This window comes from Paraburkholderia sp. EB58, assembly GCF_050436665.1.
Taxonomy (GTDB): Bacteria; Pseudomonadota; Gammaproteobacteria; order Burkholderiales; family Burkholderiaceae; genus Paraburkholderia.
In genome coordinates, this window is the sequence record NZ_JBNDMQ010000057.1 from 1 (window position 1) to 40,969 (window position 40,969).

Below are 40,969 nucleotides of genomic sequence, written 5' to 3' on the forward strand. Positions count from 1 at the left end.
GAAGCGGCAGCGGACAGCGGCCTGTCGCAGTTCGTGAGCCGTGAAGTCACGAAGCTGGACCGTCCGGAACTGACCTCGGCGTCGATCATCGTTTCCGGTGGCCGTGGTCTGGGCAGCGGCGAGAACTACACCAAGGTGCTCGAACCGCTGGCGGACAAACTGAACGCGGCACTCGGTGCTTCGCGCGCTGCAGTGGACGCGGGTTTTGTGCCGAACGACTACCAGGTTGGCCAGACTGGCAAGATCGTGGCTCCCCAACTGTACGTCGCGGTGGGCATTTCGGGTGCGATCCAGCATCTGGCCGGGATGAAGGACTCGAAGGCCATCGTGGCGATCAACAAGGACCCGGAAGCGCCGATTTTCAGCGTCGCCGATTACGGCCTGGTGGGCGATCTGTTCGACATCGTGCCTGAACTGACCGCGTCGGTTTAGCGCTGTATCAACACGGAGCCCGGAATGAACAAAACCCGGATTGCGGTCGTTGGCGTCGGGCTCGCCGCCACACCTCACGCGCTCGCGCTCAACGATCTGCGGGACGAAGTCGAAGTGGTCGGCGTGCTGGGCCGCTCGCGTGAACGGCTCGAAGCGTTCGCTCGCCAGTACGGCTTTCCACTCGGCGAATCGCTGGACGCAATGCTTAAAGATCCCAGCGTTGACGCCATTCTGGTGTTGACACCGCCTCACACGCATCTTGATCTCGTCCTGCAGGCCGCGGCTGCGCGTAAACACGTACTGCTGGAAAAGCCGCTCGACATCTCAACGCAACGCGCCGAACGTCTGGTGCAAGCGTGCCGCGACGCCGACGTCCGGCTCGGTGTCGTGTTTCAGAACCGCTTTCGCCCGGCGGTGCAGCGGCTTGCCGCTTTGGTTCAGGGCGGCGCACTCGGCCCGCTGGCGTATGCGGGTCTCGATCTGCGATGGTGGCGCCCGCAGTCCTACTACGACGAACCGGGCCGGGGTACGTATGCGCGCGACGGCGGCGGCGTACTGACGACTCAGGCGATCCACTCACTCGATCTGCTGATGTGGTTGGCAGGCGACGTGTCATCCGTGATGGGCGCAACTACGACGACCCTATTGCATTCGATGGAAGCGGAGGACTTCGCAAGCGCTACGCTCAGATTTGAAACCGGCGCCGCCGGCTATGTGCTTGCCACCACCGCTGCGTTTCCAGGCTTTCCCGAGCGCATCGAAGTGGTCGGCGAAAACGGTACCGCCATGCTCGAAGGCGGTTCTCTGCGCGTGGTCTTCCACGATGGCAGCACCGATGAATTCCACGATCCCTCTTCGTCGGGTTTCGGTGCGAAACCCATGGACTTCTCTCACACCGCGCATCGTGAACTGATCAAGGATTTCTGTGCTGCTGTCCGAGAGGATCATGCACCGTCCATCGTCGGCGACGACGCGCTGCGCGTGCAGCAATTGATCGAACGCATCACGCTTCGACATGGAGAGCGATCCTGATGCAGATCGACGGAGAAACAAAGATCGTCGCGATACTGGGCGATCCCATCGCCCAAGCGAAGTCACCCGAACTGTTCAATGCGCTGTTCGAGCGGCACGCCGTGAATGCGGTGCTGATTCCGCTGCACGTGCCACCGGCAAAACTCGGTGCCGCGCTCGACGGCTTGCGCGGCATTGTCAATCTGGCGGGCGTGGTGGTCACCGTGCCGCACAAGATGGCTGCCGCCGCTTATGCCGCGGTCTTGTCCGAAGCAGCACGCCAGACGGGCGGCGTGAACTGTCTGCGCCGGGAAGCGGACGGCTCGTGGACCGGCGCGATGTTCGATGGAATCGGCTTCGTGCAGGGCCTCCACGCCCGCAAGCATGTCGTGCGTAACAAGTCGGTGCTTCTTGTGGGAACCGGCGGCGCAGGGGCAGGAGTCGCACACGCACTCGTCGATGCAGGGGTTGCATCACTTGACCTGTTCGACAGCAATGCGGAATCGCTGCAACGACTGGAAAATGCATTGCGCTCGCGTGACGGGCAGACGCTTATTCGCCGAAGCGGGCCATTTGCGCAGGCGACGCACGACCTTATTGTTAACGCGACGCCATGCGGCATGCGGGCTAGAGATCCGCTGCCGATCGACCTTGCTGGCGCACGTCCAGACGCGGTGGTTGCGGATCTCATCATGAAGCCCGCGCAAACGCGCTTGCTGGAAGACGCTGAGGCACGCGGTCTCACTACGCATCTGGGCCATTATCTACTTGAAAGCTCGGTGGAGGCGATTGCCTCTTTCCTGCGACTTATACCCTGATCATGCAGGTGCCAGGGTGCCGCAACGGGGGCCCAAGCGCCCCGTCGAAACCCTCCCAAATCCAGGGAAAACCCCCTTGAAGGATACGTCTACTCGGCCTAATATGATCCTTAAGTAACTATCCGGTGAGTTACATAAAGCCAAATCGGATAGGCAGATCAACTCAAGGGCAACAGGTTGCATGGGACGGGAGTAAGACGCTAAAGCGCCAACTCCCGTCGACATAGGAGACAAGGATGGATCCGGTAGCGAAGCGTAAATGGCCACGTTCAGGGCTCGAGACAACCGTGATGGGCTTCGGCGCTGCGCCGATCGGCAACATCTTCAGGCCGATCAGTGAGGAGGATTCGACTGCCCTGATCAAGGCGGCGTGGGACGCAGGCGTACGCTACTTCGACACTGCACCCATGTACGGGCACGGCTTGAGCGAGGCGCGCTGCGGTCAGGGACTGCGCTGGTATCCCCGCGACCAGTATGTGCTGTCGACGAAAGTAGGGCGCCTGCTGAAGCCGCGCAAGCGCGCCGAGATCAACTTTGAGCCGTGGGTTGACGGGCTGCCATTCGAACCCGTCTTCGACTACAGCTATGACGGCACGATGCGTTCGATCGAAGACAGCCTGCAGCGTCTGGGGCTGGAACACATCGACATTGCGCTGATTCACGACATCGACGTCTTTACCCATGGGAAGCGGCAGCCGGAGATGTTTGATGCGGCGATGGCGGGTGCGTCGAAGGCGCTGCTGAAATTGCGTGATCAGGGGGTCGTGAAAGCGGTGGGTCTCGGTGTCAACGAGTGGCAGGTCGCACACGAAGCGATTCGCCGGCAGGATTTCGACTGCCTGCTGCTGGCGGGCCGCTATACGCTGCTCGAACAGGACGCACTGGATGGTTTCCTGCCGCTGTGCGAGAAGAACCAGGTGTCGGTGATTCTCGGTGGGGGCTACAACAGCGGGATTCTCGCGACTGGCGCAGTGCCGGGCGCCAAGTACAACTATTCGCCCGCACCGGAGCCCATTCTCGAACGCGTGCGCAAGATCGAGAAGGTCTGCGAGGAGTACTCCGTTCCGCTCAAGGCGGCGGCGCTGCAGTTTGTTCTCGGCCATCCTGCCATCCCGACCAACATCCCCGGCGTGCGTACGGTTGCGCAACTGGAAGACAACCTGCAGACGTTCCGTGCCGACATTCCACCGGCGTTCTGGGCCGAATTGAAGCGCCGCGAGCTGATCCGGCAGGACGCACCGACCCCTCAATAGGACCCAGCTGCGGACAGCCGCCGGGCAGTAACGAATAGCCCGGCTCGCCACTCACTTGCGAGCATCACCGTCACGGTTCGCCATGTCGTCCTCGCGTTTATCGTCAGAGAGAAAGTCATGAAAGCAGCAGTACTCATCGCACCGAAGCAGTTCGAACTGCGAGACGTGCCGGTTCCTGAATGCGGTGCGTCCGACGTGTTGATCAAGGTGGAGCGATGCGGTATCTGCGGCACCGACCTGCACATCTATCACGGCAATTATTCGGCCGATCGGTTGCCCTTGATTCCCGGGCATGAATTTTCCGGAACGATTGCCGAGGTGGGCTCAGAGGTGAAAGGGCTGCACCTCGGTCAGCCGGTGACCGCCGATATCAATCTTGGGTGCCGCAGTTGCTTTTACTGCCGCAAGAATGAAATTCTCAATTGTGTACAGATGGTTCAACTTGGCATCCACGTGAACGGCGGCATGGCCGAGTACGTGCGGGTGCCGGCCTATGCTGTCGTTCCGTTGCCGGCTGCGATGCCGATTGAAGAGGGCGCGATGGTCGAACCGCTCTCATGCATCGTGCGAGCGTTTCGCAAGAGTCACCTACGGCTCGGCGAGAGCGTACTGGTAATCGGTGCAGGTCCGATCGGTCAGATGCACTTGCAGCTGGCGCTGCGTTCAGGCGCGGCACCTATCATCGTGGCCGAGCCGAACGAGCAGCGCGCGCAACTCGCGAAAGAACTCGGCGCGGACTTCGTCGTGACCGACGCAGCGCAGTTGGAAGCTACTGTGCGGGATGCAACCGATGGCCGCGGTGTCGACGTCGCGATCGAGAGCGTCGGTTCGACTGAACTTTATGAACGGGCGTTGGCATTGATCCGCCCCGGCGGTCGTGTGATCGCATTCGGCCTTGCCAAGCCGGGTCACACCTTCCGCATTTCGGCGCTTGATTTCGTTCTGCGTGAACAGGGCGTGCAGGCGAGCGTTGCGGGAATGGGCGACGACATGCACGAGGCCGCCACTTTGCTCGGCTACAAGCGCGTCGACGTAGCCCCGTTTCTGACGACGATCTATCGACTCGACGACGTCGAACACGCATTCGCGCGTCTCGCGGAAGACAAGAGCGTGTTGAAGATTCAGTTGCAGGTCGCCTGAGCGATCGATCTTCTCGCGTCGCAACCTCAAGAGGTGCGCTATGAATGCACTTGAAGTAAGAGGAATCAGTAAGGCTTACCCTGGTGTGCGCGCCCTTGATCAGATTGCCTTCGCGTGCAGCAAAGGGGCGGTCCATGCGTTAGTCGGTGAGAACGGCGCAGGGAAGTCGACGCTCATCAAGATCCTGAGTGGCGCGGTCGCACCGGACGAAGGTGAATTGCTGCTAGACGGACAACCTTATGCGCCGGGTTCGCCCAGCGAGGCCGCGGCTGCCGGCGTGTCGACGATCTACCAGGAGTTCAACCTGATCCCCGGATTGAACGTCGCCGAAAACATCTTCCTCGGGCGCGAGCGCATTGAAAACGGACTGCTTGAGAGTAAGTCCATGCGTAAAGAAGCGCAGGCTCTGCTGGAGCGCATCGGCGCGCCAATCGATGTCCGCCGACGTGTCGGTTCTCTATCTGTCGCCGAACAGCAACTCGTGGAAATTGCAAAGTCGCTAGCCGTATCCGCGCGCGTGCTGATCATGGACGAACCATCGGCAACGCTATCCGACCACGAAATGACGTTGCTTTATAACGTGGTCAGAAAGCTCTCCAGCGAGGGTGTGACGATCATCTATGTCTCGCATCGGATGGATGAAATCTTCGATCTCTGCGATACCTGCACGGTGATGAAGGACGGGCGCTCGGTATGCACGCGACCGGTCGCCGAGCTCAGCCGGGATGCGCTGATCCAGCTTATGGTGGGTCGTGAGCTCGATACGCGCTTTCCCGAAAAGCGACCGGCAGCGACCGGCGAAATCGTGCTTGAGGTCGAGGGTTTGCGTCTGGAGCAACGCGTACGGGATGTCACCTTTCACGTTCGCGCGGGTGAGGTGGTGGGCCTCGCCGGGCTCGTCGGTGCGGGCAGGACGGAGGTGGCAAGAGCCATTTTTGGCCTTGAAAACGTCACGGGCGGCCGCATTTCGCTGCGCGGCCAAAGGCATCGGCCGGCATCTCCGTCGCAGGCTATCGCGGCAGGTATCGCGCTTGTTCCGGAGGATCGTAAGTCGCAAGGGCTCGTGCTGGGCCTGAGCATTCGCGAGAACGCCATTTTGCCCACGTTGCGCAGCATTTGCCGGTTCGGTTTTGTCGATCGACGTAAGGAGCAACAGCGGGTTGCGAAAGTCTGTAAGCAACTGGCGGTGTCAGCCTCAAGCCTGGAAGTGCCGGTCATCACGCTTTCCGGTGGCAACCAGCAAAAAGTTGTCTTCGGAAAATGGATGGCGCATTCCTTTTCGCTTCTGATTCTGGACGAGCCGACACGCGGTGTCGACGTGGGTGCGAAGACTGAGTTCTACAGGCTCATCGATGAAATTGCGCGTTCAGGGAAAGCGGTACTCCTAATTTCTTCGGAATTGCCGGAACTGATCGGCATGGCCGACCGCATTGTCGGCGTGCGCGACGGCGTGGTCACGGGTGAAGCCGTGGCGCTTGGAGCGACCGAAGAATCTGTCCTACAAATGATCGCGAGGTAATCATGGCCACTGCGGAATCACTATCGGATGTCAATTCCAGCGAGCGGTTCTCGAACAAGGCATATCGACGCCTCGAACTTGTTCAGCGCTACGGCATTCTGGCAATCTTTCTGTTGCTTTGCATCACAGCATCGTTGGCATCACCGTTCTTTCTGACACCTGACAATCTACTCAACGTAGTGCGACAGGTGTCGGTAGTGGGGCTGACTGCGCTAGGCATGACGTTCGTCATTTTGACCGCCGGTATCGATCTGTCAGTCGGGTCGATCCTCGCGTTGACGACACTCGCCGTTGCAGGCCTTAAACCTTATGGACCTGTGGCATCGCTTGCTGGCGGCATTGTTGTGGCGCTGGCTTGCGGCTGGGTGAACGGCTTTATCACCACCAAAGGCCGCATCCAGCCGTTCATTGTCACCCTCGGCATGATGACGGCGCTCGTTGGTGTCGGCCTTGCCTATTCGGATGGTCAACCGGTGATCGGAGTGCCTGTTTCACTCGGATGGATCGGCCGCGGTCGACTCGGCGGTGTTCCGGTGCAGGCCATTCTGTTCGTCCTGATGGCGCTGGCCTCGACGGTGATCCTGAAGAAGACACGCTACGGACGCCATATCTACGCAGTCGGCGGCAATATCGAAGCGGCCCGGCTCTCGGGCGTCGCAGTTGATCGGGTTCGCGTGATCGCGTACTGCTTGTCCGGGCTCTTCGCCGGACTGGGTGGCATCGTTATGGCGGCGCAATTGAACATTGGGGAGGCGAATCTCGGGAAGGGCCTCGAACTCGACGCAATCGCGGCTGTGGTCGTGGGCGGGACGAGTCTTGCCGGCGGCGCTGGTGGTATTGGCGGGACCATTATCGGCGTGCTGCTGATCGGAGTACTCAACAATTTGCTCAACCTTCTTAACATTCCCGCTTATACACAACTGATCGTGAAGGGCGCCATCATCGTGATAGCAGTCCTGATTCATGCTCAGCTTAGTCGTTCCAGGGGCCGATAGGTCACCCGACACAAAGGAGACGAAATGAAATACGCAAAAATGGCACTGACCTTGACTGCGACGGCATTGTTGTTCGGTGCCATGAGCGCGGCTTGGGCCGCGTCGGAAACAATCGGACTCTCGCAGGAGAGCTTGGACCATCCGTGGCTCGCGACTCAGCGTAAGCAAATCCAGACAGGATGCGACGCTGCTGGTATCAGGCTTCTTGCCACCGACGGACAGGGCAATGTCGCGACACAGATTGCTGGCATCGAGGATATGCAGTCGAAGGGCATCAAGTTGCTAATGGTTCAGGCGGGCAAAGCAGAGGGCTTGCGTCAGGAATTGGAGAGTTTGAAAGAGCGCGGCATCCCGTACATGTTCGTTGGCAAGCCAATCGAAAATGCGGGGGCGGTCACCATGGTCTCCGGGGATAACCGCGGCCTGGGTGTCGACGCGGGGCAATTTTTTGTCGACAGCTTGACTCAGAAGTACGGCAAACCCAAGGGCAATGTCGTGGTTATCGAAGGCATTCCCGGCGACGAGACATCGCTGAATCGGGTCGGCGGTTTTTTGTCCGTTATCAAGAAATATCCGGACATCAAGGTCGTTGCGTCGCAGCCGGGTGATTACCGCAGGCCCAAAGCGTATGCGGTCATGCAAAACATCCTTCAGGCGCACCCGCCAGGCTCGCTTGACATGGTGTTCGCCGCGAACGGGGAGATGGCGCTAGGGGCAATCCAGGCCATCAAGGAAAGCGGACGGTCCAAGGAGATCCAGGTCACTGGGCTCGACGGCCAGAAGGAGGAGTTCGATGCAATCCGGGCGGGCGATGAAGCGGCCACGTGGCTGTATCCGCCGGCCGGCACGGAGGGCATGGCTGTTGCGCTCAAAATCCTGAAAGGCGAAAAGGTACCACCCAAAATCGTCTTGCCGACGGTGCGCGTGACAAAGGCGAACGTGGACTCGATCAAGCCGGCGTATTAACCGACACCGCATTCACGATGCGTTTTGCAGGTGGAGTGAATGAACCGATCTTCGCACTGGCGCCAACACACGGGAATAAATGATGAAATTCTACGGCATGGAGCACGTCGGCTTGACGGTCCCAGACCTTGACGAAGCCGTGCGTTTCTTTGAGAAGGCTCTTGGTGCGGTCACTGCCATCGAAACGGGACCAGTCGTCGCGGATAACGCGTACATGGCGCGGCGCCTGGGTGTTCCGGAGCATTGCCGCATCGAAAACATCAAGGTGCTGCGCTGTGGAAACGGCGCAAACCTTGAGCTATTCGAATACTCAGGTGAGCCGCAGCAATCCGCGCTCAAGCGCAACAGCGAAGTGGGTGGTTTTCATCTTGCCTTTCAGGTCGATGATGCTGTGGTCGCAGCCGATAACTTGAGGGAGATGGGCGTGGACGTGCTGGAGGGGCCAAGCTACGTCGAGTCTGGACCGATGAAGGGTCTTACGTGGGTATATCTGCGGAGCCCATGGGGGCAGTTCCTCGAACTGGTAAGCCGAAGCGGTCCACTTGGGTATGAAGAGGCTGGTGGACCCACTCTTTGGGCGCCGCAATCCGCGTAGAACTGGTTCTGGTCCCACTCTTCATACAGGGTCCCTGCACGTAAATGGTCCAGGTCTCGCAGGGTCTACCAAAGACTTTTGGAGATTACAGGTGGATAGATCAAACTATAGATGGCGTATTTGCGCGCTGCTATTTTTCGCGACTACGATCAACTATCTGGACCGACAAGTCCTCGGGCTTCTCAAGCCAGGACTCGCCATTCGATTTCACTGGAGCGAAACTGACTACAGTTACATGGTAGTCGTCTTCACGGCGTGCTATGCATTCGGACTTATCCTGTCCGGAAAATTGATCGACAGGTTTGGAGTCAAGATTGGCTACGGAGTCTGCGTGCTTATCTGGAGCGTGGCCGCCTGCGGACATGCGCTGGTGCGCAACACGCTCGGGTTTGCGCTCATGCGTTCCCTTCTTGGGCTGGCCGAGTCAGGCAATTTTCCGTCGGCGGTAAAGTCGGTATCCGAATGGTTTCCCCGAAAAGAACAAGCATTGGCCGTTGGCATTCTTACGTCGGGGACCAGCATCGGCGCGGTGGCAGCGCCTGCGTTTGTTCCCTGGATAGCTGGGACGTATGGTTGGCAAGCTGCGTTTCTGGTGACCGGGTTGACTGGGTTCATCTGGCTTGGCCTTTGGTATGTCATGTATTACGCGCCGCAGAAACACCGGAAAATCTCGGTCGCCGAGTTGAAATACATCGAGGACGACCGCAGCGAGGACGACAATCGCCGTCAGCCAGTGAGTTGGTTTTCCTTGTTGAGACTGCGTGCGACATGGACCTTTATCGTGGGCAAGTTGCTCACGGATCCGATCTGGTGGTTCATGTTGTTTTGGCTTCCTTCCTATTTCTCTTCCCGCTATCACCTTGACCTGAAAAACCTGGGACTTCCTCTTATCGTCGTGTATGTGGCTACCTCGATTGGAAGTATTTCCGGAGGTTGGCTGTCTTCAAAATTGATCTCTCGAGGCTGGAGCGTTCGACGGGCTCGACGGAGCGCCATGCTGGGACTGGCGTTTCTGGTCGTGCCCATCGCTTTCTCGCCCTGGATCGACAACATGTGGGCGATGGTCGGGTTGCTTAGCCTTGCAGCCGCGGCGCACCAGGGATGGTCAGCGAACCTCTTTACGACGGCGTCTGACATGTTTCCGAAGAAACTGGCGGGTCGGTGGTCGGCATCGGCGGCATGGCAGGCGCTATCGGGGGAACTCTTTTCCCATTGTTCGTGGGCGCGCTTCTGGATCACTTTAAGGCGCTTGCGGCCATAAACTCGGGTTACAACATATTGTTTGTCGTGTGCGGCTCGGCCTATCTCGTGGCATGGGTGCTGATGCTTGTGATTCGATCGTCGAAGACTAGGGCTGACTTCACCGCATTTTCGGTAGACGCATCGCGTTGACGCCAGAGGGCAGAGGGCAGAGGGCAGAATCGATCGTGCAGCGATCGAGGTTGTTGCTGCGTTCTATCGAACGTTATTCGATTTCTCTTTGGAGCAACATCTTGGGCAGTCGTTTCTATCTGGACGTGGGAGACCAGGTCGTTTTGACGAAGGAGGTTACGGCTGACGCCATTAACGACTTTGCGCGAATAAGCGGTGACTTCTCTCCGGCTCATATGAGCGTGGAAATCATGGGCAGATCGCCTTACAAAACGCGCATCGCGCATGGTGCGTTGCTCGTTGCATGGATGTCGCACTGCTCGACTGAGGTAGTGGAGCGCTTATCAGGATTGCGTGACGCAGGGGAGACACCCGTTTCGCTCGGATATGACCGGATTCGGTTCCTCAAGGCTGCGCTGATCGGCGACACACTGACCTATACCTATCGTGTCCAGGCAGTCGACCAGGAGAAGCGGCGTGCCGTGTCGAAGCTGGAAGTGGTCAATCAGGCGGGCGATCTGGTTTGCGTGGCTGAGCACATTCTCAAGTTCGTCCCGCTTGTCGACTAACCGCCATCTGGCTCGCGCCTACGATTTAATTAACTTTACACTTGAGGGCGGACTCGCTCCGTCTATTGCGATATGAACATTACCAGAGACCTTCACCAGATCGCGCAACAGGAGCAGCTGCTTGTGGCACCGCACTTTGACGCCGATTTCGGCTGGCAGATTGGAACGCGTCTGCACGAACTCGCGAAGGCTCGAGGGATGGCGATTGCGATCGACGTGCGTACTTTCGGCCATTCGATTTTCTTCTGCGCTCTCGCTGGTGCAACTCCTGACAATGCGGACTGGGTGTGCCGCAAAAGTAACACCGTCGCGCAGTTCCGATGCAGCTCATACGCGGTTGGTCTGCGTCTAGCGGAGTGCGCTTCGACGCTCGCCGACAAATTTGGTTTGTCGAACGCTGACTACGCCACCCACGGCGGTGGTTTTCCTCTGACCGTGCGGGGTGCTGGCGTAATTGGTTCGATCACGGTATCCGGCTTACCGCAGCGCGAGGATCACGAATTGATTGTCGAGGCATTGTGCGCGTTGCTTGGCCACGACTACGCAAAGCTCGGGCTGCCGCATGAGGAAGGTGAATAAAGACGGTCCTCGGCCTTCTGCGCGGCCAGTGCGGTCCGCCGAGCGGCCTCCCATCTTTCATTTGCGAAAGCCCATACTCATGTCCGGTTCCAACATCCTCTTCCATATTGACGGGCGCGTCGCGACAATCACGCTGGACCGCGCGGCACGGCACAACGCCTTGACGATGGCGATGCTCGCTGATGTCGATTTCGCGCTCGGCCAGATCGAGATCGCGAGAGACGTACGCGTGGTGGTGTTCCGCTCGACAGGTTCACGCTTTTTCTGCAGCGGTGCCGACATCGGCGAGTGGGGGGATATTGACCCCGAAGAAATGGGGAGCCGCTTCATTCGGGCCGGAAACCGCGTCTTCCGGCGCATTGTGGAACTCGACGTTCCGACCATCTCGGTGCTTTCCGGCAGTGCGCTCGGCGGTGGATTGGAACTCGCGCTGTCGTGCGACTTCAGATATGCCTCCACAGACGCGATGCTCGGATTTCCAGAAGCATCCGTGGGCGCGATTCCAGGCTGGATGGGCTGCCAGCGACTTTCCGCTCTGGTCGGCACCAGTCGGTCGCGAGAGCTTGTTTTGCTTGGCGAGCCCATTACGGCTGCTCGAGCCGCTGAATGGGGAGTTGTTAACCAGGTACTGCCGCAAGAACAGCTTGACGAGCGTGTAACTGAGATTTGCGCTCTGCTTCAACGTCAGTCCAGGGCCTCTCTTTCCGTCGGTAAGCGGCTATTGCGCATGGTCGAGTCGGGGCAGCCCGAGCTTGCGCACGAATTTGCTGCGTCGGTGTGTAAAGCCACGCCCGACGCCGCCGAAGGGGTCAACGCCTTTCGCGAAAAGCGGCATGCTGAGTTCCGCTGAACGCTAAGGTTTATGCTCCGATGTTGCCGGCAAACGAAACCGACCTCGGTAAGCCCCAGGGCTGAGACCCACCTTCTCCCTGAACAACCTGCAAAAGGAGCTTGTGTCGTTGTATCCGACTTGAGCAGCGATTCGCTCAACGTTCAGATCTCCCGCCTCGAACAGACCTCGTGCGGCCTCAATGCGCAGGGTTTGCTAGTAACGCAGAGGCGATTGAATTAATGCGGCCTGAAACCGAAGGATGATTGTCCGCTCGCTCATACTGAGGTCGCTTGCCATCTCCGACAGCATGAGCCTTGTCGGTAAGCAGCGGAAGATAAGGCGTTTGCTTGGTCTGGCTGACATCGATCAACATGGTTTTGGCGCACTGCGACGCAATGACAGGGCCCGAGAACCGTTCGATGATATGGACGGTCTGAACAAGATAAGACGCCGAGGCACCCGCACAGATCAACCTGTCAGCCTCGGTAATGACGGGCTCAAGTTGCAGATCAGCTTTGGGGTGCCGACTGCAAAACTGTTCTGCTAACCACCAGGATGTTGTGGCAGGCCGTCCGTCCAGCAGGACTGTTTCGGCAAGGACAAAGGTTCCTTGCAATTCGCTGCCAGATAGGCATCTGCTCGCCACTGAGTGACAAGCCAATCGCATGCCGCAGCCTGCCGTGCCAATAACCGGTCAAACGCTTTGCCGCCCGCATAGTGCGCGCTTGGGACAAATACCAGGTCGAACTTCTCCCGTGGGCGGATCGGCTGCGTATTGAACTGCAGCCCGTTGCTTGCTGTGACAGGCAGGCCATCAGTCGACACGAAGCGCCATTCAAACTGCGGAGTGCCAGCTCCCAGTTGCCGCCGCAAGTGCGAATTGGCTATCTGAAGGACGTCAGCGAAGCCCGCCAGATTAGAAACGTAGCAATCGGCATAGGAGAGGATGGCGGCACGGCACATGGATGTAGACGGCACAGGATATGTCAGTTTGGCCAATGTACAGCAAATCTGACAGCGGGGAAACTGTTGATGTCGGCGGGCCATCTGGTATGCGTCACAAGCGGTTTAGGTATTCAGAAACTTAACTGCGCGAAGCAAGCGTTAATCTGGATTCCTTCCGCGATCGCGGTTCCTGCGTTTCCGTGTCGCGCTCAGCCATGGCGGCGGTGCGCCCCAAACCTTGCTATCGCGCATGCAGTTCTCGTGGGAGTTCCAAGGGGCGCTCCCGGGGTGTCAAACCGGTGGTGCTGGTCGACGCCAACTAGACGCTCTATTACGACGATCGGCCCTACAACACGACGGCTATTCGTGCGCTCACTCAAGCCGCGTGATGGCGGTACCGACTATCCGTTCACATGACCCCAATCCAGCAGCGCCTTGCAGGACTCGGGCTAGGTATCACCGTCCCAGAAGCCCATGGGGAACGACATCAGTGTGGATGTCGACGCTGCTGCAATGAATTGGCTGGCGAGCGGTCCTCATTCGGGTAATTCCTAATCCAGCGGTTGATTGAAATAGGTTGCAAAAACAACTGTTGTGGAGTCTAATTTGATCATTGTTTGGTTGCTTTTGCAATAATTATGGAGATTGCACGAATGACATCGGCTTTCAGCGACGCCGAGCAGCAGCCCGCATCGCCCAAGTTAGATGCATTCGCGCGCCTTCTGGATGCCGCCGTACAGCTGCGGCCACGTCTCCCGAAGCGAGTCCGTCAGATTGAACTGGATCGTCGCGTTTCCGCAGACGTCACGAACCTGCTTAAGGTCGAGCCTGAAGGCGTTGCGCCGCCTCGCGTTTGAACTCGGTGAGGCAAGCGGACGGCGTGATTCGGTAGATGTTGGCACATCCACAGTGTGATTCCCGGCGCATGGGAGCACGGTGGTATGCCGGCGCTGATCGGGACGGGCCCTTCGCGGTGAGGAATCAACAGCTCGGATGACTATGAAACGGCCTGCAGGCTATTTTCGACCTGGAAAACTAAATTTGGTGTGGCAATCGGCGCGTCGTTGCAGGGTGAGCGCGAGTTCGGTCGCGCGGGCTATGTCACGATGAATTCGCAGGGCGTAGCGGTAGGTGTAGGGCATATGCTCTGAATGACGATCCGGCGATGGTGCTCCAGCGATGAATTCAGAACGTGAAGGGCGGCGTGATAGGAGTTGGGCGCGGGAATGGAGGAATGAAAGTGAGTTACGAAGTCGTATTAAAGCCAAGCGGAAATCGCTATGTCGTCGAAGAGGGCGAAACGGTATTGGCGGCAGCCATGAAGGCCGGTCATTTCGTTCCTTATAGCTGCCGTTCGGGTGCTTGTAGCGCATGCAAGGGCCGCGTCGTGGAGGGCCGGGTCGAGCATGGGCACGTACTCGAAAGGGCGCTGCGACCTGAAGAGAGGGAACGCGGCTACGCATTGCTATGCTCGGCGAAGCCGCTGTCGGATTTGACCATCGAGGTGGAGGAGTTGACCGGCCTCGATGTCGTCAAGGCTTCGACTTACCCCTGCCGGGTAACTGATATCGCGAGGCCCGCGCCCGATGTTGCCGTTCTGAGGTTGCGCCTCCCACCGAACGAGAATTTCTTCTTCCGGGCTGGTCAGTACATAGACGTACTGTTGCCGGATGGCGTACGCCGCAGCTACTCGATCGCCGTGCCGCCCGATCCGGTGTCGCTGACGCATATTGAGCTGCACATTCGCCACCACCCGGGCGGTCGCTTCACGGAGCACGTATTCTCGGAGCTTGCCCCGCGGGAGATGCTTCGCTTCGAAGGTCCCTTCGGTTCGTTCTTCCTGCGTGAGGCTACCGAGAAGCCCACCATTCTGCTCGCGGGCGGTACCGGCTTCGCGCCTGTAAAAGCCATCGTCGAATATGCACTGCAACGTGGGAGCACACGTGAATTCCACGTCTACTGGGGCGGCCGTCGGCGGCGCGACCTGTATCTGGCCGATCTGCCGCTCAAATGGGCGGAGGATCATCCGAACGTCCATTTCGTGCCGGTGCTGTCCGAACCGGGAATGGATTGCGACTGGACCGGGCGCACGGGCTGGGTTCACCAGGCGGTGGTCGACGATTTTCCGGACCTTTCGGGATATGAGGTTTATGCGTGCGGCGCGCCGGCGATGGTCAACGCAGCACGTGAAGACTTCACGAGCACGCGCGGTCTCCCACAAACGGCCTTCCACGCCGATGCGTTCCTGACGCAGGCCGAGACCGCAGCGTAAAGTCGCGCAACCGCCGATCGATACACCAGCCGTACCTGACACAACGGAGACATCTTATGACGCTTGAAATCCCTGGCGAGGCCGTCGTTCCGCTGAAGAACAGCCGCGCGATCAATCAACCCTACGTCCTCGGACACGGCACGCTGGAGTGCCGCGACATTACCGAAACGCGGCGCTTCTATGAGGAATTCCTTGGCCTTGAAACCGTGCGCCACGCAGCCCCCGCGTTCGCGTTTCGGCTGGGTCTGAAGTTCCACGTGTTCTGCGTCGAAGTGGGCGACAAGATCCATGACGTCTCGTTTCTTACCCACTGGGGACTTGACGTGCGCACTCGTGAAGAAGTCGACGCTGCTCATCGTTCGGCGCACGAGTACAAGGATCATTACAAGATTCGCCAGATTACCGAGGTGACGCTGCAACACGGCGTGTACTCGTTCTATCTGCAGGACCTCGACTACAACTGGTGGGAATTTCAGTATTACGAAGGGTTCCAGGACGAGGACATCTTTGATTTCGGCGACCGCTTCTGAATACCAGGATCTTTCGAAATGAACGACCGTTACCATTTGCTGAGTTTCAACGACGAGGGGCGGGCGCGTGCCGGCCTGCTGATTGGCGAGCGTGTTTATCCGTATGGTCCGCAGCTTGGCGAGTTGATTCAGCTCGACATAACTGACCTGACGGTCACTGAACTCATCGGCCGATGGGACAGATCTGGTTCGCAATTGCGCGAGGCGGTCGCTCGCATCAGCGCATCGACGACATCGTTGCCAGGCTTCGCGCTCGACGCGGTAAAGCTGCTGGCGCCGCTGCTACCCGGGACCATCTACGGCGCGGGCGCGAATTACTACGATCATGTCGTGGAGATGGACCGCGCGTTCAATATGCCACCGTCGCCCGATCCGCACTCGGTATCGGGGGCACCTTGGCATTTCATCAAGGCGCCCGTGTGTTCGGTGGTCACGGGTACTGGCCAGCAAGTTACGTTGCCGCCGTACAGCCGCAACGTTGATTGGGAAGCCGAGCTCGCGGTCGTCATCGGACGTCCGGCACGCAACGTCGCAGTCGAGGACGCGTTGTCGTATGTTGCCGGTTACAGCGTGGCCAACGATCTCTCCCTGCGAGATGTATTTGTACGCGACTACATTGGCGTGCAATCACCGTTCCACTTCGACTGGATCTCCCAGAAGTGTTGGGAAGGAAGTTGTCCGCTTGGACCCTGGATCACGCCAGCAGAAGACATTGTGGATGTCCAGACACTTGGAATCCGTCTTTGGCGCAACGGCGAGTTGCGTCAGGATTCGAACACAGCGGAAATGATCTTTAGCGTTGCTGAGCAGATCGCTTTCCTGAGCAGCCGGGTGACGCTGTACCCTGGCGATGTGATCCTGTCGGGTACGCCCGCTGGAGTCGGCATGCCGCATAAACAGTTCATCGAGCCAGGCGACGAGATTGAGGTCTGGATCGAAGACATTGGCACGCTGAAAAACACTTTCGCGGCCCACGACGCCACAAGAACGGGTAGCTGAAGGGGAGGAGGCAACGAGGGCTTCCTCGGCTTTTCGCTGTTCAGGGGCTCCGGGTCCTGCAACGCTCTCCTTTGCCTGCTATGCAGCGCGTCCGTCTCGCATGAACCAGGTCGGTGATAGAAAGCCGAGCGACGAATGACAGCTCTTACACTAAACGCCCCGCCGCGAGGCGTGGTTTGGGCGACTGCTGCGAACTGTCGCGGTAAGCGCACGTCCACGCGTCTCGCAACAGCAGCATAGAGATGCGAACTGGCGTATTGCGGTAGATCGCGATGACACCGGTTCGAATCGGGTTATCGTATCCGTTTGATATTTTAAAGATTAGTCATCCTAATTATAACAACAAGCTTGTTGATCAGCGTTTCCCTAGTCTTTTATAACCAGGCATCGCGCCACAAGAATGGAGATTTGATCGTCATGAAAATCAAATGGAGCGCGGCGTTGCTCGTCGCAGCGTCGGGGTTCACGTATGCCCAAAGCAGTGTCACGCTATATGGTATCGTCGATACAGGACTGTCGTACTACAACCACGCAACAGCCCACGGTGGATCGGAGGTTGGGGTGCCTACTCTGACTGGTGAAGTTCCGTCACGCTGGGGATTGAAAGGTGTCGAGGACCTCGGTGGTGGCTACAAGACATTCTTTGTCCTGGAGAACGGCTTTCAGCCGGGCACCGGCTCGCTGAACTATGGCGGGCGCCTCTTCGGCCGTCAGGCGAATGTCGGGGTGAGCAGCGACTACGGCTCAGTTACGCTCGGCCGGCAAATGAACATGACGATGTACGCGCTGACGAACGCGGATGTAATCGGCCCCTCGATTCACTCGATGGCCAGCTTCGACCCGTATCTGCCGAACTCGCGCAGCGACAACGCGGTTGGCTATCTCGGCAAATTCCATGGCGTCACTTTCGGAGGAACATACAGCTTTGGTCATGACGCGGCCGGTCCTGCTGGCCCCGCGGCGACGAACTGCGGAGGACAGGTGCCGGGCGACTTTGTTGCGTGCCGGCAGTACACCGCGCTGCTCGCCTACGATTCTGCGAGCTTCGGCGTGGCCGCATCCTACGACGTGATGCGCGGCGGTGCGGGCGCGTCGGCGCCGTTGAACAACAGCGCGTACACAGATACGCATAACATTGTCGACGGTTACGTGTTTTTAGGCCCAACCAAGATCGGTGTCGGTTGGGTCAGAAACAACATGGCAGCCGCGACCCATTTGCAGACAGATATTTTCTTCGTGGGGGCCACGTACTATCTCACACCAGCGCTTTCCTTCGACGCTGAAGGAGTACGTAATCTGCAACGCGGACGGGCGGGAACTAACGACTCGAGCGCGACGCTACTGGTCGGACGCGTAAATTACCAGCTATCGAAGCGCACGGAGGTGTACACGTCGTTCGGATACATGTTCAACAGTGCGCTGGCTGCCAACCCGGTTGCGGCTGGCGGTACTGTCGAAACTGGCGCGGATCAGCTTGGCGTCATGGTCGGTCTGCAGCAGAAATTTTGATACGTAGTAGCGAGGCTGGAGTGGGTAGTATTCGTATATATAAATAGGAATACAAATTAATATGAAATGCTGACCACTTGGTGCAGATGGCTGGATGAAGTTACGATTGCGTCCGCAACCGGACATTGCGGACGCAATCCGTGATCGATGACGGGTGTGATTGTTCTGCTGCTTGGTGTGCCCATATGCACCAACGAGAAACAGGTATGACTCTGCAGGTACGGGGGCACCCCAAGATGCAAGCCACTAATCGATTTTGAGGAAGTAATGAAAAAACCTTTTCGAATGGGTATTGTCGGTCTGAGCGCGGAGCGTGGTTGGGCCTCCACCGCACACATCCCGGCCTTGCGTGCCCTGACCGACGCGTACGAGATCGCCGGAGTCGCCAACACCAGTCTCGCGAGCGCCAAGTCTGCTGCGGCTGCCTATGACATTCCGCAAGCCTTTGCGAGCGTGGCGGAACTCATTGCCTCGCCGGACATAGATGTCGTGATTGTCACGGTCAAGGTCCCGTACCACCGGGAGGTCGTCACGGCGGCTTTGGAGTCAGGCAAGGCTGTTTATTGCGAGTGGCCGCTGGGAAATGGCCTTGCGGAAGCGATCGAGCTTGCGCGACTTGCCAATCAGAAAAATGCACGGACGGTCGTGGGAACGCAGGCCATCGCATCGCCCGAGGTCGAACTCGTGCGCAAGCTCGTTGTCGACGGATACGTTGGCGATGTGCTGTCATCGACGTATGTTGGCTCCGGATTCACTTGGGGTGACGAGATTTCTCGCGGCGACGCGTATGCGATGGACTCGCGTAACGGTGCCACCATGCTTTCGATCATTGGCGGACATGCCATTGCTGCCGTACAACGCGTGCTTGGCCCGATAGACGAGGTGGGGGCGTTGCTATCACAGCGTCGGCAGACCGTGCGCATAGTGGAGACAGGGGACACGATCCCGATGAAGACGCACGACCAGGTCATGTTCACCGCCGTCTTGCAGTCCGGCGCACCGTTGTCGTTCCAGCTTCGGGGCGGCCTGCCTCACGGTACGGGGTTGCTGTGGGAGATCAATGGAACCGAGGGGAATCTACGTATCTCGGCGACGTTCGACGCGGTTCCCGTGGTGAACATCTCGCCGTTACGAGTTGAGGCAGCGCGCAAGAAGCAAGATGGATTTACCGAGCTCGAAGTTCCGAAGTCATACGCGTTCGGTCTTGACGACGCGGTCGCAGCGCGCAACGTCTGCGGCATTTATCGATTGCTGGCCGAAGATTTGCGTCACGACACCCGTACCGCTCCGGATTTCAATGACGCAGTAGCCCTTCACGAGGTTATTGACGCCATTGAGCGGTCGGACCAGACCGGTAGGCGAGTGCGAATTGCTTGACCACCGTAGGGTAGGCAATGATGCTTTGCACATCGATTCGAGCGTTCCTGGCGCCCAACCGGTTAGTTGAATGCTTTCTGCCGACCCGGCGCCGCATTTGTACGGTGGAGCAGAATCTCGCTGATGTCAGTGATTGGGCTCATCGGTAGATTTTTTGTCAAATGTTCGGCGTTCTACCGGGTGCAAAGTTGCTTTGCAAATCAGGACATATGCACGCCCTCGCTATCAATCTATTCTCAGGCAAAGGTTCTGCCGTGTGACATTGGTGTCCGAAGAATTGGCGGTTGAACCGATGTCGGGAGGCCACGAGGAGTGCATCGTCCTTTCGAATGAGGCCCTTGAGCGTCTGCGAAACGCCGTGCGACCGGCGACATGTCTCTTACAAAATGAGGGAGCGATATATGGAAAATTCATGCACTAACGGCATGTCGCGCGCTTTTGTGACACATCTACTCGATCCTGAAGATAGAAAAATCGCGGAGGTGATGCGAGCCGGGGCCAGCGCCACCAAAGGGATGAAGTTCGGGATCGAAGCCCGCGGAGCTTTCGATGTCATGATGGAAAGCGTTGTGCCGCACGACAATGTGACGTTCGAATACGACGCAGTGGGCGGCATCCCAGGGATTTGGGTGATTCCTGCCCACAGCCAGCCAAACGAGGCAATCATCCATCTGCATGGAGGCTGGTTTAACTTCGGCTCGGCCAACGCATTTCGCCATCTTGTCGCGCATATCGCGGCGAGGAGCGAGGCGAGGGCCTTTGTTCCGGACTACCGGCTGGCCCCTGAACATCCGTTCCCTGCAGCGGTTGACGATGCGCTGGCCTGCTATCGCGGACTCGATGAAAAGAACATTTCCCGGATTGCCGTAACTGGTGACTCGGCCGGCGGCAACCTCGCGCTGATTCTCGCACCAGGCGTCACTGGCAACGACATCTCTACAAAGGCGGCTCCTGTCGGCGTGGTTGCATTGTCACCGGTTACCGATCTAACTCTATCGGGTGCGACATACGAGACCCGCGCGGATGCCGATCCGCTTTTCACCCGTGCACAAACTTCTGAGCTTGTGCATTCCTATTTGCGTGGCGCGGATTCCAAACATCCCCACGCTTCGCCGCTACATGCGCCGTTGACCGGTTTGCCTCCCATTCGCATTCACGTGGGAGACGATGAAGTGCTGCTGGATGACTCACGAGAATATGTCCGGCGCGCAGTCGCCGCAGGTGTTGATGCACGAGTTGACGTCTGGATGGGAATGCCACACGGATTTGCTGGCAGGATCGGAGTGTTGAAGGCTGCGGGAGAGGCGCTCGATGCTATCGGTGTGTTTTTTGGAGAGAAGCTGAAATCGGGGCCGACCGTAAGCTAATAGTCACACAACAGGTAGGCAAAGCGGACTGATCAAGCTGATCGCCGCCACTCAACTGGCGCTGGCGCTGGACGGCGGTGCGGGCGGAGAGATCGTCGTGTTGATGTGAAATTTTTGATCTTGGCCGCGTTGGCGAGCGCGTCGCGCGAGTCAGTCGCGGCCTTATTTAGGAGAATTGATGAGAAACGCTATAGAGGGTGTTGCACTTGATGTTCTGTTTCGTGAGGCACGTTCGTACAGGGCGTGGCTGGACGAGCCGGTGTCGGACGAAATCTTGCGTCAGGTTTACAACCTGATGAGATGGGCTCCCACCAGCGCCAACGGTAGTCCCGCACGGATCCTTTTCTTGCGTACCAAGGCGGCAAAGGAGAGACTATTGCCGGCACTCGCTTCCGGCAACGTGGACAAGACGATGAACGCCCCGGTGACAGCTATCATCGCTCACGACCTGAAATTCTACGAGAAGTTGCCGCAGCTATTGCCGCATGATCCAGGCATGCGAGATCTCTTCGCCAATGCGCCGGAACTCGTAGATGCCACGGCGAAACGCAACTCCAGTCTGCAAGGCGCGTACATGATTCTGGCTGCACGTGCGTTAGGACTGGATTGCGGACCTATGTCGGGGTTCGACAACGCGAAGGTCGACGAGGAATTTTTTGGTGCCGGAAAGAGCGAGCCGAATTCTGTCGAAGAGTTCTTTCCCGAGGGGCACATTAAATCGAACTTCCTTTGCAATCTCGGGTACGGCGACAAGGCAACCCTGTTTGCGCGCGCGCCACGCCTCGAATTCGATCAAGCCTGTACGCTTTTATAGATCTGTTCAGTCACTTCAGGCCGAGCCATGCCGCCGCGTTCTTCCATCGTAAGGCTTCCAGGGTCGCGTGATTCAAGCCGAGGCTAGCGACCCGCGCCGCCGGATTGGCGTCCATGATCGCAAATGGGTAGTCGGTTCCAATCATTACGCGATTCTCGCCGACAGTTTCGATGAGCGCCTGGATGGCTGTGGCGCTGTAGAGGAGATCGTCGTAATAAAGCGTGCGCGCTGCTTCGACCGGCGCTACGGGCACGGCTTCCCGAAGTGTCTCCAGTGTCTCCCAAGCAAACTGCATGCGTGGCAGCAATGTCTGAATCGCACCGCCACCATGGCTCAGAGCAACGCGCAGGCGGGGGAATTTATTTGGCAAGCCGCCTGTGATCAACGATGCCGCGGCGAGACCAATCTCGCCGGGGAACGCGACGACCTGCTCCAGTGATGCAGGCCCAATCAGCCGGTCCATGCCGGCCGGGCGCAGCGGATGCACGAAGATAGCCGCGTTGAGTGCCTCGGCGGCCTCGAAGAATGGGAAGAAACGTGGATCGCCGATCGGCACGCCGTTCACGTTACTGCCGACCTCAACCCCTGCCAACCCCAGTGTGCTAACCGCAAATTCGAGCTCCTGAATCGCGCGGTCGATGTTCTGCAGGGGGGCGCCGCCGAGTGCGCTAAAGCGGTCGGGGGCGCGGACCACCATATTCGCCAGCGTTTCGTTCAGATAGCGCGCCAGTGTCGCGCCATCTGCGGAATCAAGCCAGTACGACAGTAGCTCAGGCATCGGGGAGAGCACTTGCCGCTCGACGTCGAGCCGGTTCATGTCGGCGCGTCGAACATCGATGTCCCACGCCTGATGCGAGACCGTCCGATACACCTTGGATGACACGACAACGTGCCGGTGGCAAGCATGACCTTCACGCATCGAGGGCCATGGCGCGTCTGGATAGCTCCCCACATAGGCAGGGAAGTCGTGCGGAACGACATGAGTATGAATGTCGATGCATCCGCATGGCGATGGCTGATGTGCCGTTTTCATAAGGGTAACTCCTGGTATTTGCAGATTGCAAAAACAGTTGCAAAAACAACTTCTATGAGCTTTAATTCAATCACATATTAGTTGTTTTTGCAATAAATTTGGAGGTGACAGGAATGACCACGACTTCGAGTGTTATCGAGCGGCAGTCCGCATCGCTGGGCGATGCGGCATCTGACGACGACTTGTTTGCGCGTTTGCTGGATGCAGCTGTAGAACTGCGGCCGCTGGTCGCCAAACGTGCTCGCCAGACCGAGCAGGATCGACGCGTTTCGTCGGACGTGACGAATCTGCTCAGGGAAGGGGGGCTCTACCGGGTGGTGCAGCCGCGGCGTTTTGGCGGGTATGAGTTGAGCCTGGAGGCGTTGCGCCGTCTTGCATTCGAAATTGGCCGGGGCTGTGCTTCAACCGGTTGGTGTTACGGACTGAGCGCGGCCGCGTCATGGGTGGTCGGCATGTTCCCGGAGCAAGCGCAGCAAGACGCGTGGGGCGAGTCGCCGGACGCACTGATTGCCTCCTGCATTGCGCCGACGGGCAAGGCCGCGCCGACCGAGGGCGGCTTCCGGCTGAAGGGCCGATGGAGCTTCGGCAGCAACAGCGATAACGCTCAGTGGCTGTCGCTCGGGGCGATGGTCGACCAGCCCGAAGGAGCGGCGCCCCGGCCGATCTTCCTGCTGGTACCGCAGGGCGAATACAAGATCGTCGACACGTGGTTCACGGTGGGTCTCGCAGGCACCGGCAGCAAGGACATCTTCATCGAAGAGGAAGTGTTCGTCCCTGCGCATCGCACCGTCGCGTTTTCGGAGGTTCTCGAACAGGAAGCCCCGGGCGCAGACCTTCACGACTCGGCGCTTTACCGGGTGCCCTTCCTGAGCGGCTTCCCGCCGCTGTTGGCCAACCCGGCTGTGGCTGCCCTGCGCGGCGCAATTGATGAATTCGTCGAGAGCATCGCCGCACGGGCTACGCGCGGAGCCTTTACGGGGGGCGGCGCCTCGGTTGCCCAGTTCGGGCATGTCCAGTCGGCGGTGGCGCAGGCCGAAGCCGCGGTCGACGCTGCACAGCTCATTTTGCAACGTGACCTGCAACAAATCACCGAGTGGGTGGACGGCGGGGTCAAGTTGAGCAAGGAGCAACGCATCACGCTACGGCGCGGCCACGCCTACGCGGTGCGTCTGTGTGTTGACGCTATCAACGCACTGTATGACGTCGTAGGTGGAACGGGCATTCAGTTGGACAGCGGCATCCAGCGTGCGTGGCGCGACATCAATGCCGTTGCGCACCACATCAGCGTCAACTGGCACGCGGTGTCCACGATGTATGGGCAGATGCGGCTCGGTCTGCCGCCACGCGGTCAGTACTGAAGGGGAGGATGTAATGGTCCGATACCGGAAACTGGGGCGCGTGGAACTTAACGTGACTCATCTGGAGAAGTCGCGCCGCTTCTATGAACAGGTGGTGGGGCTGCAATACGTGGACACCGGCGCCGATGGAGAGATCCGGTTGCGGTGCGATCACGATCACCATAACGTGGTGCTGCATGCAGCGTCGGAAGCAGGGCTCCGGTGCGCCGGTTTCATGCTGGAGGACGAAGCGCAGTTCGAGCCGCTGATCGAACGGCTTAAGCGCGCCGGTCTCGAAGTGCACGAAACGGCGCTGGAGATCTGTCGGGAACGGGCGCAGCTGCGGGCAATAAGGGTATTCGAACCGCTGATCGGCGCAACGGTGGAGTTTTACATTCCGTTGTCAGACGCGGAGCGTCCATTCCAGCCTTCGGTCGCGCGCATCCAGCGGATCGGGCATGTCGTCTTCAACACCCCTGATGCGGCGCGCGCCATTGAATTCTGGCGGGACGTACTGAATTTTAGGGAGTCCGACTCGCTCGGCGAATTCGTCACTTTCATGCGTGTTTGGCCGAACCCCTATCATCACGGAATCGGTATCGCCCGCTTCGATCGCCGCTGTCTGCACCACGTCAATTACATGGTGACGGAAATCGACGATATCGGTAAGGCGCTAACGCGCCTGAAGGCCGCCAACTCCGACGTGGTATTCGGACCTGGCCGGCATCCCGCTTCCGACAGCGTCTTTCTGTATTTCCTTGACCCCGATGGGTTGACGATGGAGTACAGCTTCGGGATGGAGACATTTACTGAAGCGCATCCTCGTGAGCCGCGGCGCATGGCGCCGTCTCCCAGCAATTTTGACTCCTGGGGTTCCGTGCGCGATCCGCGCTGTTTCACCGGTGCTGGCGCGAACGCCACGCCCGTTTTGACTGGACAAAAATGATGAGCGCAATCTCTATCGATGGTCGCGAGCTCCGCAACGCACTGGGACGTTTTGCGACCGGTGTCTGTATTGTCACAACACGTACTGAAGACGGGCGGCAGGCTGCATTGACAGTCAATTCGTTCTGCTCAGTTTCGCTCGATCCACCGCTGGTCGCGTGGTATCTAAATGATAGGTCGCCGAGCCTGACGGTCTTCAAGGAATCGGGATATTTTGCCGTGCATATCCTGGCCGCCGATCAGCAAGACCTCGCGACCCACTTCGCCAGATTCGCGGAAGACAAGTTCGCGCCATTCAGCGAACGCGTGCAGGCGGGACTCGGCGACGTGCCGGTGCTCGGTGACGTGCTGGCCTGCTTCGAGTGCCGGACGTCGGGCATCGAGCCCTACGGCGACCACGTCATGATTCTGGGCCACGTCGAGCGCTTCTCATACGGCAGCGAATCGCCGCTGCTGTTCCATGCCGGCCGCTTCATCGAGCACAGTGCCACCGCGTGACGGCGAACCCTGATTGGTCGCCGCGGATCGGCGATTACCCGAGGACAACAAAGACAATTGGAGATGATCGTGCAATGGATGTTCAGAAGCCGCTGGTGGATCGTGTTTGGCTCGCTGCTGGGGCTGTCGGTCGGTAACGTCACCGTCCTGCAGTTTTCGACGTCGGTGCTGATGAAGCCCATCATGGCGGAGTTCGGCTGGAGTCGCAGCGTGATGTCCGTCGCGGTCATGCTGGGGTCGTTCTTCGCCGCAGTTGCAACGCCCGTCGCAGGCAGACTGATCGACAGGCGTGGGATCAGGCGGGTCACGCTGGTTGCCATTGCGCTCTTTGCGCTGGCCATCGCGGCCATGTCTCTGGCGCCGGCCATTCCCGCGGCGTTTCTGGCCATGTTCGCGCTAATGGGCCTGTTCAGCGGCGGCCAGGCACCGCTGCCTTATGCCAAGGCGATCGCCGCGGCTTTTGATCGGCGGCGCGGCCTCGCAATGGGCATCGCCATGACGGGCGTAGGTTTGGGTGCGGCGCTCGTGCCGCGGCTCACACAACTGTATCTCGACAGGCTCGGATGGCGAGGCGCGTACGTCGCGATCGGCTTGACCGTGCTCGTCATCGCGTTTCTCGCAGTCGGACTGTTCATCCGTGATCCGGCTGGCGCGCCTCGCATCTCGGAGGAGCACATGCGCGCGTCCGGCTTGCCAGGGCTCGAAGCGGGCGAGGCAGTGCGCCGCCCGGACTTCTGGAAGCTTGCGGTGGTGTTCCTGTGCATTCCCATCGTTGTCAACGGCACCGTCGTGCACCTTGTGCCGTTGCTGACTGACCGCGGCATTCCGGCGAGCCAGGCGGTAGCCGTGTTTTCAGGCATCGGGGCGTCGTTGATCGCAGGGCGCTTGTTGTGCGGCGTTCTGCTGGACCGGTTTTTCGGTCCCCACGTCGCGATCGCGTTCGTGATCCTGCCGGCCATAGGCGTGGTTGTATTGCTTGGCAGTGCCGACGTGTTGCTCACGACAATCGGTGCAGTGCTGGTCGGCCTCGGGATGGGTGCCGAAGTCGATCTCATCGCGTTTCTGCAGAGTCGATATTTCGGCCTGCGCGCGTTTGGACAGATCTACGGCTATCTGTTCGCAGTGTTCACCGTCGGTACCGGACTCGGCCCTTTCGTGATGGGCGCGGTCTACGATGCCACGGGTTCCTACCGCCCCGCGCTGATTGCGTTCGACGGCGTACTCACCTGCGCTTGCTGGCTGCTACTGAGACTCCCGCGCAGTTACGCCTATCCCGTCCAGACTCCTGCACACGGCGGCGAACCAGAAGATCCGCCCCATACGAGCCTGGCGTAATCCACTTCAATTTGACATCCATGAAACTCGTTACTTACCAGCACCACGCAAACATTTCTATCGGCAAGGTGGAGGGCGACCTTGTGATTGACCTGCCGCTCAACGATCCGACTTTGCCGGCCACCATGAAGGAATTGCTGCAGGCCGGTCCGGAAGCAATGGCGCGTGCGCGCGCCGTGCGGCCCGGCCACGCCGTTGCGCTAGCGCAGGTCACGCTGCTTGCTCCGCTGCCGAATCCGTCCAAATATCTCGCGATTGGTATGAACTACCGAAAGCACGTGGCGGAGGCGGCCAAGGTCGGAGTGCAGACCCCGCCCACACAGGTCTGGTTCAACAAACAGGTTTCCTGCATCAACGGTCCGTTCGGTGACGTGCACTTACCCGCAGTATCGAATCAGCTCGATTATGAAGTCGAGCTGTGTGTGGTCATCGGCCAGCGCTGTCGACACGTGAGCCGCGAAGCGGCGAGCGCGGTTATCGCCGGTTATATGGTGTGCAACGATGTATCGGTGCGCGACTGGCAGCTCGCCACTCAGACCATGACGATTGGTAAGTCGTTCGATACCTGCGGACCCACTGGCCCTTGGATCGTTACCCCTGATGAGCTCGGTGACCCACTCGGCTTACGCTTGCGGATGTGGGTGAACGGCGAACTGCGTCAGGATGATGTGACTGGCGCGATGATTCACGACATCTACGATCAGATCGCTCACCTGTCCACCGCGTTTACGCTCGAACCGGGTGATCTGCTGGCGACGGGCACACCGTCGGGCGTGGGCGTCGCGATGAGCCCTCCTGTGTATTTGAAGGCGGGCGATGTCATGCGAGCCGAAATAGAAGGGATTGGTTCAATCACAAATCGCGTCATTGCCGAGCCGGTGCGAGGCGGGTGGGCAACACGAACAGGTTAAGCTCCGAATATGCCCGAGCGTGTTGGCGAATTTAGTGCCAAGAGAGGGCGCTTCCATTGAAACGAGTGCAGGGGATCGGGCCACACAGACTCGAGCGTGGGCCACAACGCAACACTGATCTTGATGATTCACGAGGGAAACGAAGTGCCAAAATCCGCGCTCACGATCAGAGTCAAGTTCATGCTCGCCTTCGGCGCCAGTGCGGCAGTGATACTGGTCGTTGGACTAATTGGAATTGTCGGTCTGCTACATCTCGACAGCGATGCGTCCCGGTCATACCGCTGGGTGATGGGGGCGCTGATCGCAGTCGCGGTGGTGGGCATCGTCGTCGTGGCTTGGACTGGCCACCATCTTCAATCCATCGTATGCGGTGGTTTGAATCGCATCACCATGAAGTTCGAGGAGATCACCCGAACCCTCGACTTGTCGTCGCGGTCTGCACCACGGCGCATGGATGAGTTTGCCCGCGCTGCCCTCGCGTTCGACAAGTGGATGGCGCGTATGGAAGAGACGATGCTGGCCGTACGTGCCTCGACTGATTCGGTAACAGTGGCGACACGTGACATAGCGACCGGTAACCTTGATCTTTCCGCCCGGACGGAGGAGCAGGCCGCGTCACTGACCGAGACTGCATCGAGCATGACGCGACTGAGCGAGACAGTGAGAAAGAACGCCGACAGCGCACGCGAAGCGAGTGGCCTCGCAACCGATGCGACGTATATCGCAGAGTCGGGCAGCGGCGTCGTGAAAGCAATGGTGACGACCATCGACCAGATCTACGGTAGTTCAAACAAGATATCTGAGATCACGGGCGTGATTCAGGGCATCGCCTTCCAGACGAACATTCTTGCACTGAACGCAGCGGTGGAAGCCGCTCGCGCGGGTGCACAAGGTCGAGGCTTTGCGGTTGTGGCGAGCGAAGTCCGCAACCTCGCTCAACGTTCGGCGTCCGCGGCGAAGGAGATCAAGGATCTGATCGCATCATCTGTTGCAATGATTGAGGTAGGTTCTCAGCAGGCGGGGAAGTCAACGTTGCCATGAGCGAGATTAAAGGCGCTATCCAACGGGTTTCAGAGATCATTCGCGAGATCGCCGGCGCATCGGAGCGGCAGAGCTATGGTATTGAGCAGGTGAACCAGGCAGTCATGCAGATGGAGGAAGTGACCCAGCAGAACGCCGCGCTTGTTGAGCAGGCAGCGGCAGCAGCAAGTTCTCTCGAGGAGCAGGCTGGTAAGCTGAAATCAACGGTGTCGTCGTTCAAGCTTTCAGATACGATGCGATCGGCCGCATGAACCACGATGCGGGGCGGGGCATGTCTACTTTTGACGAAACCTTCCACCCGAGCACCAGGTCTCCAGGATGGTCACTGGGCGACGACTACGGAGGGCGTTGACGACGCCCCTTTAAATGCTCGCGCTCGCCCCGATGTGTCTGCCGAAATTGGGCATCAGTACGCGGCCGTGTTGAAAGGAGCCTTCTATTGGGCACCCTATGCCCGTCGATGGCGAGGGCGGGCAGCACACACCGGCGCCCGTCTAGTATTAGTCGGGGGCTTTGCCGCCCGCTTCACGTCGGCGTACGCGACGCGCGACGGCGAGCTTGCGATTGACCGCGGGCGCGTCTTCGTAGTTATCGACAAGGTTGGAGTAGACCGCTCGGAGGGTATTGAGCGTGATTTCCAGTTCACGGGCCGATACGCCCTTTACAGACGCGCGTTCGATCTGCCAGGCGCGCGGTGCGAGTTCGCTGACGATGCCAGCTCCCTCGGAGGTCAGGGACAGACAGATCGTCCGACGATCGGAGGCGGACTCGCTGCGGCAGATGTAGCCCTTTGTCTCGAGGGCACTCACAGCGCGTGAAAGATAGGATAGTTCCGACCCGGTATGACTTGCGAGATCGGATAATGTCTGATGGTCTTCGTGGCGGAGCGCCGCCAGCACCCGCCAACCCTGAAGGTTGATGTCGTAGGACTTGAGGTCGTCGCTGAAGCGTGCCGCGATGATGCTCGCCGCGAGATTGAGCAGATATCCGACCGAATTGTCGAGGTCGTGATCGGGACGTTCCGTGGGCAACGGCTGCGTGCTCCGTTCTCGAGCACGCGGCTGACGTGTGATGGAATCGGAAGTGGTCATGATCGCGTTCGTCAGGTTAGATTCGAACCTGAATGATAGCTTAAGCTACTGTTTTTTAGGGGCCGCCACGCTCAATTCGATGCAATGTTATATAGCTACGTGCAATGTTGATTGCATACGGTATCCCAGTGTGCCGACGCCCGTTCAAGGCGGTTCGCGCGCTGTTGATTCGAATCGCCGCTAGCACGCAAGCTGCTCGCGGCGCCCTCGAAAAACTTCTTGACAATCTTGTGGAGGGCGGCGCGTCAAGGGCGCGACCGCTGGTGGCTCGCGGCGACCGGCAAGGGCGACCACGAGCGAGAGGTGTCGGCTACGACAGAGATGATGGTGGAGTTCACGCGTTCGATGCACTGGAGATTCCTGTCCCGGTGCCGGCGCGATGGCCGTGGTCGGAGCGGGGATGGAGGCATCGGAAAGATGAGACTAAACGGAAGACGAGGTCGGTCTTATATTTTCAACACTATAGACATAATGTTGAAATAGCGGCTATCAAGGATTGGATATGTGTCGGTTTACGTTATATTATTTAACTGATTTCATCTAAACCGCTCCCATGTCCGACGTTCTGCCTGACGAAGCGCGCCTCGCCGCCGAAATCGACCGCCTGAAGACGGAATTCCCGAAGACCCGTGAGCTGTACCGCGAGGTCTGCGCGCTGCTGTTCTTTCGCTTCGGCCTCACGCCGACCGCGAACCGTCTCTATCAGCTCGTGAAGCGAGGCAGCATGAGTACGCCGACTGCGGTGCTGGGGGAATTCTGGACCGAGCTGCGCGAAAAGAGCCGGGTGCGGATCGAACACCCGGACCTGCCGGCCGATCTGCAGGCGGCCGCCGGCGAGCTGGTTGCCACACTGTGGACGCGGTCGACCGCGTCGGCACAGGGGGCACTCGACACGCTACGGGCCGAGGTCGAAGCGGAGCGGGCCGCCGCGCAGAACACGGTCACGTCGATGCAGGGCGAACTGGGCCGGACCGAAACCGCACTCGAGCAACGCACCGGCGCGCTGCTGGCCGCCCAGGTCCGGATCCAGGAACTCGAGCAGGGGCAGGCCGCTGGCGAGGCCACGCGTCGCGCGCTCGAAGCGGAGATCGCCCGGCTGCAGGACGAAAACGCCGCGCGCGACCGGTCACTCGCGCAGGCGCGGGCGGATTTCTCGGACGAGCTCGGGAAGCTGCGGGCCAGCGCCGCACTGGCGGAAGAGCGTTTGCGGGCGGCCGAAAAGCGGGCGCTGCTGGAGATCGAGCGCGAGCGGGTCGCCAGCGCGCGACTCCAGAAGGAACTCGACACCGTGACGCGCCGCACGGAGCAGGGTGAGGCGCGTCACCGCAGCGAGCTGCAGGCACTGCAGGCGCAGCTCGCCGACGCGCGACACCAGGCTGGGGTCCTCGAGGGCAGCCTCGTCGCCGTGCGCGACGCAAGCGCTGGCTACGCGCGTGAGCTCGGGTTCCTGCGGCAGCAGATGACGGGGGCGGTTGCCCCGCGCACCGCAGGTCGCAAGGGTGCCCTGGTCAAGGTATCCGCCGGCAAGCCGCCGCGCGCGGCCCGCAAGGCGGCATCGCCAAAGAAACCGGGATAGGCGCATGACCGCGATTGCCCGCAAAAGAAAGAAGGCCGTCTGTCCACCGATCGGTGCGTTGATGCGGTATCGCGACCGCACCGTGCGCGTGGTCGCCGAAGCCAGTGGCCAGCGCGCGGTGATCGAATCAATTGACGTCCACGGTCGCCCGTTCCGCAGCGTGGTGAAATGGGCTAATCTGGCCGGACTGAATGATCAACTCTTCTGACGCTCATCACCATGCAGCTCGATATCTTCGCCGACAGCCGCGACGTCATGCTCCGCAACGATGTGCTGGGCGCGCTGCAGCGGCGCCATCCGGGCGACGCCCGCGAGGCCTGGCAGAGACTGGCCGATGAATTTCCCGATGACGGTAGCCTGCCCGGACTGGTGACCCTGATCGGGGTGCTCGAGGAGGGTGTCGCCACGCCGTTCACGGCCCATGCAACGCTTGCCGCAGCATGTTCGCGCCTGAACGATGAGGTTGAACCGGCGGCGCGGCGGTTACTGGGCGACGCCGCGGGGTGTGCGTGGATGGTGCCGTGGTGGCGGGCCGTTGCGCAGCGGGCCGCAGGGGTGCCGTTCCGTACGGACGTCAGTGAGCATCATGCGGCGCCAGTCTGGCTGCGTGCGGGCGACTGGGAGTCGGCGAGGCACGCCGTCGAGGCTATCGTATCGTGGCGGCGGATTCCCGCGCCGCTCGCATGGATGGCAGAGGCGCGGTACCGCTCAGAGGGACTGGAGCCGGTGTGGCCCCTGCTCACGGAACTCGCGTGGCTGTCCCCGGGCCGCTTTGCCGGCCTGTCACAGCGGCTCGCCGACGTCTCACTTGATGCTTTGCGCAGGAAGTTCGACGCGAATTTCGACGGCTCAGGTCAGACCGCCGACCTCGCATGGTTCCCCGCGTGGGTACTGACCGAGAAACCCGGCCTGGCCCCGCTGCTGCGTGAAGCGCAGCCGTCGCGCCAGACGGCGCCGGAGCGGGCGACGCGGCTGCTGCTGCAGATCCTGAGCCTTGAGCGTCAGGGTAACCAGCATGAACTGGTCGAACGTCGCAAGGCGCTCCGTGATCTGCATGGTGGTTTGTACGCCATTTACATGAAGACGCGCTGACCCGTCGCGCACACAGATAATGGCCCGTACGACCTCACATAAGTGGGCCTTTGCGGCCCGGTTCCGGCGCGGCGCGTTTGGCTGGAAATCCGCGCTTCCCATCCAGCGTCTTAAGGAAGCTGTCACGGAAATCCGGCAGGTCGCCCGTAGGGAGCCGATGGTGGCGGCCGACGGTGCCGTGTCTTTACTCGAGAAGCTTTCGCCGGCGCTCGAGCAGGTAGACAGCTCTTCCGGGGCGATTGGCACCGCGGTGAATCGCGCAATCGACGCACTTGTGACGGTAATCGCCGGGGTGGACGTGCCGGCCCCGGTACGCACGCGCTGGCTGGAACGCCTGTTTGATGCGCTCCAGGACGACCGGATGCCGTACATCGAGCAGTTGGGCGATCGCTGGGGTGACCTGTGCGCCTCGCCCGCCATCGCGTCCGCATGGGCAGACCGGCTGTTGCCGGTGACAGCGCGCGTGATGGGCGCTGACGGTGTGGGGGAGCATTTCGTGGGCACCACCGCCTGCCTGAGTGCGCTGAATGCCGCCCGGCGCCATGAAGAACTGATCGCGCTGGTGAACGGCGCGCGCCTGAACGGGTGGGGGTATCGCCAGTACGGGGTGGATGCCCTGATCGCACTCGGTCGTCCGGCCGAAGCACTGCGTTACGCGGAAGCGTCCAGGGGGCTGAATGCGCCCGCTGCCGCAATCGCCCGCAAGTGCGAAGCTATCCTCCTGTCGTCGGGCTTGATCGACGAGGCATATCGACGCTACGCGATCGAGGCTAACCAGGCCACCACGCATCTCGCGACGTTCCGTGCCATCGCGAAAAAGTATCCGGACAGGAGTCCAGACAGCATCCTCCACGATCTGGTCGCGAGCAGTCCCGGCGCCGAGGGGAAATGGTTCGCCGCCGCAAAGGACGCTGGCCTGCTCGATCTGGCAGCGTCTCTCGCGATGCGCGGCCTCACCGACCCGCGAACCCTGACGCGGGCCGCACGCGATTTCGCGCAGCGCAAGCCTGAATTCGCGGTGGCCTGTGGCACAGCAGCGCTGCACTGGATGGCAGCAGGCTTCGGTTACGAAATCACGGGGAGCGACGTGCTGGATGCCTACGGTGCGCTGGCGGATGCGGCTCTTGCCACCGGCATGGAACGTGACCAGCTCAACAGGCGTCTGCGGGACCAGTTTGCAGCCGTTCAGGGGCATTCATTCGTCGCCACGGTCCTGGCGCAGTATTGGGTGGCGTGACGTCGCGATGCATCTAGGTCACAGGATTGACGGTTGCCGCACGGCCCGTGGCCCGGGCGTGTAGTCGTCAATGGGTCGCTCCCGGTCGCGTGGGACAAGCGCCCGTTTATCGCCGATAACTGAACTGGAGCGCAACGCAGCCGTAGACGCCATTTTTACGATAGACAGAAGTCAGCACAGGACCTTGCATCATGGAAGAGTACAACCCCGAATCCGCCCCCGAATCTGAATCGTGGCTCGAACTCGACGAACAGGAGCGAATTGCCCTCGTCGAAACGTATCACCGTGTCGCGCGGGTCAAACTTCCCAACGTCACGGCACATGCTGCGCTACACGCGATCGTCGAAAACCAGATCGCCCTGAACCTTGAGCCGGTGGTCCGGGCGATGCACCGTCTCAGGAAAGAAGGCCTGACGCGACACGATGCTGTCCACGCGATCGGCTCCGTCGTCGCAGAGCATCTGTTTGATATTTTGAAGACGAATCAGAACGACGATGCTACGGTTTCGCAGGCGCGTTATGACGCGGCGGTGGAACGATTGACCGCCGCCAGTTGGCGCAAAGGGGAGCACTGATGCCAATACCATCGAAGCTTCAGCCGTGGTTTGAAGCGAGGCAGCGCTTCGGGTTAAGCCATATCCATATCCAGATGGCTCGCGAACTGGGATTGAATCCCCGAAAATTCGGATCGCTGGCTAACGGGCAGCAGGAGCCGTGGAAGCGACCTCTCGCAGAATTTATCGCGCACTGTTATAGCAAGCGATTTGATCGTACTACGCCAGAACACGTGCAATCTCTGGAAGAGGTCGCGAAGCGTGCGCAAGGGCGGCGCAGCGAGCGGCGGGAAAGAAAAGCGAACAGAGCGGTTCCGCTCACGGAGCCCCCAACGTAGCGATGACGGATCGGGCAAAAAGTTACCGGACCTCTACGGACGTGGCGACGAATCGAATACGAAAAGAACAGCAAAGCGGCAGACGACCGTCTGAGTCGGCGACGTCGACCCGTTGCGCCAGGCTGCTTCTACTTTTACTTCCAGAAGGCTCCTGCTTTCGCTCCATTGCACGAGGGCGGCGCCATCAGGTACGGTGACGACTTCACAACCACAACAGGGAGTTCGCATGAACAGGCAGGAACTGGTGGATGCGGTCGCCGCGGCGACCGGCGCAAGCAAGGCCGCAACGGGCGAGGCAATCGATGCGTTCATCGGCGCGATTACCACTGCCGTGACGAAAGGGGACACGGTTCAGCTGATTGGCTTCGGGTCGTTTTCGACGGGTGCCCGTGCCGCCCGCACCGGTCGCAATCCGGCCACCGGCGCCGAAATCCAGATTGCCGCGCGGAAGACCGTGAAGTTCGTGGCCGGCAAGGCCTTCAAGGAGGCAGTGAACGGACACTGACGGCTAGAAGGAGCCGCTGGTTGAAGTGGCACCGGTGGGCCGCCGTCACGTGAGCCCCAAGTCGGATGTCTGATTGCGCCGTGGAAATGGATTGTTCCGGGATCGGCCTGGATCAGCGCTGATCGAGCCTGGTGGCAACAGGTGTAGCGCTGCCGCAGACGCACTGCGGCCGTGCCTCTGGCTGGATGCCGATATGGATGGTGGTATGGAAAAGATACGTCGCGGATTCGCCGGGAGGCATTGTGCTCGCCGACCGCGGCCCAGCTGCCCGACCGTACGCGCATCGTGCGCGTGGTCTCCGAAGCGCGCGGGCAACCGGCGATGAGCGGATCGCTCGACATCACGGGCTGGACATCTGTAAGCCCCATCAAGTGGGCCACCGTGCGCGACCTCGGGGCGCAACTGTTCTGATCGTGGCCGGCCATCGCTTGCTCTCTCGGGGTTGGGCCGCTGCGGCGCGTCCTGTGGACGACGACCTGCGTCGCCAGTATGCGTGTCGATGCGCCTCCGTTGCCGGTCGTCGATCCATGCTGGCCGATGTCGCGTGAGCGGACCCCCTATATGGCTGTAGGAGGCTTCCAGCGCATCAATACAGCCGAGCGCTGCCTGTTGCGAGCCTTCGCCAAGATAGTGGGCAATGGCGTCCTGTGCGTCCTGCGCGGCCTGTTTTCGCGCGACGACGGCTTTCGCGAGTGTCAACCGCGGGCACGGGTCTTGCCCGCCTTCCGGATCTAAGCGCGCAGATCTTCAAAATATACCGAATCCGCCACTCCGACTGGCTCGGATGCGCCGCCGGCGAGCAGCATCTCGCGCAGACGCGAGCGGTCCTGATCCTTACGGATCAGCTCACGTACGTACTCACTGCTCGTACCGTATCCGCGCTGACTGACTTGCTCGTCGACAAAGGTCTTGAGTGCGTCGGGTAGGGATATATTCATGGTGGTCATATCCCATACTAAGCATTTTGGCAAAATTTGCCAAGATAGACTGCCTGTAACCGGAACGGGTATGTGGTGTCGTCGTCATCGGCGTCATGGTGTTGACAGTCTTGCGTTTTCCTTTGCACTTTCCAATGGGTACTACGGTCGGGGCTGGAGCGAGAATCAGGTGGCGACAATGTCTCCGCGCCGCGGAGATTTTTCGGCACGAGTACAGGAGTCAAATGGAGCTTTACCTACGCTGGCTGGCAAAACACGAACAGGAGCCAGACGAGGCTCCGCCGCTGGGAATTATCCTGGGTACGGGAAGCGCTGCGAGGCGAAGTCGAAGCGCAGAAGACCGTGGCGCAGCGGTCGGTCGTCGCCGCCGGGGATGAACCGGGTCGCGTTGAGACCGCACCCTTGCGCGGAGCGTGCCCGCGCGAAGCGCTGGGTTTGCGCCTGTCGTTCCGCGCGACGGCGCCATGCCCGTCCGGCGAGACCAGCGTGTTCGAGTTGCGCTTGAACGATGTTGCCGTCGAACTCCTGATGCTTGCACGGCTACAGCGTGGAAACAGGAGCGGCGGAGGTCGACGTACCCGCCGGACCGACGTATCCTGCCCCCCGGCGCGCGATCACCGACAGACCGCGTTGTTCTGACGCGCCGGCACCGGTTGCCATGCAACGCGCCGCTCGCTATGCTCCAAGCCTCTTCAACGGATCTGTGAGTTACAAAGTGCGGCGCGTTACGGTCAGGAAATCATCGGTCCACGGGCGAGGCGTCTTCGCGTTACAGGCGATTCCTGCCGGCCAGCGGATCTTCGAATATCGAGGGGAGGTGACGTCGTGGCGGCGGGCATCTGCGAGGCACGAGCGGTCCGGAATGCCCGGCCACACATTCATTTTTGGACTGGCGGACGGGCGCGTGATCGACGGCAGTGTCGGGGGCAACAGCGCCCGCTGGCTGAACCACTCCTGCCAGCCGAACTGCGAGGCGATTGAGGACGAGCGGGGGCGGGTTTTCATCGAGACACGCAAAGATGTGATGCCGGGCGATGAGCTTTCAATTGCATATGGACTTACTATCGATGACGCTATTACTCCCGAAATTCTCGCCGACTATTCCTGCCGCTGTGGAACGAAGCGGTGTACTGGATCAATGCTGGCCCCGGCAGTCAGATAACAGGCGCGCCCCTGGCGGATGCATCCAGTCGTTCTATCGGGACGGCCCGGTGCCGGCGGAAACGTGAACCCGTGCTTCGACTCATCGCCGACACGGGTCGACCTGGGACGAATCAGCTCACACGGTAAAGTAAACGATGGCGTTGTTCGCCGTCTGGCGTTGCGAATCTAATACGTAGTAATCCTTAAGATTGGGTTAATTGAAATCGGCTAAACACTGCGCTCCACGGACAATGTAAATCTAGGGAACATGATGGCGGTAATGTTCCCTAGATAGAAAATTAGTAATAAATATCGTAGTAAAAATAACGCTGGATATGGCAAAATCGGCGGCATCGTTGAGGCAACAGGGCGGGGCGGCAAATGGATGAGGAACGGCGGGCGATGCGCGATGGGCGGGCTGAGGTGACGCCGGTGGCGAAAGAGCGGGGCGTCGATGGCTGACGTGTTCGAACTGGTCGCGCTGGCCCTGCCGGCCGATCTCGCGCCGGATGCACTGCCCGATGCCGTAAAGCGCCTGGTGGCGGACTGCTGGCCCGGGATGAGCCGCGCACAACTGGTCGCGCGCGCCCGCCGGCAGGCGCTGCATCCATCGCTGCGCGCCCTGGTGGACAGCCGGGGCGCCGGTGTGCCGAATGAAACCGGTCACTTCAGTCTGACCGTGACGGTCGACGGCACGGTGGTGCGACTCGTAGCTCACCTGCGCCGCATCGCGAAACGCCGGCGTCCGGCGCGGCCGGTGAAGGCGTCGAAGCCGCCCGCGCGCGATCCGCGGCAGGGCAGTCTTTTCTGACGGACCACGAGGATATGAACAATGGGCCGACCCCGGATTGAATGGAGCGATGCGCAACTGCTCGCCATCATGAATGGCATCGCGGCGATCAACCGGGATTTCCCGCTCGACAACGCGCGCTTTCTGGATGGACTGATCGCGGAAGTCCGGGCGATTACCGGCCGCGTGTTTGGCGCGACCACCTACAGCCGGCTGCTGCGCGATGTCGCGCCGCAGATTGGCGTCCAGCGTCATCCGAGTGCGCCGACGATCCAGCAGGCGATCCTGCGCGCGCAGGCGCTCGCGCCGATGTCGCAGCCGGGCAGTGCGGACAGCCGCCCGGTCGATCTCGAGCTGATGCGACAGGCGCTGGCCCCCGTGGTGCGCGAGGCGCTCGCGCCGCTGTACGCGTCACAGCCCGAGCGGGGGAACGGACATGCGGACGGCGCCGCACCGGATCGTGGTGATGTGAGCGCGATCGCGCAGAAGCCGCTGCTGCAGGCGGCGCTGGAAGATGCCCATGCGCGGATCCGGCGGCTTGAGCAGGACAATGCGCTGCTGCACCGCGAACTCGGCGAAGCGCATGCGGCACGGGATCTGGCCGGTGAACACGTGAACCGGCTGCTCGGCGAGCTGCACGCGTCGATCGAACGTGCCGGCGTCGGCGCAACAACCCTCGCGCGGACGGCCGAACAGCTGGCCGGCACCGAGCGGTTTCTCAAAATGCAGAACGACGCCGTGCGGCTGCAGGCGAGCGGGGAGGCTGATGCGCTGCGCGCGCAGAATGCCCAGTTGCGCGAGCGCATCGACCACCTGCTGCTGGAAGTGGACCAGTACCGGCGCACCTTTGCGACCCGACCGCCCGGGAGTCGCTGAGCGCGCGGCACGCCGGCGCGGTTCGCCGCCCATCGGGCCTGTGCGCGGGTTCCTGGCGGCAGCCCGCCGTTCGCGTCGTTGCCGGTGCGCGACGACGCCAGTTATCAGATGTAGCGATTTTTAAACAGGGCGGCAACGTGGGACTTTTCAACCGGTAGCGATGGGCGGCTTGCGATTTTTCCGTTGGCCATACGGTGCAACAGATCGGGATTGGGCTGCAGTACCAGACTCGGTACGCACGCCACACAGCGGCTCCGCCGTCGATTTTTCGGGTAGCGCAAGGGCATCCAGGGTCTTTCGCGCACGCGAAAAAATACCCCAGCGACCCTGGCTTGTAATGTGGTAACGTTGTAGCTACAATGTAGGCATGCGAGATGCCACCAAAGGTCCACGCGGGATTTCGTTGTTTATCGTTTTTATCTTTGTTTGTTGTACCTGTTCCTGGGGCAGGCGAAGTGCTGGCCTTTGCGCTTATGCCCGGACCCAGATGGAGAAGCATGAAATGGTCGCCATACCTGTTGATACCAAGACAGCCGATGTGCGTACCCGCATTGAACCGGAACTCAAGGACGCAGCCAGGGAAATTCTGGCGGGCTATGGACTCACGATGTCAGAAGCATCGCGGCTCTTTTTCCGCCAGGTTGTGCTGCAGAAGGGCTTGCCGTTCGATCTTCGTCAGCCGAATGAGACAACGGTTGAAGCACTGCGCGAGTCCAGGGAAATGCAGAAGGCGCGCTTCGGCTCCGTAACGGAGTTGTTTAATGAGCTTGAAAAAGAGCGCAAGTAGTAAACGCACGACGCTGCCCCTTAGCAGCGACAAAACTAAGCAGTTCGGCAAGGATTGGGAACGACTTTCGGATTCTGGCCGGTACGACATGACCCGTCTCAAAGAAGTTATGTTGTTGCTGGTCAAGAACGAGGGACCGTTACCGGCCGAGTACAAGGACCACCCTCTGACGGGAGAATGGGACGATCACCGCGAATGCCATGTGGGTGGTGATTTCCTTCTTATTTACCGGGTCTCCAAAACCGAAGTGGTGTTTGTGCGAAGTGGTACCCACGCCGAGTTGTTCAAGTGAGATAGGGCAGTTGATAAAGCCGTTGCGGAAACGCGGCGGTTTTTTTCGCGGACACGCCACGACTTTAACCCGGACTGTCCGTTGCCAGATGGCCACTTACTCGAACTGGGCCGGATGATCGCGGTGTGGGCGTCACTGGAGTCGATGATGGTCATCGCGGTGAGTAAGCTGGCTGGATATGCTGACGGCTGACATGTCTGTTCCGATGTGAGCGCCGCCTTTGACCAAATCTATGTCTCGTTACCTTGAACGAGTGGGATAATGCCGGTGTCACCCGCTCCCTACACAAATCAATGGCTAGGACCAGACATCGAGCACCCAATCAGACCAAGCAGCCGACCCTAACCGATCGGGAACTGATTGGACGGGCTCGGGCGCCGGCACCGGCACCGGTGAAATATGGCGCATTGGCCCATATTAAGTCTCAGTTGAATCCGGGAAAATTGTTTTCGCTTTTTGCCCAAGTGTTTCGAACCGATTCAGATATCGCGTTCCTCCACGGGGCGCCGTTCCCGCTAACGCCCGAAATTATGTTTCGGCAGCCACGCCTTATCGCCGCGGCCTCGCTCGGAAACGAGCTTGTCTGGGCCATATCGACCTGCATTCATTTTGCCGATCGCCTCTCCCGCTTCAATCTGCGCAGGGACGCTTTCGAAAAAAACGCCTCTTTTAAATTCTCAATGGGTGGATTGGCGGGTCAAGTACGGGCGCCAGCCCGGCGAAGCGAATACTTGACGCGCGTTGAAAAAGCAAGCTG

Annotated in this window: 45 protein-coding genes and 1 pseudogene; 41 read left to right on the forward strand and 5 right to left on the reverse strand. The window is 60.0% G+C overall.

All coding sequences use genetic code 11. The features are described 5' to 3' along the window. The 13 genes from P3T40_RS41880 to P3T40_RS41940 form a co-directional block, all read left to right on the forward strand. On the forward strand, window positions 1-432 hold a 432-nt coding region (locus P3T40_RS41880), incomplete at its 5' end, for an electron transfer flavoprotein subunit alpha/FixB family protein (protein ID WP_429273540.1). A gap of 24 nt (window positions 433-456) precedes the next feature. Beyond that, window positions 457-1,464 carry a Gfo/Idh/MocA family protein gene (locus P3T40_RS41885; protein WP_429273541.1) on the forward strand — a complete coding sequence of 336 codons (1,008 nt, stop codon included), beginning with the start codon at window positions 457-459 and terminating at the stop codon, window positions 1,462-1,464. Further along, window positions 1,464-2,261, forward strand: a complete 798-nt coding sequence (locus P3T40_RS41890; protein WP_429273542.1) for a shikimate dehydrogenase family protein — start codon at window positions 1,464-1,466, stop codon at window positions 2,259-2,261. Before P3T40_RS41885 ends, P3T40_RS41890 begins: the two co-directional genes overlap by 1 nt. A gap of 236 nt (window positions 2,262-2,497) precedes the next feature. Then, window positions 2,498-3,514 carry an aldo/keto reductase gene (locus P3T40_RS41895; RefSeq protein WP_429273543.1) on the forward strand — a complete coding sequence of 339 codons (1,017 nt, stop codon included), beginning with the start codon at window positions 2,498-2,500 and terminating at the stop codon, window positions 3,512-3,514. A 117-nt stretch (window positions 3,515-3,631) separates the two neighbouring features. Continuing rightward, window positions 3,632-4,654, forward strand: a complete 1,023-nt coding sequence (locus P3T40_RS41900) for a zinc-dependent alcohol dehydrogenase (RefSeq protein ID WP_429273544.1) — start codon at window positions 3,632-3,634, stop codon at window positions 4,652-4,654. A gap of 40 nt (window positions 4,655-4,694) precedes the next feature. Beyond that, window positions 4,695-6,173, forward strand: coding sequence for a sugar ABC transporter ATP-binding protein (locus P3T40_RS41905; RefSeq protein ID WP_429273545.1), 1,479 nt, complete (start codon window positions 4,695-4,697; stop codon window positions 6,171-6,173). A gap of 2 nt (window positions 6,174-6,175) precedes the next feature. Continuing rightward, a complete protein-coding gene (locus P3T40_RS41910) occupies window positions 6,176-7,168 on the forward strand; it encodes an ABC transporter permease (protein WP_429273546.1) in 993 nt (330 codons plus the stop codon). Window positions 7,169-7,249: 81 nt separating this feature from the next. Beyond that, window positions 7,250-8,134: a substrate-binding domain-containing protein gene (locus tag P3T40_RS41915; RefSeq protein WP_429273579.1), complete on the forward strand. Its 885-nt coding sequence runs from the start codon at window positions 7,250-7,252 to the stop codon at window positions 8,132-8,134. Between the two features lie 79 nt (window positions 8,135-8,213). Then, window positions 8,214-8,729 carry a VOC family protein gene (locus tag P3T40_RS41920; protein WP_429273547.1) on the forward strand — a complete coding sequence of 172 codons (516 nt, stop codon included), beginning with the start codon at window positions 8,214-8,216 and terminating at the stop codon, window positions 8,727-8,729. A gap of 91 nt (window positions 8,730-8,820) precedes the next feature. Beyond that, a complete protein-coding gene (locus P3T40_RS41925; RefSeq protein WP_429273548.1) occupies window positions 8,821-9,990 on the forward strand; it encodes an MFS transporter in 1,170 nt (389 codons plus the stop codon). 256 nt (window positions 9,991-10,246) lie between these two features. Next, window positions 10,247-10,669: a MaoC family dehydratase gene (locus P3T40_RS41930; protein ID WP_429273580.1), complete on the forward strand. Its 423-nt coding sequence runs from the start codon at window positions 10,247-10,249 to the stop codon at window positions 10,667-10,669. A gap of 72 nt (window positions 10,670-10,741) precedes the next feature. Continuing rightward, entirely contained in the window at window positions 10,742-11,248 is a 507-nt protein-coding gene (locus tag P3T40_RS41935) for a heme-degrading domain-containing protein (RefSeq protein ID WP_429273549.1), read from the forward strand. A gap of 79 nt (window positions 11,249-11,327) precedes the next feature. Beyond that, the gene (locus tag P3T40_RS41940) at window positions 11,328-12,098 is read left to right on the forward strand and encodes an enoyl-CoA hydratase/isomerase family protein (protein ID WP_429273550.1); all 771 of its coding nucleotides are present in this window, start codon (window positions 11,328-11,330) and stop codon (window positions 12,096-12,098) included. A gap of 3 nt (window positions 12,099-12,101) precedes the next feature. On the opposite strand, the gene P3T40_RS41945 is transcribed toward P3T40_RS41940, so the two are convergent. Beyond that, window positions 12,102-12,287: a helix-turn-helix domain-containing protein gene (locus tag P3T40_RS41945; RefSeq protein WP_429273581.1), complete on the reverse strand. Its 186-nt coding sequence runs from the start codon at window positions 12,285-12,287 to the stop codon at window positions 12,102-12,104. After that, window positions 12,277-12,696, reverse strand: a complete 420-nt coding sequence (locus P3T40_RS41950) for a hypothetical protein (protein WP_429273551.1) — start codon at window positions 12,694-12,696, stop codon at window positions 12,277-12,279. The genes P3T40_RS41945 and P3T40_RS41950 overlap by 11 nt, the downstream gene beginning before the upstream one ends. 1,569 nt (window positions 12,697-14,265) lie before the next feature. Here P3T40_RS41950 and P3T40_RS41955 point away from each other — a divergent pair. The 7 genes from P3T40_RS41955 (at window position 14,266) to P3T40_RS41985 (ending at window position 21,893) form a co-directional block, all read left to right on the forward strand. Beyond that, window positions 14,266-15,297, forward strand: coding sequence for a CDP-6-deoxy-delta-3,4-glucoseen reductase (locus P3T40_RS41955; protein WP_429273582.1), 1,032 nt, complete (start codon window positions 14,266-14,268; stop codon window positions 15,295-15,297). A 56-nt stretch (window positions 15,298-15,353) separates the two neighbouring features. After that, on the forward strand, window positions 15,354-15,827 hold the full coding sequence (locus tag P3T40_RS41960) for a VOC family protein (protein WP_429273552.1): 474 nt from the start codon (window positions 15,354-15,356) through the stop codon (window positions 15,825-15,827). A gap of 18 nt (window positions 15,828-15,845) precedes the next feature. After that, the gene (locus P3T40_RS41965) at window positions 15,846-16,826 is read left to right on the forward strand and encodes a fumarylacetoacetate hydrolase family protein (protein ID WP_429273553.1); all 981 of its coding nucleotides are present in this window, start codon (window positions 15,846-15,848) and stop codon (window positions 16,824-16,826) included. 417 nt (window positions 16,827-17,243) lie between these two features. Continuing rightward, window positions 17,244-18,335 (forward strand): porin, encoded by a 1,092-nt coding sequence (locus P3T40_RS41970; protein ID WP_429273554.1) that lies wholly within the window; start codon window positions 17,244-17,246, stop codon window positions 18,333-18,335. 267 nt (window positions 18,336-18,602) lie between these two features. After that, entirely contained in the window at window positions 18,603-19,712 is a 1,110-nt protein-coding gene (locus P3T40_RS41975) for a Gfo/Idh/MocA family protein (protein WP_429273555.1), read from the forward strand. Window positions 19,713-20,113: 401 nt separating this feature from the next. After that, on the forward strand, window positions 20,114-21,079 hold the full coding sequence (locus P3T40_RS41980) for an alpha/beta hydrolase (protein WP_429273556.1): 966 nt from the start codon (window positions 20,114-20,116) through the stop codon (window positions 21,077-21,079). A gap of 178 nt (window positions 21,080-21,257) precedes the next feature. Continuing rightward, window positions 21,258-21,893, forward strand: coding sequence for a malonic semialdehyde reductase (locus tag P3T40_RS41985; protein ID WP_429273557.1), 636 nt, complete (start codon window positions 21,258-21,260; stop codon window positions 21,891-21,893). A gap of 10 nt (window positions 21,894-21,903) precedes the next feature. Here P3T40_RS41985 and P3T40_RS41990 read toward each other — a convergent pair whose 3' ends face one another. Continuing rightward, entirely contained in the window at window positions 21,904-22,926 is a 1,023-nt protein-coding gene (locus P3T40_RS41990) for an amidohydrolase family protein (protein WP_429273558.1), read from the reverse strand. Between the two features lie 113 nt (window positions 22,927-23,039). Here P3T40_RS41990 and P3T40_RS41995 point away from each other — a divergent pair, with 113 nt between their 5' ends. From P3T40_RS41995 to P3T40_RS42025, 7 genes are all read left to right on the forward strand, one after another. After that, window positions 23,040-24,284, forward strand: a complete 1,245-nt coding sequence (locus P3T40_RS41995; protein ID WP_429273559.1) for an acyl-CoA dehydrogenase family protein — start codon at window positions 23,040-23,042, stop codon at window positions 24,282-24,284. A 13-nt stretch (window positions 24,285-24,297) separates the two neighbouring features. Continuing rightward, window positions 24,298-25,209: a VOC family protein gene (locus P3T40_RS42000; RefSeq protein WP_429273560.1), complete on the forward strand. Its 912-nt coding sequence runs from the start codon at window positions 24,298-24,300 to the stop codon at window positions 25,207-25,209. Next, window positions 25,209-25,706, forward strand: a complete 498-nt coding sequence (locus tag P3T40_RS42005; protein ID WP_429273561.1) for a flavin reductase family protein — start codon at window positions 25,209-25,211, stop codon at window positions 25,704-25,706. Before P3T40_RS42000 ends, P3T40_RS42005 begins: the two co-directional genes overlap by 1 nt. A 63-nt stretch (window positions 25,707-25,769) precedes the next feature. Continuing rightward, window positions 25,770-27,041, forward strand: a complete 1,272-nt coding sequence (locus tag P3T40_RS42010) for an MFS transporter (protein WP_429273583.1) — start codon at window positions 25,770-25,772, stop codon at window positions 27,039-27,041. Window positions 27,042-27,061: 20 nt separating this feature from the next. Next, window positions 27,062-27,952 carry a fumarylacetoacetate hydrolase family protein gene (locus P3T40_RS42015; RefSeq protein WP_429273562.1) on the forward strand — a complete coding sequence of 297 codons (891 nt, stop codon included), beginning with the start codon at window positions 27,062-27,064 and terminating at the stop codon, window positions 27,950-27,952. 144 nt (window positions 27,953-28,096) lie between these two features. After that, on the forward strand, window positions 28,097-28,993 hold the full coding sequence (locus P3T40_RS42020) for a methyl-accepting chemotaxis protein (RefSeq protein WP_429273563.1): 897 nt from the start codon (window positions 28,097-28,099) through the stop codon (window positions 28,991-28,993). Further along, window positions 28,990-29,244 carry a hypothetical protein gene (locus tag P3T40_RS42025; protein ID WP_429273564.1) on the forward strand — a complete coding sequence of 85 codons (255 nt, stop codon included), beginning with the start codon at window positions 28,990-28,992 and terminating at the stop codon, window positions 29,242-29,244. Before P3T40_RS42020 ends, P3T40_RS42025 begins: the two co-directional genes overlap by 4 nt. 249 nt (window positions 29,245-29,493) lie before the next feature. On the opposite strand, the gene P3T40_RS42030 is transcribed toward P3T40_RS42025, so the two are convergent. Continuing rightward, a complete protein-coding gene (locus P3T40_RS42030; protein WP_429273565.1) occupies window positions 29,494-30,084 on the reverse strand; it encodes a MarR family winged helix-turn-helix transcriptional regulator in 591 nt (196 codons plus the stop codon). 553 nt (window positions 30,085-30,637) lie between these two features. Here P3T40_RS42030 and P3T40_RS42035 point away from each other — a divergent pair. The 7 genes from P3T40_RS42035 (at window position 30,638) to P3T40_RS42065 (ending at window position 35,797) form a co-directional block, all read left to right on the forward strand. Continuing rightward, entirely contained in the window at window positions 30,638-31,660 is a 1,023-nt protein-coding gene (locus P3T40_RS42035; RefSeq protein ID WP_429273566.1) for a DNA-binding protein, read from the forward strand. A 4-nt stretch (window positions 31,661-31,664) separates the two neighbouring features. Further along, window positions 31,665-31,868 carry a hypothetical protein gene (locus tag P3T40_RS42040; RefSeq protein ID WP_429273567.1) on the forward strand — a complete coding sequence of 68 codons (204 nt, stop codon included), beginning with the start codon at window positions 31,665-31,667 and terminating at the stop codon, window positions 31,866-31,868. 11 nt (window positions 31,869-31,879) lie between these two features. Further along, complete coding sequence (locus P3T40_RS42045; protein ID WP_429273568.1) at window positions 31,880-32,752, forward strand: hypothetical protein; 873 nt, start codon at window positions 31,880-31,882, stop codon at window positions 32,750-32,752. Window positions 32,753-32,771: 19 nt separating this feature from the next. Further along, complete coding sequence (locus P3T40_RS42050; protein ID WP_429273569.1) at window positions 32,772-33,989, forward strand: hypothetical protein; 1,218 nt, start codon at window positions 32,772-32,774, stop codon at window positions 33,987-33,989. Between the two features lie 191 nt (window positions 33,990-34,180). Then, window positions 34,181-34,564: a hypothetical protein gene (locus tag P3T40_RS42055; protein ID WP_429273570.1), complete on the forward strand. Its 384-nt coding sequence runs from the start codon at window positions 34,181-34,183 to the stop codon at window positions 34,562-34,564. Window positions 34,565-35,074: 510 nt separating this feature from the next. After that, a complete protein-coding gene (locus P3T40_RS42060; RefSeq protein WP_429273571.1) occupies window positions 35,075-35,386 on the forward strand; it encodes an HU family DNA-binding protein in 312 nt (103 codons plus the stop codon). A 240-nt stretch (window positions 35,387-35,626) separates the two neighbouring features. Then, window positions 35,627-35,797, forward strand: coding sequence for a hypothetical protein (locus P3T40_RS42065; RefSeq protein ID WP_429273572.1), 171 nt, complete (start codon window positions 35,627-35,629; stop codon window positions 35,795-35,797). A gap of 320 nt (window positions 35,798-36,117) precedes the next feature. Here the strand turns inward: P3T40_RS42065 and P3T40_RS42070 are convergent, their stop codons facing one another. After that, the gene (locus P3T40_RS42070) at window positions 36,118-36,333 is read right to left on the reverse strand and encodes a type II toxin-antitoxin system ParD family antitoxin (protein WP_429273573.1); all 216 of its coding nucleotides are present in this window, start codon (window positions 36,331-36,333) and stop codon (window positions 36,118-36,120) included. Between the two features lie 191 nt (window positions 36,334-36,524). Between P3T40_RS42070 and P3T40_RS42075 the strand changes: the two are divergent. The 7 genes and pseudogenes from P3T40_RS42075 to P3T40_RS42105 all read left to right on the forward strand — a co-directional run. Further along, window positions 36,525-36,632: pseudogene (locus P3T40_RS42075) on the forward strand (PDDEXK nuclease domain-containing protein); the annotation flags it as partial. Window positions 36,633-37,039: 407 nt separating this feature from the next. After that, complete coding sequence (locus tag P3T40_RS42080) at window positions 37,040-37,486, forward strand: SET domain-containing protein (RefSeq protein ID WP_429273584.1); 447 nt, start codon at window positions 37,040-37,042, stop codon at window positions 37,484-37,486. A 435-nt stretch (window positions 37,487-37,921) separates the two neighbouring features. Continuing rightward, the gene (locus tag P3T40_RS42085; RefSeq protein WP_429273574.1) at window positions 37,922-38,278 is read left to right on the forward strand and encodes a hypothetical protein; all 357 of its coding nucleotides are present in this window, start codon (window positions 37,922-37,924) and stop codon (window positions 38,276-38,278) included. Window positions 38,279-38,299: 21 nt separating this feature from the next. Further along, on the forward strand, window positions 38,300-39,133 hold the full coding sequence (locus P3T40_RS42090; protein ID WP_429273575.1) for a hypothetical protein: 834 nt from the start codon (window positions 38,300-38,302) through the stop codon (window positions 39,131-39,133). Between the two features lie 487 nt (window positions 39,134-39,620). Further along, complete coding sequence (locus tag P3T40_RS42095) at window positions 39,621-39,920, forward strand: type II toxin-antitoxin system RelB/DinJ family antitoxin (RefSeq protein ID WP_429273576.1); 300 nt, start codon at window positions 39,621-39,623, stop codon at window positions 39,918-39,920. Next, window positions 39,895-40,212 (forward strand): type II toxin-antitoxin system YafQ family toxin, encoded by a 318-nt coding sequence (locus tag P3T40_RS42100; RefSeq protein WP_429273577.1) that lies wholly within the window; start codon window positions 39,895-39,897, stop codon window positions 40,210-40,212. The genes P3T40_RS42095 and P3T40_RS42100 overlap by 26 nt, the downstream gene beginning before the upstream one ends. Before the next feature lie 392 nt (window positions 40,213-40,604). Next, a partial coding sequence (locus P3T40_RS42105) for a hypothetical protein (RefSeq protein ID WP_429273578.1) occupies window positions 40,605-40,969 on the forward strand: 365 nt, incomplete at its 3' end.

What these genes read in the sequence shown, in the direction of transcription:
- P3T40_RS41885 (WP_429273541.1), top strand. Translation starts at nt 457, where the DNA reads ATGAACAAAACCCGGATTGCGGTCGTTGGCGTCGGGCTCGCCGCCACA.
- P3T40_RS41890 (WP_429273542.1), top strand. Translation starts at nt 1,464, where the DNA reads ATGCAGATCGACGGAGAAACAAAGATCGTCGCGATACTGGGCGATCCC.
- P3T40_RS41895 (WP_429273543.1), top strand. Translation starts at nt 2,498, where the DNA reads ATGGATCCGGTAGCGAAGCGTAAATGGCCACGTTCAGGGCTCGAGACA.
- P3T40_RS41900 (WP_429273544.1), top strand. Translation starts at nt 3,632, where the DNA reads ATGAAAGCAGCAGTACTCATCGCACCGAAGCAGTTCGAACTGCGAGAC.
- P3T40_RS41905 (WP_429273545.1), top strand. Translation starts at nt 4,695, where the DNA reads ATGAATGCACTTGAAGTAAGAGGAATCAGTAAGGCTTACCCTGGTGTG.
- P3T40_RS41910 (WP_429273546.1), top strand. Translation starts at nt 6,176, where the DNA reads ATGGCCACTGCGGAATCACTATCGGATGTCAATTCCAGCGAGCGGTTC.
- P3T40_RS41915 (WP_429273579.1), top strand. Translation starts at nt 7,250, where the DNA reads ATGAGCGCGGCTTGGGCCGCGTCGGAAACAATCGGACTCTCGCAGGAG.
- P3T40_RS41920 (WP_429273547.1), top strand. Translation starts at nt 8,214, where the DNA reads ATGATGAAATTCTACGGCATGGAGCACGTCGGCTTGACGGTCCCAGAC.
- P3T40_RS41935 (WP_429273549.1), top strand. Translation starts at nt 10,742, where the DNA reads ATGAACATTACCAGAGACCTTCACCAGATCGCGCAACAGGAGCAGCTG.
- P3T40_RS41940 (WP_429273550.1), top strand. Translation starts at nt 11,328, where the DNA reads ATGTCCGGTTCCAACATCCTCTTCCATATTGACGGGCGCGTCGCGACA.
- P3T40_RS41960 (WP_429273552.1), top strand. Translation starts at nt 15,354, where the DNA reads ATGACGCTTGAAATCCCTGGCGAGGCCGTCGTTCCGCTGAAGAACAGC.
- P3T40_RS41965 (WP_429273553.1), top strand. Translation starts at nt 15,846, where the DNA reads ATGAACGACCGTTACCATTTGCTGAGTTTCAACGACGAGGGGCGGGCG.
- P3T40_RS41970 (WP_429273554.1), top strand. Translation starts at nt 17,244, where the DNA reads ATGAAAATCAAATGGAGCGCGGCGTTGCTCGTCGCAGCGTCGGGGTTC.
- P3T40_RS41975 (WP_429273555.1), top strand. Translation starts at nt 18,603, where the DNA reads ATGAAAAAACCTTTTCGAATGGGTATTGTCGGTCTGAGCGCGGAGCGT.
- P3T40_RS41980 (WP_429273556.1), top strand. Translation starts at nt 20,114, where the DNA reads ATGGAAAATTCATGCACTAACGGCATGTCGCGCGCTTTTGTGACACAT.
- P3T40_RS41985 (WP_429273557.1), top strand. Translation starts at nt 21,258, where the DNA reads ATGAGAAACGCTATAGAGGGTGTTGCACTTGATGTTCTGTTTCGTGAG.
- P3T40_RS41990 (WP_429273558.1), bottom strand. Translation starts at nt 22,926, where the DNA reads ATGAAAACGGCACATCAGCCATCGCCATGCGGATGCATCGACATTCAT.
- P3T40_RS41995 (WP_429273559.1), top strand. Translation starts at nt 23,040, where the DNA reads ATGACCACGACTTCGAGTGTTATCGAGCGGCAGTCCGCATCGCTGGGC.
- P3T40_RS42000 (WP_429273560.1), top strand. Translation starts at nt 24,298, where the DNA reads ATGGTCCGATACCGGAAACTGGGGCGCGTGGAACTTAACGTGACTCAT.
- P3T40_RS42005 (WP_429273561.1), top strand. Translation starts at nt 25,209, where the DNA reads ATGAGCGCAATCTCTATCGATGGTCGCGAGCTCCGCAACGCACTGGGA.
- P3T40_RS42010 (WP_429273583.1), top strand. Translation starts at nt 25,770, where the DNA reads ATGATCGTGCAATGGATGTTCAGAAGCCGCTGGTGGATCGTGTTTGGC.
- P3T40_RS42015 (WP_429273562.1), top strand. Translation starts at nt 27,062, where the DNA reads ATGAAACTCGTTACTTACCAGCACCACGCAAACATTTCTATCGGCAAG.
- P3T40_RS42025 (WP_429273564.1), top strand. Translation starts at nt 28,990, where the DNA reads ATGAGCGAGATTAAAGGCGCTATCCAACGGGTTTCAGAGATCATTCGC.
- P3T40_RS42030 (WP_429273565.1), bottom strand. Translation starts at nt 30,084, where the DNA reads ATGACCACTTCCGATTCCATCACACGTCAGCCGCGTGCTCGAGAACGG.
- P3T40_RS42035 (WP_429273566.1), top strand. Translation starts at nt 30,638, where the DNA reads ATGTCCGACGTTCTGCCTGACGAAGCGCGCCTCGCCGCCGAAATCGAC.
- P3T40_RS42040 (WP_429273567.1), top strand. Translation starts at nt 31,665, where the DNA reads ATGACCGCGATTGCCCGCAAAAGAAAGAAGGCCGTCTGTCCACCGATC.
- P3T40_RS42045 (WP_429273568.1), top strand. Translation starts at nt 31,880, where the DNA reads ATGCAGCTCGATATCTTCGCCGACAGCCGCGACGTCATGCTCCGCAAC.
- P3T40_RS42050 (WP_429273569.1), top strand. Translation starts at nt 32,772, where the DNA reads ATGGCCCGTACGACCTCACATAAGTGGGCCTTTGCGGCCCGGTTCCGG.
- P3T40_RS42055 (WP_429273570.1), top strand. Translation starts at nt 34,181, where the DNA reads ATGGAAGAGTACAACCCCGAATCCGCCCCCGAATCTGAATCGTGGCTC.
- P3T40_RS42070 (WP_429273573.1), bottom strand. Translation starts at nt 36,333, where the DNA reads ATGACCACCATGAATATATCCCTACCCGACGCACTCAAGACCTTTGTC.
- P3T40_RS42085 (WP_429273574.1), top strand. Translation starts at nt 37,922, where the DNA reads ATGGCTGACGTGTTCGAACTGGTCGCGCTGGCCCTGCCGGCCGATCTC.
- P3T40_RS42090 (WP_429273575.1), top strand. Translation starts at nt 38,300, where the DNA reads ATGGGCCGACCCCGGATTGAATGGAGCGATGCGCAACTGCTCGCCATC.
- P3T40_RS42095 (WP_429273576.1), top strand. Translation starts at nt 39,621, where the DNA reads ATGGAGAAGCATGAAATGGTCGCCATACCTGTTGATACCAAGACAGCC.
- P3T40_RS42100 (WP_429273577.1), top strand. Translation starts at nt 39,895, where the DNA reads ATGAGCTTGAAAAAGAGCGCAAGTAGTAAACGCACGACGCTGCCCCTT.